We start from the raw sequence: 57,671 nt of genomic DNA, 5'->3' as shown, positions 1-57,671 counted from the left end.
CATGTAATGCTTGACCCTCTCGTAAAAATTCTGGAATAAATATAATATGTAAATTTTTGTACTTTGAATTCATCATAGAAGTAAAACCTACGGGTACTGTTGATTTTATGATTATTGTAGCTGTACTTTTAAAATCATTTAACTCAGTCAATAGTTCCTCTACTGTTGAAGTATCGAAGTATTCCTTTTGCTCATCATAGTTTGTTGGTGTAGCAATAATAATATAATCTTGTCCTGTAAAAGCTGATAATTTATTAGTGGTTGCTATTATGTTTAATTTTTTTGTCTGTAAATATAAAGTTATATCTTTGTCTTCTATAGGCGATTGTTTTTTCCGAATAGCTTCAATTTTTTTAAAATCTATATCATAAACCGTAACAATATTATTTTGTGATAATAATATTGCATTAGATAATCCAACATATCCCATACCTATAACAGCTATATTCATTTTATAATAAATCCTCCTAGTGTGTTTTCTTTCTAGACTTATTTAGCATATTATCATGGACTATACGAAAAATTATACAAAATAAATTTCTAGGAAATATTTGATACATTAGCTTCTCAATCTTGAATATTAATCCGTCATTAGCAGATTGTTTCTTTTGATATTCTTTCCAACTTGATTCTTTAAGATACTCATCAAAATATATTGTGCAAGGATGAAGATTATCTTTATGCCATGGAGACTCTCCACAGAATCGAAGAAAATGTATTATTTTAGGATTTACAATTCCTGAATCTATTTCATTTAAAGAATAATAATCATGATTATGAACAAATATTTTTTCAAAAAAATTGTAATTATAAATAAAATAAGGCGATTGCAAATTATACTCAATTTTCAGAGAAAAAATTTCGTTTTTTAAGACGACATTGAGATAATCCTGGTCAACAGTCCCATAAACATGGCCTTCCTGAGCATGTTTTACAATTCGTTCTAGACATTTTTTATCAATCCATTGTTGTATATTAAAAAGAATAACCCCTGAATTGAAATATTTGTCTTCATTAGAAAAACCAATACTCTTTTTAAAAGCCTTCGTTGCTAAAGCATCTTGTACCATTCCCACAGGAGAATCTGCCATATCGATTTCTGTCAGATCATATAAGTTTCCTTGAACAATTGTATCGCAATCAATATATAAAATATTGTCTATCTCTTGAGGAAGAATATATTCCAAAAATAATTTATAAAATGAAACTTTGTTTTTCCGAAATCCAGTATATTTTGTAATGGCTAATCCCTGCAATTTTTTCATTAATAAAATCATGCTTTTAAAAAAAATCTTCTGATGGTATCTTTTTGCCATTGAAACAATTTTTATTTTATTTGCCTTTGAAATACCGGCATCAAGAATATATATATTTATATCTAAATCCTGGTTATTTATAAATAAAGAAAGTATAGAAACTCCCATAAAAACTGCGTAGTTATCATCTGCTTGATATAATACATATAATTTTTTCTTTTCCATATTATTCTACCTCGTCAAAATTGATACGCTCTTCCTCGACTACAAGTGGTCTATTCATTATTCGTTTATTTATATTTAAAATATATTCTCCTAATAATCCAATAAAAAATAGCTGTATTGACCCAATCAAAAATACACCAATAGCTATGGGCGCCATGCCCATTACCATATCATTCCAGCGTACCAATTTTAGTACAAGATAAACTATAGCTATGATAAAGCAAATAATGGAAGATATAAACCCTAAAAACGTAGCCATCCTCAACCCCACCTTCGTGTAAGATGTAATGCTTAGCATTGCTGCATCATACAGAGTATAAAAGTTATTCTTTGTCTTCCCTGCTCGCCTCTTTGGCTGCTCATAGTAAATATCTTTTCTTTTAAAACCATACTCTGCAACTATCCCACGAATAAATGGCAAGGGATCTTTTAGCTCTCTTAATAGTTTAATAAACGAAGTATCATACAGTCCAAAGCCGGTGAAATGTTCGATCATTTCAACCTCCGACATGTTTTTTATTATCTTATAATAAATAGAACGCATCCAATAGACAAGTCGGTTCTCTTTACTGCTTGTTTTGATCCCGCTTACTATCTTATAGCCCTTTTCCCATTCCTCCACGAAACGCGGAATCAGTTCCACCGGATCCTGGAAATCACAGCACATCGTGATTGTACAGTCACCTGTCGTCTGGCACATTCCATAGAAAGGAGAGTTAAACTGCCCGAAATTCGTTACGTTCAGGATTGCCTTTATCTTATGATTGGCACTGCAAACCTTCCTGATATACTCCCTTGTACGGTCCTGAGAACAGTTATCTATAAAGACAAGTTCGTAGTCATACTGCGGCAGCTGAGTCTCCAAGACTTCCACCACAGCCTGGCTTATCGGCTGGATATTCTCTTCTTCGTTATAGCAGGGTATCAACATACTTATCTTTTTCATAATCCTTCATTCTTCCTAATCCATCGTAATGTTTCAATAACCCCTTCTTTAAAGGGTGTTTCCGGTTTAAAACCGGTGTCTTCTCTCAAGGCTGTTATGTCTGCACAAAGGTACATGACCTGTCCCTTTGCATATGGCCTTTCTCCAAGCCTTATCTCTGCCCCAGGACTCACAATATCACGGATTTCCGTAATGTATTCTTTCAGAGGACGTGCTTTGCCGCTTCCCAGGCAATACACAGCTCCGTCTCTGCCTTTTAGTGCAGACAGGTAAAATGCATTTGCTGCATCATCACAGTACAGGTAATCCCACATCTGCTCACCTTTTGTATAAGAGGGAGGCTCCCCTAAAAGCAACTGGCGAATGCCGGAAGCTACCATTGTATGCATTCCATCAAATGGGCCGTAAGTACTTAGAACTCTCACCCATATATGCCGCATCCCCTGTCTCTGGCAGGCAATGCGGCTCATCCTGCCTGCGCAAAGTTTAGCGATGCCATATCCATTCTCAGGTTCCGTCTTCATGTCGGGTGTCAGCCTTCCTGAGACCCTCCCATATTCTGCCTGGGATCCTGCACCTACAAAGACGCTGCACCCCAGTTCAGCTGCCAACTTTACCGCATCCAAAGTATGATTTATATTTCTGGTTTGGAGGTACATGTCATCTCTTGCATCCCCAAAAGTACCTTCCCAGCCAAAATGGAAAAAAGCATCATAATCCTCTTCCTTTAGCCTGGCCTTGGCCTGTCCCAGATCTGACAGCCCGCACTCGATCATTTCGACTAATGGATCCGACTGGATATTGTTTTTTCTGGGTGAAGCGGGATTTACAAGCACAGCCACACGGATGCCTTTTTGGATAAGGAGCCTTGTCAGGGCAAGCCCCAGCATTCCTGTCCCTCCCGTAAGGATTGCATTCCTCATGCTACTCAACCACCATTTCTTTGTTTTTTTCATATTCTTCCCTGGCTAAAAAAGGATACATGTCATCGATTGGCGGTGATATGATCCTGCCATCTGGCAGTACTTTTGAGGAGAGCTTCGGGGAGAAGCTCTGATTCGGATCCAATACCACCTCGCAAAAGCAGGCATCTTCGCCATCCAGTACTTCCTGTATCTTCTGGCCGATATCCTTAAGACTGTCAATTCTGACGTACCGGATCCCGTAGGCATAGGCCAGCTTCTTAACATCCGGAAAGCTCAGACCATTTCCATCACAGACACCGACCAGCGGAGGCTTAAAAAGATTTGTCTGGGTCTGGCGGATGGAATGGTATCCATTATTGTTTAAATAAAAGATTTTAATGTTTAGATGGTTATAGACAACCGTCTGTAATTCCTGCAAGTTCATTTGGAAACTGCCGTCACCATCTATACAGACTGTACGTCTGTTTTCGTGTGCAATACAGCCTCCGATTGCTGCTGGAAACCCATAGCCCATAGCTGCACACCCTGAATTTGTGAAATAGCGCTGTCCCTTTTTTATCACAGCCGCCTGGAAGGTTACTACACATGCGCTCCCATTCCCTGTAATGACTACGTCCTTTTCATTCAGCTCTTTACATAACTCATTTATGAAGGCATACGGATTCAGAGGCTTCCCAAGTTTATAGTATTCTGGCAGTGCTGCAGGGTACTTTTTATTGATATATTGGCACCATTCCAGCCATCCCCTCTGGTTTGAATTATAGGTATAGGTACCATTTGAGAGAGCCTCCACTACGTCCTTCACATCTGCATGAACCGGCAGATCTGGGTGTACGGTTGGCTTTTTCAATTCGTTTTCATCAATGTCAACAATGATCTTATAGGCATCCCTTGCAAAGTCCTGATAATTATAGCTGACCATCCTGATGTTCATCCGGCATCCAAGTACTAGCAGGAGATCACAATTCTGAACAATAAAATTCCCACCTCTTGTCCCTACCGTCCCCGGCCGGCCACAGTTAAGCGAATGGCTATTCCACAGTACATCATGAGCATTCCAGGCTGTCACCACTGGAATGTTTAAATGTTCAATACACTTGAGAAATTCCTGGTGTGCTCCCGCCAGACGGATTCCTGTACCAGCAAGGATCACCGGACGCTCTGCCGTTTCAATTCTCTTAAGAATTTCCTGCGTCAAAGCGGGATTATATGCGGGCTGTTCCTGCCTGTTCAACTCAGAGGCGTCAAACCCTTCCAGATCTTCTGTCTCTATAAGGGAGGCCTGGATATCTAATGGTATATCCAGCCAAACAGGCCCCCCACGGCCTGTACATGCGAGGTGAAATGCCTTTTCAAGGTGATAACGGATACTGGATGGATCTGTTATCATACAGGCATATTTAGTCATGGGCTTCACACAATCCACAATGTTAAATTCCTGATCTCCAAGCTGCCTAAGTGGAAGGTCAGTAGCCCAGATAGTGGTCTCCCTTTTTACCTGCCCGGAAAGGATGAACATCGGGATAGAATCCAGCCAGCCGCCAAGTACCCCTGTGACTGCATTTGTTCCCCCAGGACCGCTGGTGACGCAAACAGCTGCCAATTTCCCTGAAAACCTCGTATACCCTTCAGCTGCGATAGCGCAGGCTTGTTCATGATGGTTATAGATGCAATCCAGCTGTTTATGGTGCCCAAGTGCATCATTCAGATGCATGGCTCCGCCCCCTGTTACAGTAAAAACATGGCGTATACCATGGTTTGCCAAAAAATGCGCTATGTAATCCGAAATCTTCTGCTTCATGCCTGTCTCCTTATCTTACTAAGTAGTCTAAAACTGCCTCCGGGCTGTCAGCTGCCCCTATAGCTGGAAATCTACGTACTTCTTCTTGGTTCCTAAACCCAAAGCCATAAGTGACACCCAAAAAATCAATCCCCAGTCCGGCAGCCCCTATAGCATCATTGTCACTGTCACCTATCATAACTGCCCTTCCCAGATCCTTTATTCCGGCAGTATCTATACATTTGTTTATGATATCTTTTTTCCTCAGCCTGTTTTCATTGTCGGCGCCATAAAGCATACCTGTAAAACGGTCGAACCCAAAGTGGATGAGCAGGCTTCTGGCATAATCCTCACGCTTATAGGTTGCCACTGCCAGCGCAGCTCCTTCTTTAATCAAGACCTCACACAATTTATATATCCCTTCATAAGGGACTGCTTTTAACAGATTCTTGTTTTTGTACGAATCCCTGAAATAATCTGCCAGTTCCTGGAGTCTGCGACCCTCAATCCCATAATGCCTCCTAAAGGAATCCTGAATTGGAGGGCCGATAAATGAGAGAAGTTGTTCCTTCGTTAATGGATCCAGGTCATATGCTTCAATCGTATCATTGACGGACGCAAGCACCCCTTCAGTAGTATTCAAAAGTGTCCCGTCAACATCAAAAATCACAAGATCGTATGTCCTCATGCCTTCTCCTCCTGCTGTTCATAGCGGGAAGAGGTGAGGAAGCATACCTTCATACTGCAGCTGATCTGCTGGAGATACTCCCGTACATAGCTGTTCAACTCATCTGCTTTTCGCCGGGAAAACCAGTATTCCATGTCAGGGTTTGCATAATTTTCCCCAGACTGTGTGTATCCATCAAGGCCGGCACAATCTACTCTCTTAATCCCTTCCTGACGTAATGCCTTCAGGAGCATAACAAAGGAATTATCCATGATCTCTGCATCTGGGTCTACCAGGTGTGCATTATCCAGAACATAAGGGAACTCGTCATAACTCCTTGTCACATTTGAAGTAGCGATTATCTGTACCGCGCGATTCTTTTCCTGTTTCAGCGTATTGGCCAGATAAACATAGCGGCGCGGGTTACTCAAGAATACATAATCCACGCTACAGACATCCGGTATATAATTGATTGCAATGACAACTGGCTTCTCCCTTTCAATAAATGCCCTGACCATTTCGGATTCCCGCTCTATTGACGGGCCAGGCCCTACAATAAGAAGTTTTTTCCCTTTAAAGGCATCCTTGAGGCGCCCTCTGGCATCCACATCATTACAAAAAATACTTTGATATTCACGATATAACCCTTCTATATATATCTCATCGTACAGAAGCTTCTTTTCCGGCTTGATCTTTTCAAGAATCTCATTTACTGACTTTATAGAAAGCAGGTGCTTATCCATAAGATATTTCACATAGCTTGGATGGCAGTGGTTGGACGCTGCAACATAGAAAAAAAGATTATAGCCCCATGGCGTCTCCTGATATATGCGCATGATATTCCCGTCAATTGCCTCCAGCAGCTGGCACATGTCATATTTTTTTTGATATTGCTCATTAAGGTGCATCCCCAAAAGTTCTATCGGTGCATTCCCCGCACTTTTTCCCATGCCATAGAGAGTAGCGTCAACGACAATGAGGCGATGTACATTCCTTCGCAGGATTTCTTTACAGTTCGCATATGCAAGCTGGAAATTGTTATGGGAATGGTACCCAAGTCCAATTTCTGGAAGGAGATGCTCATCCATCAGGTCAAAATAATGCAAGAGATTTTCCTTTTCCAGCAGCCCATAAGTATCGACCATAGAAACCGCATAAGGACAGAGGCTATTCACCAATGCGACTAATTCCAGCAGTTCCTCATCCGTGTAGCTTGTAATAGACACGGCCTGTGTGAACACTTTATATCCCAGTTCCTTTACCTGGCGGCAGAAGGCAATCGCTTCATACATCAGGTGTTTTTTGAAAATAACCCTGATGCCATCCAGATAACTGTCTGAAGAGGGCTGTAAGTTTTCAATAGGACAGGTGCCATAATCAATCATCCCGACGATCATGGCGTCCCTCCTGTCCACTTTTCCATAAATCTTATCGACGCAGGCCGTATCTGGCATAATGCTTCTATCCTTGTCAAAGGGCCGTCTTTGATCCAGAAAGCCGACCTCAATGATATCAACCCCAGAACTCACAAGACGTTCAAATATGCTCACCAGATTGTTAGCACCGAACTTCCAGTCATTCACATAGCCTCCATCCCGCAGAGTACAATCCAATAGCTTTATTTCCTTCATCACTCGGCCTCCATCTTTTTCATTTCATTCCTCAAGTAACTAACTTAAGGGTTAAAAAAACTGTGTCACAGCAAAGATATAAGTTTATCTGGACAGAACATGAGAATGTAGTTAAAATAAATACTATCAATAATAAAAAGAAGGGTTGTATATGAAGATAGAAGGAGCAGTAGCGGTCTTAGCGTTGATAACAGGAGGGCTGTGGAAAGAAAATCATTATTTAGAAACAAATAAAGTAGTTTATAGAGACAGCAAAATCCCGCCGGATTTTAAAGGTTATAGGATTCTGCAAGTGTCAGATTTACATAGTCAGAGGTTTGGAAAAAGGCAGGTTAACTTAATTAAAAGGACAAAGGAGCTGGAGCCAGATGTTATATTTCTTACAGGAGACATGATAGATAGGAATCATACTAATATAGAAAGATCAATGGATTATCTGGAAGAAGCAGTTAAAATAGCACCAGTAATTTGTGTTTTGGGTAATCATGAGTTTGAGGCTAAAAAGGGAGACATATTTATACAAGAAATGCGGAGGATAGGCATAAGAGTTTTAAAAGATGAAAAGATATATTTAGAGAAGAAGGAAAGTAGAATACCAGTTATTGGAATTGATGATCCATATGTTTTACCTAAATGTAAAGGAGAGGATTATGATAGAATAAGCTCCTATGATTTTGTACAAAGGCTGAAAAAAGTTATGAAACACAAAGAGGAAGGTTTTACAATTTTATTATCCCATAGGCCTGAATTCTTTCATATTTATATAAGAACCGGTATGAGTCTCATATTTTCGGGACATGCACACGGAGGACAGTTCAGAATAAAAAAAGACATTGGTTTACTTGCACCGCATCAAGGTTTTTTTCCGAAATATGTTTCAGGAATTTATCAAGAGGGAGAGACAAGTATGGTAGTGAGCAGAGGCCTGGGAAATAGTTTATTTCCATTTAGAATAAGAAATCGACCGGAACTCGTTTTGGTAGAATTGTCATAACTATACAGCAGGATCGTGCAGAAAATTAAATTGAAGTAAAATACTAAGTAGGTTTATGACCAGGTATGCATTATGTTACCTGGTTTTTTAATGTTTGACAGCAGATAAAATAGGAGAGACTTATAAGATGAAGAGGGTAATATTTAGTGAATGGGCATTAGAATGGGTTGAGAGTAAAAGGATGTATATAAAAGAATCTACATACGCAAATTACAAGTTAGCCATTATGAATCATTTAATACCTGAATTTGGAAACTTATATATTGATGAAATAACAAGAAAAATAATTCAGGAAACTATATCTGACTGGTCTGTGAATGGGAGAGTAGACGGGGATGGAGGGTTGTCATGCAAAACGATAAAGGATCTGATTATAATACTCAAAATGTGCCTGCGGGATGCCGGCATTAATTCCAGCCAATCTTTTGATGGACATTGCTTCATGTACCCACACGAAGATAATAAGAGGGAAGTACAAGTGCTTTCCAATGAGGCTCAGGATAAAATGATACACCTGATTTTAAAAGAAATGAATTGTGAAAGATTGGGATACATTATGAGTATTTGTACTGGCATTAGACTGGGAGAACTTTGTGCATTACAATGGGGAGATATTGATATGGGGAAAAAATTAATTAAAGTACAAAAAACGTTGCAGCGATTGTATATTAAGACAAATGAACAATGCGGAACAACTAAGATAATCATAACATCTCCCAAATCTAGAAAATCAATCAGAACTATACCAATATCAGTGGATTTATATAATATAATGATAGGGTATCAGGGAGATGAAAAGGATTATGTCTTGACAGGAACCTCCAAGTATATTGAACCACGTTTGTATAGAAAACATTATGATAAATTTTTAAAGGATAATCATTTAGAATATATTCGTTTTCATGGGCTAAGGCATACTTTTGCGACAAGGTGTATAGAAGAGGGAGCTGACTATAAGATAGTCAGTGAACTATTAGGACATGCATCTATTAATTTGACGATGAATTTGTATGTTCATCCCCAACTAGAACAGAAGAGACAATGTGTTGATCTGATACGATTATTAGAGTGAGCCAAATACAATTAAATTTGTGAATAAGTGTTATTTTATTTCTGACAATGTCCAGGGATTAGAATTTCATATAAGTATATGGTTGTGGAAAAATCTGCGGAAAGTTAAGAAGAAATATATAGCTTAAGAAAGCACCTATCGTGTGTGGAAATTGCAGACGAAATATATGCCGGATCCCATCCAAAAGTTTGAAATTTATCCGACATATATTTGCGTTTAGTTTACATCGCCTGGCGAGTAGGAAGGAATATAATTATTTTCCAGTTACGCATGTAAAAATAGTGGTTTGAGGATAAAGTTTTCATAGTGTATTCTTCTTTCTGCTTTTATATAGTATATGAAGATATTATCATTCTTATGCTAGTTGTTCATCGATCCTTTTTTTGTCGGCCGATACTTCAGTAGAAATTTAGGTATCCGTATATATTAAGATTAGGGCCTTTTGTTATCTTAACCATTGTGTAGACTATTGGGCTGTCATTAGTTCTATCTATAGAAATGCTGAATGACCAGTATTTATATTCACAAGTTATCGTTCTGCGAGATGTTTTTCTGTCGTTTCTGTACAGAGCAGAACGTGTTGCTGTTAATTCCGTGTTTAGTAACCAGTAGTTTTTAGGTTTTGCGCTAAAAAAGCAAATGTGTTGATAAAAAATGAAAATCATGATAAGATTAGCAAGAATTAGAGTAGGAGAATAGGAGATAGAATATTGGAAAAGGATAATTTACCATATATAGATTGCTTAAAAGGAATTGCTATTGTTTTTGTGGTTTGGGGGCATTGTGGGAGTGCTAATCGTTTTTATAATACACTTTATTATTTGCATTTACCAATTTTTATCATGGTATCTGGTATTTTATTGGCGCATAATAAAAACTGGATGTTTGAAAAATTATCTGCAAAAATCACAAAATTAGTTAAAAGATTAATGTATCCTTTTTTTGTTTTTGGAGCCTTGTCAATTATACAGTCATATTTTTATAATATTACATTGAATACAAATATTTCTATATGGTATCGTGTAAAGGAGATATTTACCTTAGGCTACGATGCATGTTGGTTTTTGCCTGCACTATGTATAGGAGAGTCCATTGCAGTTTTAATAATATTTCGTGAAAATAGTAGGAAAAAGATTTTTGTTAGCAGTATTTGTATTCTTCTGGTTGCAGTAATCTTGAAAGGCCTGCTTTGGAGGTTTTACGGTGAATTCTATGTAGAATCTTTCCTGGAAGGCCCTATAATGTGGTTGCTGCTTATATTATCAAGAAGTTTGTTCTTTACTTTTTTCGTACTAGTAGGTTATCTTCTTTATAATATTATCTGCAGAGTGAAATCTTCTCGAAATAAAAAGGTATTTTTGGGTATGGGAGGTACTACAGTTATTATTGTTGTTCTGATTACTATGACAGGTCAGTTTGTTGATCTGAGATTGGTAAATTGGCCTTCTACTATTCAGTATTTACTATTAAGCCTAAGTGGTTCATTTGCTGTTATAATTTGTTTCGCAATAATTAATAAACCTTCTAAACTACTTAGTTTTCTAGGTAAAAATTCATTGATTATAATGGGTGTGCATTTTTCTTTGAAAAAGATATGGTTGTCTGACATTTTTTTACATTCGATTTTGCCTGAAAGCTTTATGAGTCATTATACGATTTATAGTGTTTTGCTTACTATTGTTGTTTTGCTTTTTTGCGTACCATATATTCTTATATTTAATAGGGCATTTCCATATTTAGTGGATTTTAATTTATTAACGCGAAGAATAAAACAGAGAAAATGGTTAAAGAAAGATATATAATATTTAAGAATAAATAATAGTTTATACCTATGAGGTATATTTCAATTCTTCCCAAAAGCAGACAGGAATTTAGAATGAATGAGTTCATTCAGAAAGTGTCAAGACTTGTTGGTGTTATGGAGAGATTATTTATATTAATGAAACAAAGTTTAACGAGTTAGGAAATTTAAAAGTTGACGAATGTATTTAACCAATAGGAGACAAGAAAAATATGAAAAAACGTTTGACAAATAATTACTATTTGTGTGCCTTTATGGCAAGTCTTTGCTGTGGAATACTTGCCTTTATATATTTTATACTTAAAGGGGAAGGACTTTTTACACTATCAAACGACTTCAATGCTCAAGAAATATCGTTTAATATGTTGGCAAATAATGCCATAAAATCTGGTGAAGTTTTATGGAACTGGAATATAGATATAGGTTCGAGTTTTGTAGAGACATTTAGTTTCTATAATCTGGGAAGCCCATTTTTTTGGATTTCGTTGGTGTTTCCAGCTAAAGCATTTCCATTCTTAATAGGGTGGATTTATATTTTGAAATATGCTATAGCTGGAGTGACATCTTATGCATATATACAGCGCTTCGTTAAAGATAAAAGATTTGCAGTTTTGGGATCTATGCTATATGCATTTTCTGGTTTTCAGTCTTGTAATCTTGTGTTTTATCACTTTCACGATGTAGTTGCATTATTTCCACTGCTACTGTTGGGAGTAGAAGTAATGGTAGAGGATGATAAAAAGGGTGTTTTTGCATTAGCAGTATTTATCAATGCTTTATTAAATTATTTTTTCTTTGTAGGAGAAGTTATATTTGTTATAATTTATTTTGTAATTAGATTTTTGCTAACTGATGTGAAACAAGTAAAGAAAATAGTCAATGCAATTATAGAAGGAATACTCGGGGTTGGAATGGCAGCAGTCTTATTTGTGCCTTCAATAATGAGCATTTTGAACAATCCAAGAACTTCTCAGCACTTATGGGGGGCAAACGCACTAGCTTTTGGTACACGAGATTATTTACAGATATTAAAAGCACTGTTTTTTCCAGCAGAAATAATGTCTTCCCAATCTACAGTATTTCAAGAAAATTGGTATTCCGTTGCTGCGTACTTACCTATGGTTGGCATTTTATTTGTGATTGCCTATATGGCAAAGCAAAAAAAAGACTGGCTCACCAGGATGCTTTATATTTGTCTGGTGATGGCATTGATACCGGTTTTGAATAACATTTTTGTAATGTTTACACCTGAAGTATATAGACGTTGGTATTATATGCCTATCTTGCTGATGGCATTATCTACTTCGAAGGTCCTTGAAAACAGAGAAAAATATTCGTTGAAAAAACCTTTTGTAGGGGTTATGCTTAGTATTGGTGTAATATACTGTTTTATTCGGTTTTTTCCTTGGTCAGAGACAGTGCCAAATTTGATTTATAGGAAAGAATTATTTAACCTTATTACTGTTATAGGGGGCTCTGGGTGTATAATCAGTATGTTGATTTATAAGTCAAAACCAAAAAGGTATTTCCATTTATTGACTTTTGGAATAAGTATTTTTTGCATAGGGACTACGGCTTTGAATATTCACTTATACCGATTCAATTCACAAAATAGTGCACAGACAGTCTATAATGATGTAGTGGTAACGGGACAGGATTTAGAACAAGATATTCTGCCCTACAGATATGGTTTTTGGAACACATATGTTAATCGAAGTATGGCGGCATATGTGCCAAGTCGGTCATCATTTTGCAGTACTGTTTCACCGGGCATATTTGAGTTTTATGACGCATTAGGAGTAGGCAGACATACAGAAAGTCCTCAGGGGCCTGAAGGTACTAACGAATTGTTATCAGCTAAGTATTTTATAACAGGGGATTTTTGGGAAGGGCGAACTCCTGAAGCTCAATATACTAACGGAAATCAGACAATCAATGTTTATGTTGATGATAATACACTTCCTATTGGGTTCACATATAATACGTATATGACTAAAAGTGAGTTTTTACAGCTGGATTCAAGTTTAAGAGCTTTGGCTATGTTAAAGACATTAGTAATTGATGATGCTGATGAAAATCAGGTTAAAGAGGTATTACGCCATTATGATGCTGGAATAGATGGTGCGATAGAAATAGGCAGTAAAGAAGTAGATATTAATAAACATAGTATAGAAGCTTCTGAAAAGTTCGATGTTACATCGGGTGGATTTAGTTCAGTAATTACAACAGATAAAGAAAAGTATGCGTTTTTTAGTGTACCGTATTCAGAAAACTGGCAAGCATCTGTAAATGCTAATAAAGTTTCCATAATAAATATAAATGGCTTAATTGCTGTCAGGGTTGAAGAAGGAACAAATGATATTCTGTTCGAATATATACCTAAGGAGTTGTACGTAGGTATAGCATTAAGTATTATTTCATTTGTTATCTGGGGGATTTGGATGTTTACAGTTCATCATAAAAAAGAAAGAGAGGTTATTCATAAATGAAGACAATATGGCTTGTGATACCATGCTATAATGAGGAAGAAGTTTTGCCGGAGACTGCAAAACGTTTGCTTGAAATTCATCAAAAATTAGTGAATACAAATAAAATAACACCGCAAAGCAAAATATGTATGGTTAATGATGGATCAAAGGATAAGACATGGAGTATCATTTCCAAGCTTCATAATGAGAATAATATTTTTTCGGGGATTAATTTAAGCAGAAACAGAGGCCATCAGAATGCACTTTTAGCAGGCCTAATGACCGCGAAAGAATATGCAGATGCTGTTATATCTCTGGATGCTGATCTTCAGGATGATATAAATGTTATAGAAAAATTTGTAGACTGCTTTAATAATGGTTACGATATTGTATACGGAGTACGTTCATCAAGAAAGACGGATACATTTTTTAAGAGATTTACGGCTGAGGGATTTTACAAAGTTATGAAAGTTTTAGGTGTAGATGTTGTATTTAATCATGCCGATTATCGCTTGATGAGTAAGCGGGCCTTAGAAGGCTTATCAGAATTTAAAGAAGTTAACCTGTTTTTAAGAGGAATTGTTCCACAAATTGGTTATCCGTCTACAATTGTTGAATATGAACGGCACGAAAGATTCGCAGGTGAGTCAAAATATCCTTTGAAAAAGATGTTGTCGTTTGCATTCGACGGTATTACGTCCTTTAGTGTTAAACCAATGAAGATAATTATTAATATAGGAATAGCTGTTTTTTTTGTTAGTATAATAATGTTATTATATGCATTGATTTCTAAGATTTTAGGCTTTGCTGTAAGCGGATGGACTTCGCTAATTGGCTCTATATGGATGATTGGTGGAATTCAATTGTTAAGTTTGGGCATTGTAGGAGAATATGTAGGAAAAATTTATAGTGAATCTAAGCAGAGGCCAAGATACATTATTCAGGAACTTTTGAATGAAGAAGATGTATAGTTAGGTTTCAGGATTCTGGGTAAATAAAAATTTTATATATGGCAAATTAAGAAAAGTCAGGTTGGTACTCAACAATATATTGGTAAAATATATTTAGAAGCGAAGTCAAGGCCAAGGTATATAATAGAGAACGGGACTGAGGAAATCGAAATTGGAAAAGGAAAAGATGAACGATAAATACTGCAGTGGATGAGCTTTAAATATCAGATATTAAAAAATTAATATTGTACAAAAAATAGAGTTCAAATCAGGGAGGCATACGTGGAAGAACTTATACTAATATACAACATAAAAGACAGTGATAGATTAGAGAAGGTCAGGAAGGCATTACAACCTTTGAAGATTAAAATAAAAAAAGTAGATAAAAAGGATTATAAGCTGCCCATACTTAGGTTATTGACTGGTAAGCTTGCTGTAGAAACAGAAAAATACGAAGGTGACGAGCTTTTGGATGAAATGCTGGTTATGTCAGTTCAGCCACAGCAAATAGATAAAATATTAACGTCATTTAAAACTGAAGGGATTTATTTTCCATATAAGGCTGTTGTTACAGCGAAAAATAGCTTATGGGATTCTTTGAAGCTTTTTAATGAACTGCAGAGAGAACACGAGGCAATGAAACGGATATAATCTTTCATTCTTTAATAGGATTGTATGTAATTAGTGGAAGTCTAAATAGGCCGTCTGCAGAAACTGCAGATGGCTCTTCTGTTTTTAGTTTTACGGTGAATAGTATATTTAAATAAGTAAATAGAAAATTGATATTATGAAAATACTGTCAGATAGGGAGCTTCCTGTATAATTCAAAATAGTGGATGTTGAAAATAAAAGATACCTCAGAGTAAAATAAGACTACTGACTGGCAGGTTAGTAAAATCTTATAAGACAGAGAGGTATCTAAAATGAATACTACCACACAAAACAAAAAAATTGAAGCAATTACTGAGGAAACTTTGATAATAGGGATCGATGTTGGAAGTGAAACGCACTATGCAAGAGCATTTGATCACAGAGGTTACGAGTTTTCAAAGAAACCATTTAAGTTTAGGAATGATGAACCTGGATTCATGACCTTTAAGGCATGGATTGAGGATATCAAAGAAAAACATGAGAAGGATAAGGTTATGCCAGGAATGGAACCAACAGGTCACTACTGGTTCAATCTTGGAAAGTTTTTACAGGATAATGAAATGAACCCAGTTCTTGTAAATCCGCATCATGTGAAAAAATCAAAAGAACTCGATGACAATGATCCGACTAAAAATGATCGTAAGGATCCCAAGGTTATAGCAGGATTAGTAAAAGATGGACGATATATGATCCCGTACCTGCCGGATGGTGTGTATGCAGATTTAAGAACTGCATCAAATATGCGCTTTCAGTTACAATCGGAACTTACAAGAATTCAAAACAGGATAAGTCGTTGGTTCAATATATATTTTCCTGAATACAAAACAGTGTATGGAAAATGTGATTCCATAAGTGGAATGATGATTCTAAAAGAGGCACCATTGCCAGAAGACATCGTGACGTTAGGTGTTGATGGCATAAATAAAATCTGGCGAGATGCAAAAATAAGAGCAGTCGGAATTAAGAGGGGAAAGACCCTGGTAAAAGCTGCAGAGCACAGTGTTGGAAGCCAGGAGGGTGCAATCAGTGCACGAATGGAGCTCAAGATGTTACTTGAGGATTATGAATCTCGGAATACACGTATGCAGGAAGTAATGGAACTGATCACAGAATTAGTGAAACAGATTCCGATGGCAGAAAAACTGCTGGAGATTAAAGGAGTAGGAATCAAGACGGTGTCAGGATTTCTTGCAGAGGTTGGAGATATCAGTCGTTTCAATACTCCAAAGGAACTGCAAAAACTTGCAGGATTGGCATTAGTGGAAAATAGTTCTGGAAAGCATAAGGGTGAGACAACAATAAGCAGACGGGGTCGAAAGAGACTAAGATATGTGTTGTTTGAGGTTGCGATGTCACTTGTGTCAAAAAATCCGGAGTTTAGAGAAATGCATCACTATTACACCACAAGGGCAGTAAATCCATTAAAGAAGATGCAGTCCTTGATGGCTGTAGGAGCAAAGATTATCCGAGTGTTCTATGCAATACTAACCAAAGGAGTAACATACGAACCGATGAAGCTGCTGAGTGATATCAAGTGTCCAGCAGGATATTTGCCAGCCGTATAAAAGCAATGTAACAAAGAAGGAGACTACAGAATGAGTAGTCACTGTTAATGCAGAATGTAACAGATAACGTCCATTAGAAATAGTGCTGATACAGGAGGCAGGTCAGTAATCAAAAACAAAGAATGAGCCGGTAGTCGGCAGGAATATTTTCCATGGGGCATGACCCCGTTAGGGAGCAAAGCTGACACCCTGGTTATGGATAGGCAGGACGAAGGAAGTGAGGACCTCTGGAGACAGAGATGATCCTGGTGGATATAGGAGGTTAGCTGCCATAGAGGGATGGGTATACACAAGGCCATGTAAAGCGAAAACAAAGACGTTTTATTTCGTATACTCTTCATCCGCTAATTCTGTACTAGATATATAGAAATATCCAAGACATTGGCTTATTCGCTGAGATAGACAGGGTGTAAAAACCTTGAATTTTCAATAAAAAACACTTGATTATATGAGGAGCTTTATATGAATAAACATAGTTTGAAAAAGAAAAAAAGCTTTTTTAGGTTAATTATATTGTCGATGTTATTGTCAGTACTGATATGCACCGTAGGTTTTAAGGAGCGTTTTTTCCCCTACAAAGACGCCGTCATAAAAATAGAAACCACCGCAGAAAGCAGCCCATCCTCCGCCGGAAAGGAAATCACCATAAAAGAAGCCATAAATAACGGCATCACCATGGATCTGACAGGAGCAAACATGTCCGGAGACTGGACTGCAGAAGAAGGAGTACTCACAAATGCAGGCACAAGAAAAGGAGCATTCCTGGAATTTAGGGCAGAGAAAGCCAAAAGTCTGCTTATCCATTTCCCTAAAGGAGATAACTGCGGCATTCTGCAGCTTTGTTTAAATGATAAGCCTCTCCAGAAGATAGATCTGTACGGGACTGAAGGGGTGGAATATGAATGGGAATATACAGGCAGCCGTTATTTTGCGCTTTTTGAGGAAATGTTTTTATTCCTGACGATTTTCTTTTTGTGTGCAGGTCTTTTGGGCGGGGCGGCCGGAATCTCCATGTACATAAAGAAAAAGGGATGGAAGGTATTTTTGACGGGAAAGGTGATTGGAGCAGCCATTTATCTCGCTGTAATGTGGGGACTTATGGGGTTATTGGCTGTAATGCAGGATAAGAATGCGGTATTTGAATGGCACGGCCTTGGAATTAAGAAATTTTTAGTCTTTTACGGAGTTGGAAGTATTGTAGTTTTTATATGGCTGTTATTATTCCGGGAATGGTTAAAAAACAGAAAGTGGTCGGCGGCAGTGCACAGGGCAGCCAGGATTGCGGCGCTGGTATTTATGCCGGTGATATCTTTTTATGTCCTGGAGAAAATGCAGGGCGGGAGTGCTTTTGATCTGCCGGCTAGGGCAATAGCAGGGAATCTGCTGCTGTATTACCTGGTTTATCTGGTTTTGTTTGGGCTGCTGAGAAGGTATAAGGTAAGCCTGTTGGCTGGCGGCAGCTTTTTTCTGATATGGGGAATTGTGAACTTTTTTGTCCAGTCATTCAGGGGAAATCCATTTCTGGCAAGGGATTTGTTGCTTTTAAAAACAGCTTTCAGCGTGGCGGATAATTATGTCTATGCAGTGAATCAGAAAATTCTGCTTGCAGCATCCATACTTTTGATGTGTGGGCTTTTGATCATGTTTTTAGAGGAAGTTAAATGGAAGCGGAAAAGGGTGGTCTGCCTGGCAGGAATTGGCGGAAGCGTTGCAGGAATCGCTGTATTCTTCATCTTATTTTTTAATACCAGCTTTGCAAAAATCGCAGGCGCTGGTTTGAACTGGTGGAGTTTTTCGGCTTTTTACCAGGAAGAAGGGGTGGTTTTCTCATTTGCAGCCTATGCCCAGGAATTGATCGTGAAGGAACCGGAGGGGTACTCTCGGGAGAATGTGGAGGAAGTATTGGAGAAATACCGCCAGGAGGCCGGGATGGACGGCGGTATGTCGGAGGATAAACGGCCCAACATTATTACGATAATGAATGAATCGTTTGCTGATTTCTCCATGTTTAGTGATAAGGAATATCTGAAGGAGTGTACTCCATTTTTACATAGCCTGAAAGAGAATACTGTTAAAGGCAGCCTGCTGGTATCTAATTTCGGAGGAGGCACGTGTAATACAGAATTTGAATATCTGACAGGAAACAGTATGGGATTCTATCCAAATACCATACCCTATCAGCAGTATGTCCTGGATGATATGCCGGGACTTGTTTCTGGACTGAATGCCCAGGGATACAGGACTATCGGCATGCACCCGTTCTGGCCGGATGGATACAACAGGAGCCAGGTATATGATTTCTTTGGATTTGATGAAAAATATTTCGTAGAAGATTATACACAGAGAAATGCATTGAGGGGCTTTGTTGACGATGAGTCTGATTACAATAAGATAAAGGAACTGTATGAAAGCAAAAATTCAGATGAGAGATTATTTGTATTTAATGTAACCATGCAGAATCATGGCGGTTATGAACGCGGAGGTATGGATTATACTGTAGAAGTGAATGATTATGACGGAAATGTTACTGCTGTACAGGAGTATCTGTCACTTGTAAAGAAGTCAGATGAGGCCATAGGTCAGCTGACAGAGTATTTTCAGAATCAAGAGGAGCCTACAGTAATAGTATTCTTTGGTGATCATCAGCCCAAGCTGCAGGATGACTTTTTCGTCTACCTTCTGGGCGCAGAATATGACAATACAACACTTGAAGAATACCAGCAGTACTATGAGGTGCCATTTTTTATCTGGGCTAATTACGACATAGAAGAAGCTGAAAATGTAGAACTCAGCACGAACTTCTTTTCTGCTTATGTGCTGGACTGCCTGGGACTGCAAAAGAGTGCGTTTCAAAACTTTCTGCTGGATGTCCGCCAGGAGGTGCCTCTGATGAATTCCAAAGGGTATCGGGGAGAAGATGGGGAATGGTATTATTATAATGAGGAAACGGAGTATTCGGAGATATTGAAGCTTTACAAAAATATAGAATACTATGATCTGTTCGATACAAAAAACAGGGATGATAAATACTTTACGGCTGATTCCGGTAATGATTAGGAAGCCGGAAATCTGTGTCCTGCTAAAAGTCTGAGAAAAGGATTGTGAATGACCCCAAATACGAGGTGAATGACTAATTCTATTATTCGACAAATATGTTATACTTTTTGTATGAGAAATACATATTATTCAGAAAGGTGGTAGGAATATGCCGGAATTACAATTTAAAAGTATTACATCGGATCCTGACTGGACCCAGATTACTGTTGACGGACCATTCAATTTAGGGGTAATGGAGGTACAATTCAAAACACTGAAGAACAATAAACCGAATGCATACAAGAATTATCTGGCCATTTGGGAAGGAAGCGGGAACCCGTGGACAGACAAGAAACTCAGGTGCGAAGCTATAAAGTGTGACCCGGATATGAATAAAGGAGATTGGGCCTTCACATATAAATTAAAATATCAGCAAGAATATGTACTTGGTTATTGTGTGTCCAATGACGGTATGGATGACAGTGCTAAATCAGGAGAGACAAGAGCAGCAGGTCTCTGTGCGCTGGCCCATATCCCTGAGGAAGGAAACGAAGTGACATATGAACATACTTCTATGGAGCTGATTCAGGTAAGAAGCAACAGTTTGTCCGTGAAATATAATATGCTGCCGGGATATGACCCGAAAAGCTGCATGAACTGGGTTGGATTATATGCAGGTGATGTTAATATTTACACGGGTGAACCGATAAATGCTGTTTCTGTTGACAGCAGCAGGTCTTCAGACAGTGTTGTATTTAATGGGGTGCCAATTGAGAGGGGTACCAGGTACCAGCTTGCTTATTATATGAATGGCTGGACGGAGGAACAGGATAAGAGCAAACTTGGAAAGACGGCAGTGGCCTGTAAATTGGTTTTTGAGACGGAGTAACCATCCAGGGATATTGATCAAGTAAAAGGCTGGAATATAAGACTGAATCATTGGAAAGGTATTTCTGAAGATTCAGTCTTTTTGTATTTTATTGTGAAAAAGAAGGAGGTGCATTGCCATAGGAATCATATTCAAAAAACTATTTGGGACATGCCTTTACAGTGGGAGTCTGGAAGAAACTGATGGTAACAAAAGAAAGGTTAAGGCAGAGAGATGCTTCTGCCTGATTAAGAAAGAGGCAGCAGAGGATATTGACAGTATGCTTCTGTCAGAAATTTACATGGATACATTTCTCTGCCCGTCATTTATATTTACAGGGGAAGAGATACAGATAGATTCAGCTGAGGAGGCTGAAAAATGGATTGCTGTGTTAGAGGATATGCTGTCTGGCCTGGGAGTGGGGGCAAGAGCTCTTATATGGAAAAATTCACTTAGGGATGGAGAAAAATCCAGGATAGTGGAGTTATCCTCATCGGGAACAAGGACGCTGAGCCAGTTGGAAATGAAGTTTTGCGGAAGTGTGTCACTGATCCTTCAGGGGGGGACAAAAATAAAATTTTCAAAAAACCAGGACACAGAAAAACTGATTTTTGGTGAAAATATGGACAGCGGTCTTAGATTTGACGAGACAGAAGCAAATATTTATACAGCGTCTCTTAGTGTGCCATTTGCAGGAGATGAAGCAGGCAGCCTTCAGTTTTATATGGATGTCACACAGATTGATTTTGTCAGGCTGTTTAACCCGTCTTTTTTATTCGGGTATGCCGGTACAGATACAAAAGATGACAGGATCATTTTTCCGCTGGCTTATGTTAGAAAAGGAGAAAAAACAGTTCAGATCAGGTTTAATGTTTCTGTTTTTCCGAGTGACCTTTTTAATGAGACAGCCTGTAGTTTGCCGGATTTTTCAGAAGGACTGCCCCAGAGGAGAACTTATTTCAGATTCAACAGTATTTTAGGCAAAGGGATGGATGTCTGTATTCATACATGGTACCAGAATGTGTATGGAGGTGCGGCAGATTTTTATCTGACAGCCGGGGAAGCCGCTTCGGGTTTTGTTCTTGTAAACAGCCCGGATGATTTTAGAATGGCGGTATCACCGGAAGGCGATTTTGAGGTGCGTCTGCCGGAGGGTGAGAGAGGTGAGTTCCTCTGCGGGACAGAAGGAGGAGAGCGTATAAGTACAACTGATAGCAGCTCTGCCTGCTTCTGGAGATTTGCATGGGGGATGCCCGGATATGCACCGCAGTTTCCTCTTCAGCAGCTCTCAGTGACAGGTGCGCCCTCTAATCTGGATGCGCCTCCATTGTCAGACAAGGCGAAGACCTCATGGGTGAGTGTCATTAAGAAAGGAATGAATTACAGTTCCGTGCCTAAGGGGAGTTTCTATTATGGGGACTCTGTTGAATGCAGGAATGCTGGGCTTTTGGGAGCTGATTTCCCGGTTGTCCCTGTTATACCGGAGGATGGTGTGTACTTTCCTATGCTTCCGTATGCAGCAGGCAGTGCAGATGAGGCCTTTTTATTTGAAAGGGAAATCATCATGCCTGTCAGAAAGAGGCAGATAGAATCCGGTGCAGTCAGCGGCAGGAGATATCTGAACGGAAATGGCAGATGGATCGTCACTCCGTCAGGGCAGCTGGCCCTCCTTGAAGGAATCGATTTTAAAGAGATCCTGCTGGCAAGGAGCAGGGATGAGAAGGGCTCTGAGCATATACTGGGATTTAAGGAACCGGACGAGAAGCTTATACAGGCGTTTCAGACTCCCTCCCTTTTGCTAATCGGATCGGATCAGGAACACTTTGCAGGTTTTGAAAATGAGATCTGCATGGGAGACTGGAAATGCATCGTCCGACCGGGCCATGGAAGCAGATACGCCGGATATAAAAATATCGTCATAGTAAAGGGCAGGAAAGGCAGTCTGTATGATCCTGAGGGGGATTCTCTGTTTGCCAATCCGAAGCTTTGGACGAAGAAAGATGATTTCTCTTCACCACAAATGCAACAGCTGATCCTTTCCCAATGGTTGATGGACTATTGCAGAGAAGCGTATTCTTATGGGATGGAGGATGAATACTTCGGATATTGGAACAGAGTCGTGACAGACCCTGTCTGGCAGGGGGTGCTGTTCCTGAATGTGGAACTGGATGCAGAAAATCTTCCATCCAGCCTTGTACCTGTTCTGGATGGTGTGCAGGACAGAGATTCTTTGTGTTTCCATCATATCGGTTTTACTGTCAGTCCGGTGGGGCAGACGGAGGGCCGAAAGACTATAAAGGGAAGACCTGAAGGGGAACCTGCGGCATTTTTTGGGCTGATCCATTATCAGGACAGCGCTTTGCCAGGAAGTGAAATCAGGACAGTGGCGCCGCTTGGCCGCCCGGATTATGATTTCCGGCTTCTTGTGCTTAGGGTCAGATTTGAAAATTCTGTAGTGAAAAAATTTGAGAGCTATGCACAGCTGACAATAAACAGTCTTTTTGGCTGTGTGCCTGTGGCAAGCGAGTATGGATGCAGAGATAATACAATGCTGCTGGAAGGAATTTATCAGGTGAAAGACGGGATTTCCAGCTTTCTATTGAAAAACGAAGATACAGGAAGGTTCTGTTTCCAGGGCGGTATCTTGAGATATGCTGATGTCACAAAGGCTGTCATGGATGAGAACGGAGGTTTTAGCCTGGACGGCTGCCTGGCTTTTGAAGAACTCCAGAGAGGGGATAAGTGTATAGATATTTATTCATTTGGCGGCAGGGCGGACGAGGTATCTGACGGTCTGGCATACAGGACTTTGAAGGTGGTAAAGACATTGAACCAGGACAGTGTAGAGTATAAGATGTCCTATAATAGCCTGATCTTTGACCCTGCATTAAGCCAGCCTAGAAAAGGCAGTCTATACAGGGAGTTCTCTTTGAATTATCTGGGGCATCTGATGTGCGGTGAGGGAAGTAAAAACAAGGAATACGCAGCTTTGTCTAATAATGCCGGACTATCGGGACTGGGAGATACAGGATGGTTTGGCCTCAGGTATGGCCTTTCACTGGGAGCATTAGGAGAATTAGCCGATAAGGCCAGGATCCAGGGAGAACTTCTTCTGGCGTGGAGTACATCGGAAAATGCCAGGGGATGTGCGGGGATTAAGCTGCCCGGTACGGGTGATGATTTCCTCGGGCTTCAGGGAGTGCTGAAAGTTTCATATGGAGAACCCAGACTTATATTAAATGACGATAACCAGTTTTTGCTTTTGCTGCCGGATATTTCGCTTAAGCTGCTCAATGTCTTAAGTGTCCCTCCATCGGGAACCACCAGGTTCTTCCTGTTTGGGAAGGAAGGAGAGGGTGATATGGGATGGTATGCGGCTTATAAGAAGAAGGAAAAGAAAGGGCAGGGGCAGATAGAAAGCCATGATAAAAGGGGGCGTAAGTAATGACACTGGCGGAATTGATGGAACTCTATAAGAAAATTGAAGTAAGTGGAAAAGACGAGACTATAGATACGTCAATCGAGATTACAATTACAACTGAATTAATGAATAAAAGTGTCGGATTTTATTTGGATAATTCTAATAATTTCGGACACCAGTCTTCTACCGTGCATCTCATGTGCCGGATGGTGGATCTTATGGAGGAGAAAAAACTCCGGTTTAAGAAAATTGTTGTGATTTGCAGAATGACCAGGGAAGAAGATAAAAAGATTACAGCTCAAAAGTTACAGCTGCTTCTTTCAGGATTTGATGCAGAAAAAATCAATGAACCATTTACTTATAAGAATTACAGCATATTGTTTGTATTTAAATGGGATAGGGAGAAACTAGAAGATTTAGATGCGAAATACCATGTAGACTTTGCATTGACCGGGGGAATGGATATAACGGATCCAGGTAATCTGGCTGATGTATTTGGCACAGATTATTTCTTGCGGCTTCAGCCATATGGCTGGGAACAGCCTGAAGAACTTTATGAAAAAGGGAAAGAAAAACCGATAGATCTTAAAGAACTTCTGGGAAAAGAGATTTTATGTGTAAAACCTATGGAACCTTTAGATGTAGAGGGCTGGACATTTTATAAAGAACTTAAAAACAGTGGTCTGGATAAAGATGCCCTTACAAACATGGAAGAACTTTTTAATTATAGGAAAGATAAAAAAGACATATGGCTGTGGCCTGTATATGGCCTTAAGCAGATCGGCAGGGGGTATCCTGAACAGAATCTGATAAATATTATTTTTATGGGTTTACAGCTCCAAACCCTGGCTAAAGGCTCAAAAAAGATTGTACTTGTGGTATTTGATAAAGATATTGACGTGGAAGATTTGGAAAATGTATACAAGGATTCGAATAATTTTATTGAGTATATACATCGCTTAGAAGGAGTAGAAAAAGGAAAAGATAAAGAAAAACTGGTATATGCAGGATTTGGTGGAGAGCTGCAATCAGAGGATCTTCAGCGCATAAATAAAAAAACAGAGGAGATAAAGAAGATATGGCAGGAGGGTTCAATATCCCCGGTTGAAAATAGGATACTGTTCCCGAAAGATACGAATAATTTTAAGGAGCTTCTGAATACTGCATCGGCCAAACAGGTTATAGTTTTAAAAACAGGTTCTATGCCGGCATCCATATTTGAGCAATGCTACAATTTGGCGGAGATCCCAGGCATATTTGAAGGCCAGGGAACGGCAGGGATAGCTATCCATATCCAAAAACCGTATATTCAATTGGTGAAAAATGTAACAGGTCCGCCGCTGAACATATATCCGGGGTCTGACTGCTGGGAGCAGAAAAACGTAATGGAACAAATTTTGTCAATGCTGGACTGGAAATTCTTCAGTGATTCCAAAGAGTTCAATCAGGGAGAATATCTGAATGGTTTAAAAGAAGCAGCGGGAAATATCTTAGGGCTGACAGAAGGTGAGACACCAAGCAAACTGAAAAGTGAATTTCTGGTCTCTTTAGAAAGACAGAATTCGAGATTTGACAAGCTGGAACTGGGGTTAGCGGCAATCTGTGACTGGACTGAGGTAAAAAAGCTTGATAAATGTTTGGAAAAAGGAAAGATTGGGGATGAAAGAGAAAAACCCATAACAATGGATATACTCTATGAAACCCTGAAATCAGCGGCCGAGAGCGGGAGCCTGTCATTCCATGAGAGCCTGCCGGACATGCATTTTACGAACTATCTGGATGAAATGTGTACAGAGGCGTTCCAGCTTCAGGTGAAACCGGAGCAGATAAAAGCCGAAGGCAGCCCATACGAGAGTATTGCGGTAGAAGGGGCAAAAGGTGTCCTCTTAGGGGGCATCCCGGTAGCTATAGATCTGAAATTTATTTATGAAGAACAGGGAACTTTTATCAAATCGTCAATTAAAGCTTCCCTGAGGAATAAGGAAGATGTGCAGGTAGCGGGAGTGCCCTGGATCCTGTTCCAAAATCCGGCAGTATTGCTGGAGACATATGAATCTTCGAGGGAACCGGAAGGTGCGGTGCTGGTGGAAGATGGGCGAGGAAACTTTGAGATGGGGATCTGCTGGCCGCCGGAGGGGAGTGCATACTGGATACGTTCAAGAATGGATGAACCGGTGACGGCTTTTGAATTTTTTAATACGATATGCGGCGGAGTGAGCATACTGGACGAAATGCCGGGCCTTATCAGGGATATAGGAGGATTTGGCATTACAGGGATAGATATGCTGTACGATTTTGAAAATTCAGGACTGAGAAAGATAAAGGTGAACCTGGAAACGAAAAATGGGTGGACGATCCTGGACTCCCCAGAATTCAGGATTGTGCCGTCTGTATGTGTCTGCGTGTCAGAACCTGCGTCTGTGGAACAGAGGAGTGTTTCCATAGAAATCACAGGCGATATTACATTCGGAAGTGCAGTGCTGAATGTCTATGGACAGTATCCAGGTTTTATGCTTCAGGCGTCTTTAAAAGAAGGGACATCTCTGAAACTTGAGGATATCCTGGCAGCTTTTGGTATTGGCATTGAACTGGACAGTGCGCTTGAAAAGCTTTCGTTTCTATATATGCCCGATGAAGCCACACTGCAGCTGGATTTCAATGTGGGTGTCCATTGGACGATTGCAGACTTTTTTGAACTTTCAAACATTAATTTTATGCTGCTTAAAGAAAGCGAAAAGCAGAAAGTGAAAATGGACAGCTTTATGTCATTAAAGCTTAGTGAGGATGAACAGCTGGATTTTGAGGTTTTAGCCGATTATACTTCAGAAAGGGGCGGAAACTGGAAGTTTTATGGCAGTCAGTCATCTGAGACGGGGACAAGTCTGATAGCACTCCTTGATTTTTTCCTGGGAACTACGACGAGTGAATGGAATCTGCCTGTGCTGGGGCTGGAATTTTCTCTGGACAGTGCCACAGGAGAATGGAATTTTACAGGAAAGACAACAGAAAACTGGGATGTTCCATTTCTAAGCGATATGGAGATAAAGGCCAGCGTGGAGGCCGGAAATAAGGCGGAATCTACTTATGTGAAACTGGCGGCGGGAATTATATGGCATAAGATTGAGATGGAGCTTTCTTTTGAATACAACTCCGGATCGAAGGGCGGGGGTTCCTTTGGCATTGTAATGGGAGCTTTGTCCGCGGCAATACAGTATAGTACAGAAAAACAGGAGTGGAGTGCAGAACTGAAATTTGCCAGCGGCACGTCACTTGGCAGTATCATCGAGATGATTATTGAATGGTGTACCGGAGAGAAGCGCAGCCTGGAGGCTCCATGGGATGTACTCAATAAGCTGAAGCTGCCCCAGGAGGCATCTCTGAGTTATAACTTTACAACTGGTGAGGTTGGCCTGAATGTACCGCTGGAGACAGAATTAAACCTGGGTATAGCTATAGTCACAGGAATAAGTCTGTCTTATGAAGCAGGAAACAGTACGAGTGACGGTAAGGCTATGATCAGCATCGAAGGAGAATTCCCATGGAACACAGGTGATGATGCTTCAGGGGATACTAAGAAACTGGGGCCCTGGGATGCGGCTCAGCCTGGAAGTGCACCTGCCCCTGATGGTACGGGGAATAAGTATTTTGATTTAAGACTGCTGGCACTTGGGCAGAATGTACAGATTGACGGTCTGGATGAGGCCAGAACAATCAGCGAAGCCATGGAGAAGCTGAAGGATATATCGGTGCCTGTGAAAGAAGAACTGCCGGCCATTGCTTACAGAGAAGGCGGCAGCTGGCTGTTTGGAGCAGATTTCGGTGTACTTCATTTTGATGATAAAGATGAAGGTACACCGGAGGGTAAGAACGGCTACCTGTTGGATATGCAGATGGTCTTTGATGATCCGGCGCTCTACGGGATCAGATTTACACTGGCAGGGAAAGCAGCAAAGGTATTTGACGGCTTTGCTGCTGAGATACTTTACCGCAAAGTGAATGATACGATAGGGGTATACCAGGGTGAATTGACGCTTCCTGACAAGATGAGGCATCTGGAACTGGGAGCATTTGCCCTTACACTTCCGGTCTTTTATGCGGAGATCTACACAAATGGAGATTTTAAGATAGATGTGGGATTTCCTAAGGACGGAGATTTTTCACGTTCGCTGTCTTTATATGCTGTTGTGCCGCCCGGAATTCCTCTTACCGGTTCAGCCGGCTTTTATTTCGGGAAGCTGTCAGCTGCCACTGCGGATATGGTGCCTGTTACAGATAAGGGGCTTTTTCAGCCTGTACTTATCTTTGGCCTTGGGATTAAAGCGGGGCTTGGCAAGAGTATTGATGCCGGTATACTGCAGGCGGGATTTGAACTGACTGTTTTTGGAATTCTGGAGGGTGTACTGGCCAAGTGGAACCCTTATCCGGAGTATGCCCCGGCTTCTGAAAGCTATTATTTTTATCTTTCAGGGACTGTAGGCATAGACGGCAGACTCTATGGAAGCGTTGATCTGGTTATTATAAAAGCGGATGTAGATGTATCTGTCAGCCTTTCGGTCCAGTTTATTTTTGAGACCTGCCGGAAGCTGATGCTGGCGGTAGCTGTATCTGTTTCAGTAAAAGCGGGGCTGACATTGAATCTGGGAATTTTTAAGATACATATCCATTTTAGCTTTTCTATGAAAATCAGAGAAGAGTTTACAATTGGGAAAGACACACGGGCCCCCTGGGATGCGGGGAATAATATAGCACTCGGAAAAGAGGAGAAACCGGATTATAGCTTTTGCTGGGGCCAGCTTGAAAGCTTGCCCGCAGAAGAGCGTGTACATCTCACAGCGTATCTTGCCGGGGCGCTTTCCGGAATCAGGAGCGATGATGCGGGGACAGGCTGGCAGCCGGTCTATGTCGCTATGCCGCTGATCCCCTCCATGGGGGAAGCTGATACCTGCAGGGAACAGTCTGTTAAAAAAGCCCTCAGCCAGACTGCAGATTCGGATTTTGAAACCCTTTCAAAGATGCTGCTGCGGTATCTCATTGCTGCCCTGCTCGACCTTGGAGAATCAGGGAAGACCATCACATGGCAGGAGATGGACGATCGGAGGATAGAAAAAGATATGCCTCAGTTTATCAAGGATCACATTGATGAACTGAACGATGATGCCATAGTTAAGTTTCTTTTAGGCCAGCTTTCAGTTGAATTTACAACGGCAGTGTCGGATGAACTTCACGGAGTACCATTTCCTGTACCTGATGGCCTGGTAATTTCCGATGGAGATATTTCCTATTCTTTCGGAGAATTTTCAAATGTGAGCGCTGCAAAACTGGATGATTTAAAGGTTTATTTTGACGCATTGGCAGTCCAGGTAGAAAAGGAGCAGAAAAAGAAAAAGAGGCTGCAGGATATGGACGGCATGAATGGGCCGGGAGAATCTATGAGCCATTGGGTGTTCGGGGACTATTTTAAACTGCTGGCAAAACAGCTGGGGCAGGCTATGCAGGACATATTTAAAGATGAACAGTGTGATACATTTACGGTAAGGGAGATGCTGGCGGCACTTCAGGCTAAGGGAGATTTTGAACAGCTGGCGGGCATGGTATCCAACTATCAGTTCCATGGACTTAGGATCCCCACTGAAGGAATTAACATAACAGGCAGTGCGCATAAAGTGCTGAAGCCGGAAGAAGGCCTGTATGCACTGACAGGACAGCAGATTGAACTTCCAGCTAAGGTGACGGAAGAGTATTTTGAACTGACGTTTTCGAAGCGGGAGAAGGCGGGTGAGGATTGGTATACTGTGAATGAAAAAGCCAGGACAATTGTCATAAATCCCGGTGATAAGGCACAGACAAATGTATTGTATGAAAGCGGTTCAGAAATCGATTTAACGCTTATCAGGCAGATGCAGTCACTAAATAAATTTGCTGTAGGCATAACTCCTCTGAAGCCTGTAAGCGCAGCGAGAATAGAGCCGGCAGAGTATAATATTGCCAATCCTGTGCCTTTTGGAGATGGTCAGATATACACCCTTCCCAAGGTATTGACAGAAATGATGCAGGAAGAAGGAAAAGTACTCCCCTCATTTGAATGGAAAACTGCAAAATCCCATATGGAGGAAGGAATAAGAAAAACTGCAGTTCAGAGAGTGCATCCGGGCCTGTTGGTGAAGGTAAAGGTAAAACCGCTGCCCCAGCCATGCGCATATGAAATTTATTGTGTAGAAGCCAGGGCGCCCAGACTTCTAAAGAGTCTGTACAGGCAGATAAAGGAGTCCAGACTGATGCCGCAGCTTATGATCCTCTATGGCAGTGACGGGGGATACTGGTGTGACAAAGGGGATGATTATACTGCCGGTATTATAAAATCCAACCTTTCCACAGTGACACATCCTGTTACGGGGATGAAGAACGCCTCAATGCCTGAAATTTTTGGGGGAATCGAGGATTTTGTACTCTGTCTCTGGGAAGCATTTGTGACAAACAGCGGCGGTTTTTATTTTTATTACGACCATGAGAGCAGAAAAGGGGAAGGGCTTCCAGGCGAGATTTTTTCAGACGACGGTGAGGCGGTACTGAATATCTTCTTTTCAGAACCGTGTGGCGGCCTGTCTGATTGCCACAACGTGGTCTTTGTGGAAGAAAGCATACAGGATGGCCAGTCCTTTATGGCGGCAGTTTCACCGCAGGCTGTCACTGCACACTGGCTGGAAACCACCACAATAAAGGAGATTTGCAGTTATTACCGGTCCTGTCTGACAAACTTTTCAGAGCATAATGGCAGCAGGAGATTTAGAGAAAAGGCAGATATACGGATAAGACATGGGCTGTACCAGTATGTGCCGGGATCATCGGAGGCAGAAGGACCGGGAGCAGGACTTCAGGATGTGGCGCTTTGGTTTGATACATCGGTGGAAGAAATAGACAGGGCAAATCTCCGGAGGGAAAAAGGGCAGCCGCTGTCAGCATATGAGGTAATTTGTCTGCCTGTTTTAAGGGCTAAAGCCGGTGGAAAGTTTGGATGTTCTGCGGAAGAGATAGGGGATTACTGCGGAATCTGCGCGGAGCAGGTACTGTGGGATAATTATGAACAGCCCGGACTGTATGACGGAGACACTGAGCTGGAAACGGGGCCGTTTATCTATCATCCAATGTCGTTTAACGGGGCAGCCACCATGCAGGGAATGAGAAAAAATGCTACAGAAGAACTTAAGGTAACTAATGGAGAGGACATAGAAAGCTTTTTGGAAAACAATTATACGATGCTCGGTTACCGTATATACAAAAATGCAGACTTTGACCAGAGCAATCAGGCCGTACCGGCAGGTCCTGTTGAAGAGGACGGCTTCTGGAATTATGAAGTATCTATTCCTTATGAAAAGTATAACAGCAGGATGGGCAGTATCCTTCAGGTGGAGTACGAGTGGATAGACATATTCGGGAATGCCGGGAGCCTTGAACAGCCTTCAGGAAGCAGGCAGCCTTTGGTGATTGGCTACACAGATGCACTGATATCACCGTGCAGATGGCCGTCTGTTGTTCTGGGATGGGAGGTTGTATCAGGAGAAATGAGGTTTCATATTTCCTTCGATGCTACACCTTATGAGGAGGAAGGAAAAGAAGAGAAGGCAGAGCAGGACTGCTTTATCTATGAGCAGGTATTAAAGCAGCTGACAGATGAAAATGGAATCACGCTGGCCACAGAGACCTCGCTGCTTGAGGAAGGCGCAGAACGTATTACCTGGACGCAGCAGCAGTGCGGGCATCTGTTAGCGTGGCTGTTTACAGGGGAAGATTCAGTTCTGGGATATATCCGTTCAAAGCTTCCAGAGCAGGGCGGACAGGAGAATGTAAACAGGCCGCAGGAATTTGTGGAATCATTTACAATTGACAGGGATATGCTTAACAGGAAAGATGCCTTCAGACTGGAAACAAGGTTCGTCATAGAACGTGACCAGAAGGTTACAGGGTATGGTTTATGGGGGGCGGAGGATATTCTTGCCCTCAGTGAAGAGCTGACAGTCTGGATGGATCCGCAGGCGGAAGCAAATGCAGGAGGGCGCGCAGAAACAGGACAGAGTATATTTATACGGAAGTTTGAGGATTCATTTAAGGACTGCATAGGATTTAAGCTGAAGCTGGCACTGGAGTCACAGGATGCCTGGTGGTGTGTCAGGATAGCAGACCGGCCTGGATTTGGATTATATCTGAAGGCAGAAGAGGAAGAAGTGCAGATATTTGCACCGAGGCCTGTACAGAACCGCCTCTGGAACTCAGGAGAGAGTGTGGAGATGATGATATATGAGACAGGAAAAGGAATATTGCCGGAGGTAAGGAAAAAGGCTGTTTTTGAGGACATAGACCTGGATGTATGGCTGGAAAAACTTTTCAAAGCGGTAGATGATATGTTTGAAGCAGACAATATCATTCCTGTAAGAATACTGGATGAGATAGAGGGAATGTCAAAATCTGAAAACAGCTATTATAAAAGGATGACAACGGTCAAAAAAGACCTGGCCAGCCTTGGACGCAGCTTTTTGGAAGGCGTGTATAAGGAAGGGCAGACAGACGGGATCGAGGAGGCCAGGGAGGCATTTTACCAGAGACTTCTGACAAAACTGGATAATTACTATACTACCCATGCTGTTCTTGCCTGGCATATCAGTACGGATGCACTGGGGCCGGTATCAGGTGAAAATGATTATCTGGATGATATCAGGCTGTCCCTGGAAGCCGGGGCTTCCTCTGTAGTAAGCTATATACCATCGAAAGCGGTCCTGAGGCAAAAGGGAAAGGGAATCCTGCCAGTCTGCGTACAGGCACCAGAACTGGTGACGCTGGAGGATGGAACCGTCATATCAAGCCTTGACGATAAGGTATCAGTAAAAGGACGCTGGATGGAACATGGAATACAGAATCTGCCGGATATGGAAGATTATGAGGATTCTTCCTGGCTTTCACTCAATGATATTGAAGACACCTGCCTGGTACAGTCTCTGGGTGAGGTCACGATACCATTTGTGCTTCGTAAATTTCCTGATCTGCCAAAGCTTAACAGACAGTTTGACGGGGAGAGCCCCAGCCTTATTAAAGAACTGGCAAAGTGGGAGTACAGGATGGAATATGAGCTCCCCTTCCATTTTCCGCAGGACGAAGTATCCTTCAGAGTCATCTTCAATCCAGTAAAAGACAGGCTGCTGCGTGCAGAAAAGGAAGGGCTGGCAATTAAACTGGCCCGGTTCCAGTACCTTTATGATGTCATTAAGAAGGATCTGGATGAATATCTGCCTGCTTTGTGCACAGATACTAAGCAGGAGGAGGCCCAAAATGCAAAAGCGGCGGTAGAAAGTTTTCTGCTGCTGGCCGGGGAAGCGGCATCTTCTGATACGGCAGCTTTGCGGGCTGCATACCGGATGCCGGGAAGCGAGGCCTATGTATATGTTTTAAAAGAGGGCAGTACTGCACTGACAGTGGACGGACAGGTATGGGAAAATGTATTTATAGCCGGCCTGTTCGGAGAGAAACCGGAAAACCTGGGAATGCCTGTGGCCTATGTCGCGGATGAGGAATACGAACCGGTGGCGTTGTCAGACAGTACTTTGGCAGATATGTCTGTATTGGACGTACAGGATATGAGAAATGGAGTTTACTACTGGTACAGGAGCAGACTGGACGGTTCTCCGCTGGCCGCTTCCAGGGCACAGCAGATAAAGGGAAGGCAGATTGGCCTGCCCTGCCTGAATATTCTGCGGTATCAGAGCGCTGTTTCAGAATTAGAACTCAGCAGAAATAAGGAGCTTGTAGAAGGAAAGGAAACAGCAGCCCCCTTTGTCTATACAACAGGAGCGGTATCCTTCAGTGATATTTTTTATGCGGCAAAAGATATTGAGGATGAGATAGATATCACAAATCTGGAAGCCTGGAATTCTGACATAGAGACAGGTGAAAAGGGAAAGGATTCAATTGCATCTTTCATGAAAGGATTTCTGAATATTCTGATGGACGGGGATCCTGGCCAGAAAGTAACTTTGCAGGCAGAATGCGTATATATGCGTAAAATGAGAGGAAGTACAGAAGAAATACAGCTTCCGGTATTCATGCAGCCATGTATGTCTTTTGAAGGTAAGGAAGATGGAGAGGAAACTTTGTTAAGGCAGATGGTCATTTGGGAGAAGGAGATAGATGAATGGTGTATAAGCCATTTAAACTATGACAAATTGGATGGTCCCTGGAATGATGAGAACAAAATAAGCCTGGATCTGACGGTATTTTCAGACCAGACAGAACAGCCTGTACCATTAATCAGACTGCGGAGGCTTATTATACCAGGCAGCAGAATTGCTTATAATTATTCAATATCCTCTGTCTTGTGAAGTTAAAATTATGCCCTCCACCTATAGCGGTGGGGGGATTTCTTGCTTATATTGTTGTATTTTTTGCTAAAAATGGTAAAATATAGATAACTGACCGGCTGTAGTATGGATGAAGCTGAACAGTTATGGATATTATGAGTAAATGTGTAAACTTAGAATTGCTGTCTTATGTGCAGGCATGATGGGAGGACAGAAGATGGAAGATTTAAAAAAACAGCTGTTGGGTATTATAAATGAGGTCATTGATGATGCAAGAAGGGGAGAGAGGCCAAAAGACTGGTCTTTTCTCCATCCCGATATCAAGTTTATGGAAGGATATAAAAATAGTAAGATCCAGGGAGAACAAAACGCAAAATCGCTGATCGAGCAGATGGCAGGCTGGGGAACAGCACAGGATATTCAAATACTTAGTTCTAAAATAATGCAGCTGCATACAGACTCCTGTATGCTGATCTGTATTATAGAAATTGAAAAAAAGTCTGCAAAACCTGAAGCTGTATATAGTATAGGAAAATATACGGTAAAATTTTCATTCCTGTGGAAACAGGTAGAGAATGTGTGGAAAATACTGTATATCCATATGTCACAGCCAGAAAAGGCAGACAATCCCATTTTATTAGATAATGCAGTAAAGATACCGGATGAGACAAGCAATGATCTGTGGCTGAATCCCAAAGAGCTGCTTTATGTGGAGGCAAAGAATGTCAGAAGTGAGCTGCATTTTAGGGAGCGGCTTGTCATGGCCCAGGAATCGCTTTCTGAGTGGGAAAAGAAGCTGCCGGATTACTTTCTGCGTATTCACAGAAGCTATCTGGTAAATACAGGATACATAACCAGGCTGGAGCGGTATTGTGTTCACTTGAGAGGAGGCGATGTGCTTCCTGTTCCTGCCAAGAAATATTCTCAAATACGACGACAGGTTTTAGATGGGGCCAAATAATTGCGTCACAAAATCCTAATAGATGCGTTTTAATTAATAGAAGAAGTTTTTATAACTACTTAATACCCGCTGTTTTGTGAGGCGGAAGCATCTTTAGGAGGAGTATATGAATCAGGTAGAGTACATGCTGCAGAAGAAGACTGAGATTTTTTTGAGCAGTTTATATATGCATGATATCGCAGCAGCCATACAAATGATGGATGAAAAGATTATTCTTGCAGGTCTTGAGGATAAAACATTCTGCTCAGGAGTCAATGAAGCGGAAGAATATCTGGAACGTTTTTTAGAAGGACATAAAGGCATTGTACGGGAGAAAGAGTATCAGTGTATTGACAGTGAACAGGATATAGGCTTTATTTCTCTTCACTATAATGTGGCAGGTGTGGAGAAGGGGGAGATATGCTGCAGGAGGGCCTCATTTTTTTGGAGCAGAAAAGATGAAGTCTGGAAGATCGTGCATGTACATTTGAATGATATTGATATGGGGGAAGAAAAGGTTCTTGTACACGGAAAACAAGGCTGCACATATCTGCTGCATATCCAGGAGATCATGTTCATTGAGGCAAGAAATATGAACAGTGAGATTCATTGCCGGACGCAGACTATAGTGGCAAATGAGCAGCTGGCTGCGTTCCGGATGCGCCTGCCCCGGTATTTTGTAAAAGTACACAGGAGTTATCTGGTGAACGTACATTATGTGGAGAAAGTAGAAAGGTATCAGATCAGGCTGCACAATGGGAGTTTGCTCCCCGTACCGGAGAAAAGGTATAAAGAGGTAAAAGAAAAAGTAAAGGAGTTAATTGAAGAATGGCCGGCTGAGGCCTCAAAACAGGGATCAGAGGAAGAAAATTAAACAGATAAAATCCCATGAAGTATGGAAATTTAATTCATTCCATAATACTCATGGGATTTTTAAGGTGCTTTTCTGTGCATTTAATGGTTCTAATTGATCATACTTAATTTAACATTATTTTTAAGCAAATAATTTCGCCGGATAAACACCTTTTTCAATGAGGTCTTTTATGGCAGCTGTTACAGAGGCCTTGTCTTCTTTATAAGTGACGCCGAACCATTTATCATTCGTTTCAAGCAGTGTCACCTGGGCACGGCCATTCTTTATCAGCTGGTCTGCTATGATTGGCAGCAGGTATTCCTTCTTCAGGTCATCAGCTGAGAGAGAACCCAGAAATTCAATAAAGCCCTCTTCCAGAACCGGGAAAAGATCAGGAGTGAATCCCCACATATTCATGGATACGTGGCTCTGAGGGTCAAGCGGGGCGGTTGTGCCGTCCGCATTCATTACAGCAGCTCCGTCTTCAGTTTTAATAATATCATGGGTTTCGTTTACATTCAGAAGATGGTTTTCGCTGTCAATTTCACATATGCCTCTTGTCACACTTCCATTATCACTTAAAGTGTTGCCTAATATAAAACCGGCCATGCAGAAATTAAATTTATCTTTGGAAGGCTGCATGCTGATCAGGTAATCGTGGATCTTTACAAAGGCCTCTTTTCCGTAATAATCGTCAGCATTGATAACTGCAAAAGGCTCTTTTACAATGTCCTGGCAGACGAGGATAGCCTGTCCTGTACCCCAGGGTTTGGTGCGATCCGCTGGTTTTGTAAAGCCATCAGGAAGGTTGTCAAGTTCCTGGTATGCGTAGGCAACGTCAGCAATTTTTTCTATACGGTTTCCAATAATCTCGCGGAAGTCTTTATCAAGGTCTTTTCGTATAATAAAGACAATTTTATTAAATCCTGCTTCCAGGGCATCGTGGATAGAATAATCCATGATGATTTCACCATTTGGGCCTACAGGCTCCAGTTGCTTGATTCCGCCGCCGAACCGGCTTCCTATGCCAGCAGCCATGATTACAAGTGTCGTGTTTTTCATAATAATTTCTCCTTCAAACGTAATTAGTGTAAATAGTATAGCATATTTCTATGCGGAATTACAATTGCGAAAATAAAAAGAGTGTGGTATAGTGAAAACATTAGTTAAAACTGGGAATATATAAAATAAATATAGCTAGAAAGGATAGTATCGATATGCCAAAATTGTCCATAGTTTTGCCTGCATATAATGAAGAGCAGATGATTGATAAGACAGCGGGTGTACTCAGCGGGCTTATGGAAAAAGAAAAAATTGACTATGAGCTGGTCTTTGTGGATGACGGATCAAAAGACCTGACATGGAATAAAATAGAGAAAATTTGTAATCAAAATAAAAGAATAACAGGAGTACATTTTTCAAGAAATTTCGGCAAAGAATCAGCTATTTTTGCGGGACTGGCTAATGCTGCCGGAGATTGCTGCGTAGTAATGGACTGTGATCTGCAGCATCCTCCGGAAACAGTAGTGGAGATGTACAGATTCTGGGAGCAGGGATACGAAGTTGTTGAGGGGGTTAAAAAAAGCAGAGGAAAGGAAAGTGTGCTTCACAAAGCCAGCGCAGGACTGTTTTATAAAATGATGTCTAAAGCTGTTAAACTGGACATGTCCAGAGCGTCAGACTTTAAGCTGATGGACAGGAAAGCGGTAGAAGCACTGCTTGCTATGCCGGAACGAAACGCTTTTTTCAGAGCGCTTTCCTCTTGGGTGGGATATAGAACAACCTCGGTTGAATTTGATGTCAGGGAAAGAGAAGCAGGAGAATCAAAATGGTCAACCTGGTCTCTTGTTAAATATGCGATTACAAATATCGTTGCATTTTCCACAATGCCGATGCAGCTTGTGACGATTGCCGGAGGTTTAGTTTTTTTGGTGGGCTTAATATTGGGAGTCCAGACCTTGATAAAATACTTCAGCGGACACGCAGTAGAAGGCTTTACAACTGTCATTCTCCTCGTACTCATCATAGGCAGCATCATCATGTTCAGCCTTGGAATAATAGGTTATTATATCTCTAAAATCTATGAGGAAGTAAAAGGGAGGCCCCGGTATCTCATATCGCGCACGATCCGGGGAACAGACCATGAAATCCAGGAAATAAAAAAATAAATTTATTCTTGATATTTTTGTCGAAAAAGGTTATAATACTAAAAGAGAACCGCAGATGCCAGCGTATTTTACTAAAGATAAAACAATCCGCAAGGATTGGAAGTGAGCTGACATTTGTGGTTCTCTTTTTTATGTTCAAATTCAATGTTTAACGGACATTCACCAATGCCGTGCTTCTTCATACAATAGTAGATGAAAAGTATTTATGTATGAAGCGGAGGAGTTTTATGAAAAAGCTTACAGCATACGGCCTGATAGCAGTGTTAGGGGCCGCAGGCATACTGGGCGGATGTAAAAAAAGTTCTGATTTGGAAAAGGTAACTTTAAATGAGGTGGCACATTCTATATTTTATGCGCCGCAGTACGTAGCTATTGAAGAAGGGTATTTTAAGGAGGAAGGAATCGACCTGACTCTGGTAACTGGATTTGGAGCGGATAAGACCATGTCGGCAGTGGTATCCGGCGAAGCAGATATCGGATTCATGGGCAGTGAAGCTTCTATCTATGCCTACAATGAAGGGGCGGCTGATTTTGCCGTCAATTTTGCCCAGCTAACTCAGCGGGCAGGAAATTTCCTGGTGGCCAGGGAAGTGATGCCCGGTTTTAAGTGGGAGGATCTGAAGGGGAAGGATGTACTGGGAGGCAGGAAGGGCGGTATGCCCGAAATGGTATTTGAGTATATCTTAAAGCAGAATGGTATTGATCCGGCAGCAGATTTGAATATTAACCAGAGTATTGATTTTGGATCAACAGCTGCAGCTTTTTCAGGAGGCCAGGGAGAATTTACTGTTGAGTTTGAACCTGGTGCGACAACCCTTGAAAAAGAGGGAAGCGGTTATGTGGTGGCATCTCTTGGTGTGGATTCGGGATATGTTCCCTACACGGCATATTGTACAAAAACCAGTTTTATGGAGAAGCATCCTGAAGTTGTCCAGGGATTTACAAATGCACTTCAGAAGGGTATGGACTATGTAAATACACATACTCCGGAAGAGATAGCAAAAGTGATCGAACCGCAGTTTAAGGAGACGGACCTGGAGACGATCACGACTATAGTAAAACGTTATTATGATCAGAATACCTGGAAAGAAAATCTGGTATTTGAAGAGGAAAGTTTCAATCTGCTTCAGGATATCCTGGAGGATGCAGGTGAATTGAGCCAGCGCGCCCCTTATGATAAACTGGTGAACACAGAGTATGCCGTCAAAGCTGCCAAGTAGGATGCCTGTAAAGCAGGATACGGCTTTGAAAGTGTATTCTATAGCTGAAAGATCGTTTGCTCCAGGCAGATGACAGAGCCGGGAAATATGCTATAGATATAAAAGAGGCACTGCCTGTATCTAAAATGATACAAGGCAATGCCTCTTTGTTTCCGCGGACAAAGAACCAGGATCAGGCAAGCCTGACCTGGGCGGCTGCCGCGAGGGTCAAAAACCATCAAAGTTCAGAAGGCTGAACTTTGACCATATACCCTTCATTTTAAATATACATCAGGCAGTATCATTTCGATTCAGCTTCTCTCTTTTTTTCCAGCTGTTTCAGGTGCCTTCTCAAAATCAGGTTCACATACTGAGAAACAGACCTGTCGTCTTTTTCAGCCAGCTCCTTGATTTCATCAATAACGGTATAATCCAAAGTTATGCTTAATTTACGCTTAAGTGTTTTCATCCCTGGTGTCATGTTTTAAAATTTCCCTCTGAATAAATGGAGTATTAGTAAATGTTCAGTGCAGGACTGTGGATTTGCTGCATAGTCCGTGCAAAAACAATGAACAGTTACGAGTATTAATAATTTTCAGCTTTAACCTGGAAATAGGCCTTTGGATGACTGCAGACAGGACATACTTCAGGAGCTTCATAACCATAGTGGATATGACCGCAGTTAGAGCACTGCCATGCAACCTGTCCGTCTTTAATAAATACTTTGCCGCTCTCGAGATTCTCTAAAAGCTTCAAATATCTTTCTTCATGGGTTTTTTCAATATCAGCAACCTTTTCAAATAAGTATGCGATTTTGTCAAAGCCTTCTTCCTTTGCCACCTTTGCAAAACCTGCGTACATATCTGTCCATTCATAATTTTCACCGGCGGCCGCGTCCTTTAAATTAGAAGCGGTATCTTTGATTCCGTCATGCAAAAGCTTGAACCACATTTTGGCATGCTCTTTTTCATTATCTGCTGTCTCCTGAAAGAGATTTGCTATCTGTACATAACCGTCCTTTTTTGCCTGGCTGGCATAATATGTATATTTGTTTCTCGCCTGGCTTTCACCAGAAAATGCTGTTAATAAGTTCGCCTCTGTTTTGCTGCCCTTTAATTCCATAGAAAATCCTCCTTTTGATAAAATAGTAATTATTACTGTTTTTATAGTACCATAACTTCCCAAGAATGTCAATAATTATTTCGGCCATAATATAGGTAATGGCATATGAAGGTTACTGGTCACGGAGTGAACAGTAACATATGAAGGAGAGACATTATGGGTGATATTTCAGATAAAAATTTTAAACCATTTATAGCAGCTGAAAAAACAGTTCCTGAATTTACCGGGACTTCAATACTGCTGGGTATTATATTGGCAATAACATTTGGAGGAGCAAATGCATATCTGGGGCTCAGGGTGGGGATGACGGTGTCTGCCTCGATCCCGGCAGCAGTAGTTTCTATGGGAGTTATCAGGGTCATTTTGAAAAAAGACTCAGTCCTGGAAAATAACATGGTCCAGACAATTGGTTCTGCCGGGGAATCTGTCGCTGCAGGTGCAATATTCACGCTTCCGGCACTTTTTCTGTGGGCCAGAGAATGGGGGACGGAGGCTGCATCTGTCACAGAGATAGCCCTGATAGCATTTATAGGAGGAGCCCTGGGAGTTTTATTTATGGTTCCTCTGAGAAAAGCGCTTATTGTAAAGGAACACGGCGTTCTGCCATATCCTGAGGGAACTGCATGTGCGGAGGTGATCCTGGCAGGTGAGCGGGGAGGCTCCAGGGCTTCGGCGGTATTTGCTGGTCTGGGAATCTCTGCAGTATATAAATTTATTGCAGACGGACTGAAGCTGTTTCCCAGTGAAGTCCATTATGAGATACCAATATACAAAGGTGCAGGCATCGGAGCAGATGTACTCCCTGCGCTTCTCGGAGTGGGATATATCTGCGGCCCGAGAATTTCTGCATATCTTCTGGCAGGGGGCATTACAGCGTGGTTTGTGATGATGCCTCTCATTGTACTGTTTGGCTCAGGGACGATCCTGTTTCCGGCACATGTGTCTGTAGGCAGTATTTATGCAGAGCATGGCTCGTTTGGAGTATGGAGCAATTATATTAAATATATAGGGGCGGGAGCAGTAGCCTGTGGAGGAATATTAAGCCTTGTAAAATCCCTTCCGCTTATAGCACGCATTTTCCTGGAGGCTGTGAAGGGATTTGGAAAGGGCGGGGAAGGCGGCAGCAGGACAGAACAGGATCTGCCAATGCCTGTCATAGCAGTCTGTGTACTTCTGCTGGCTGCGGCCATCTGGCTTCTTCCAGCTGTGCCGGTGAATCTTTTTGGAGCCCTCATGATCGTAGTCTTTGGTTTCTTTTTTGCAGCAGTTTCCTCCCGCATGGTGGGCCTCATAGGCAGCAGCAATAATCCGGTGTCGGGCATGGCTATAGCAACCCTGCTGATAGCGTCTGTGGCCTTAAAAGCGGCGGGACAGGGGGGAAGGGCCGGCATGACGGCAGCTATTGCAATCGGCTCCGTTATCTGTATCATTGCAGCAATAGCAGGCGATACCTCCCAGGATCTCAAGTCAGGATATATCCTGGGAGCGACTCCGAAAAAGCAGCAGATAGGAGAGATCATAGGTGTACTGGCTTCGGCAGTGGCAATCGGAGGAATACTCTATCTGCTTGATGCAGCCTGGGGGTATGGGTCGCCGGAGCTGTCAGCGCCGCAGGCAACACTGATGAAAATGGTCGTGGAGGGAGTGATGGACGGAAATCTGCCCTGGAATCTGGTCTTTATCGGCGTGTTTACTGCGTTGGCGGCAGAAGTGCTGGGAGTGCCGGTGCTTCCGTTTGCCGTAGGCCTTTACCTGCCTATCCACCTCAGTATACCTATGATGGCAGGGGGTCTTGTGAGATATGCCATTGAGAGGAAAAAGAATATAAGTGATGATAAGAAGAAAGAGTCAGTCGACGGAGGAGTGCTGTACAGTTCAGGGCTGATAGCTGGAGAGGGGCTTGTCGGCATACTGCTGGCAGTGCTTGCGATTATCCCGAGTAAAATTGGCGGGGCTGAGAATGTGGGTGCGCTGCTGTCCTCCTTTACAGAGGGGCTGATGTCAGAAGAGGCGGCAAAGCTTGTGGGAATAGCGGCGTTTGCATTGCTGGTTTTCAGTCTTCTGAAGTTCTCGCTCTGGAAAAAGCAAAAGACAGAGGCTGTGGATAATAAATGAGACTAAAAATGGAGTATATGAGGTATGTGAAATGAAAAAAGAAGAAAATAATTATCTGGATTATATACCGGTTCCGGACCCTGGATTTGAATGGGATCTGGATGAAAAAGGTATAGTGACAGTGCACATGGTGAACAGAGGGTTCTATAACTGGATAGCGCAAAAGCTGTTTAAAAGGCCTGGCATAAGCCATATCAGACTGGATGAGACAGGCAGCTTTGCATGGAAGCAGATGGATGGAAAACGAAGTATCTATGAGATTGCCCTTCTCATGGAAAAGCATTTTTCAGGAGCGGAGGGCCCCGGATACAGAAGACTTGCTGAGTATTTCAGAATCCTCTACAGAAATCATTTTATAGGGTATGTAAGGGCTTCAGAGAATCAGCATCTTGGATAAATATTGTTAAGTTTGTTTGCTTGTTGTGGCTTTTTGTGGGTTGCAAAATTTAGCGATTCAACGTATAATAACACATTATACGTGTAAGAAAATGTATACACCTCCGTGCATCCCATAATTTAATCCTACGGATGGGCGTGCTCCGCACGACAAGGTATATCATTATAAATTTGGAAAGAAGGGCAGATACAGATGCAATATGTATTAGATTCTCATACACATACCATAGCAAGCGGACATGCATACAGCACAGTCCATGAGATGGCCGGGGCTGCTGCCGATAAGGGGCTGAAGCTGCTTGGGATCACGGAACATTCTATGGCTATGCCCGGAACCTGCATGGAATATTATTTTATGAACCTGCGCATCATGCCAAGAGAGATCTATGGTGTGGAGGTCATGTTCGGCACAGAGGTAAATGTCATGGATTTTGACGGGAAGCTGGATATGGACGAATACCTTCTGAAGCAGATGGATGTGGTCATCGCAAGCCTCCACACACCCTGTATCAGGCCCGGAACAGCTCAGGAGAATACACGTGCGCTTGTAAAAGCCATGCAGAACCAGTATGTAGATATAATAGGGCATCCTGATGACAGCAGGTATCCCCTCCACTATGAGGAGCTTGTAAAAGCGGCAGGAGAGAACCATGTGCTGCTTGAACTCAATAATAATTCGCTGCATCCCCTGGGAGCCAGGACGAATCCCATACCAAATGATGTGGAGCTGCTCGATCTGTGCATGAAGTATGAAGTCCCGGTTATTCTGGGCAGTGATGCCCATACTCAGGAGGATGTGGGAAATCACTGCTTTCTGGATCCGCTGCTGGAGTGTATGGGCTTTCCTCAGGAGCTGATAGTTAATCGTTCTGTAGAAGAGTACAAAAAGTACATAAACAGATACAGGAAGCGCAGCCAGTAAGTAACTAATTATGTTCTTTACAGTGAAGTTTTAATGTGCTAAAATAACAGGGTAAAAGCAGTTGCTCCACAGGAGACAGCTGCAAATAATACAGATAAGATTATGTAAAGGGGCAGCCTTATGAGTAAAAATATCAGGACAGAGGCCGTGGATCATTTATTTGAGGCCATCTTAAATTTAAAGAATAAAGAAGAGTGTTATCAATTTTTTGAGGATGTATGTACTGTAAATGAGTTACTGTCATTTGCGCAGCGTTTTGAAGTGGCAAAAATGCTGCGTGAGAAGAAAACATATTTGGAGATAGCAGAGAAGACAGGGGCGTCAACAGCGACGATAAGCCGTGTGAACCGTTCTCTTAATTATGGTAATGATGGATATGATATGGTTTTTGACAGGATGGATAAATAGAATTAAAACAGCAGAGTGCCGGATAAACACACTCTGCTGTTTTTTATTCCATATCTTTTTTATTCTCAGGCCCATCGTCGGAAAGTCCGTCAATCAATTTTTCAATTAGCTGCTTTTTGATATATACATCAAAACTGAGCAGGCAGATAAATGAAAAAAACTGCAGTGAATCTTTTTCTTCCGGCGGAGCGTCAGAAAAAGTAGTCAGAGAAGTATTGTATTTGGCAGCGATATCCTTCTGTATTTTTTCCACCTGGAGCTTTTCCAGGCTGAATACCTCATTATAAAGAGCCTCCATGTCCAACTGGCCTTTTGACTGGAAATAGTGTTCAGTGACAGGATTTAGCAGGGCCTGTATGTCATTGAACGAAAGTATTCCTTTGAAATAATAAATAAAGATCAAAACAAGAAGGTGCTCCTTGGAATACTTCTTTTTCAGCGGCGGAGGAAGCAGATTATTTTTTGCATAATTATTTATCATTGTTTTTGTCAGGATCTTATCTTCAGAATGGCGTTTTGACGCAGCCAGATGGGCGTCCATGAAAGTAGTTACCTGATCCATATATAAATCAATGCCAGGGATATCGGAAGGCTTGATATAGTCAATCCTGGAAAGACTGCTCATAATACTGCCCAACATATCTTTTGTATCTATTGTCATTTTAGTCACCTCCATTACATTATATAGTTTTTAATACTAGATGACAAGCCCTTTTTGCTTCCAAATGTAAATTTGATGTCAGGTGTGTTACTGTTCACACGCCACCATCCCGCGAGGTGTTTTCGTGCATATTTGCACGAAAATCCCGAGGGTTGCAGCGCGAAACGGCGGTTTTTGCCGTTTCTGTGCATCGCGGAGCGTGTTACTGGTCACGGAGTGAACAGTAACTCAGGTGTTTTCATATGCATTTATTGATGACAGAACAGGCATTTTGTTATATAATGTAGAGTGGCCGGGCAGATAAGAGCTGTCCGGCCGCAAATATAAAGTCAGGTGGTAAAAAAATGAGTGTTTATGATACATTAAATGACATGCAGCGGGATGCTGTTTTCCATACTGATGGCCCTCTGCTGCTGCTGGCGGGGGCAGGTTCAGGCAAGACAAGGGTGCTGACCCACAGGATAGCGTATCTGATTGAGGAGAAAGGGATCAACCCCTGGAATATTATGGCCATCACCTTTACGAATAAAGCGGCTCAGGAAATGAGGGAGAGGGTTGACAGACTGGTCGGTTTCGGATCTGAGAGTATTTGGGGGTCTACCTTTCATTCCACATGCGTGCGCATTTTGAGAAGGCATATTGAAAGGCTGGGCTTTGGAACAAATTTTACGATCTACGACAGTGATGACCAGAAGACAGTGATGAAAGATGTCTGCAAACGTCTGGAAATTGATACGAAAGTATACAAGGAAAAGATGATCCTTGGAGCAATATCATCAGCGAAAGATGAAATGATATCTCCTGAGGAGTACAGGCTGAATGCAGGCGGGGATTATGGGAAGCAGAAGATAGCACAGGCATATGAGGAATACCAGAAACAGCTGCAAAACAGCAATGCGCTGGATTTTGATGATCTTCTTGTAAAGACAGTTGAACTGTTCCGCATCTGTCCTGATGTTCTGGATTATTATCAGGAACGCTTTAAGTACATTATGGTAGATGAGTATCAGGATACAAATACAGTCCAATTTCTGCTGGTGAGCCTTCTGGCCTCAAAATACCAGAATCTGTGTGTGGTCGGGGATGATGACCAGTCCATTTATAAGTTCAGAGGGGCTAATATTGGAAATATTCTGAATTTTGAAAAGGTGTTCCCGAATGCGCGGACCATCAAGCTGGAACAGAATTACCGTTCTACTAAGAATATCTTGAATGCAGCCAATGATGTGATCAGGAATAATATGGAGCGTAAGGAAAAGCGCCTGTGGACAGATAATGACGAAGGGGATATGCTGGAATGCAGGCAGTTTATGACTGCTTATGAGGAAGCGGAATATATAGCAGGTGATATTTCCCGGCTTGTCAGGGAAGGGGAGTTCCACTATAACGACTGTGCCGTACTTTACAGGACAAATGCCCAGTCACGTATGTTTGAAGAAAAATTCCTGATGGCGAATATCCCATATAAGATAATAGGCGGAATAAATTTCTATGCCAGGAAGGAAGTAAAAGACCTTCTGTCATATTTAAAGACTGTGGATAATGCCAAAGATGATCTGGCTGTGCGCAGGATCATCAATGTCCCCAAACGGGGGATAGGAGCCACGACTCTTGGAAGAGTGCAGGATTATGCTGTGGAGCGGGGCATCAGCTTTTATGACGCTTTAAAGGAAGCGGACAAGATACCTTCCATCGGCAGAAGTTCTGTCAAACTGGCGCCCTTTGTGACATTCATTCAGACGCTGCGCAGCCAGCAGGAGTTTTTATCTGTGCATGAGCTTCTGGGGGAGATCATTGAACAGACTGGCTATGTTAAAGAGCTGGAGGCTGAGGATACGGATGAGGCTAAGGCACGCATTGAAAACATTGATGAATTGATCACTAAGGTGGTATCATATGAGGAAAGCGCAGAGACACCGACCTTGAGCGGTTTTCTGGAAGAGGTGGCGCTTGTTGCGGATATTGACAGCCTTGATGAGGAGAGTGACTATGTTGTGCTTATGACACTCCACAGCGCCAAAGGGCTGGAATTTGCAAATGTGTATATGGCGGGAATGGAGGATGGAATTTTCCCAAGCTATATGACCACAAGTTCGGATGATCCGTCAGATCTGGAAGAGGAGAGACGTCTCTGTTACGTGGGGATAACAAGAGCCATGAAGCGCCTTACACTGACCAGCGCCAGACAGAGGATGATCAGGGGAGAGACCCAGTTTAACAGGGTATCCAGATTTGTGCATGAGATACCGGAAGGACTGGTGGCCGCCACAAATGAGATCCTGCCCAGGATAAAGGAGATGCCGCGCCAAAATGCTTTTGCCCAGGCTAAAAATGCTTTTCTGTCCAGGCCCTTTGAAAATAAGGCGCCGGAACCGAAGAAGGGCGAGGGGCTTGAGTATGAGGTGGGAGATACCGTGCAGCATATAAAGTTTGGAGTCGGGATAGTTGAAAAGATTGCAGACGGCGGAAGAGACTATGAAGTGACAGTTAACTTTGATAAAGCGGGTGTGAAGAAAATGTTTGCTTCTTTTGCTAAGCTGAAGAAGGTCTGAATACTGGTAAACGCATATGCAGCATGTTCACTTGGCTCGCTGCCCGCGGGAATAAACGATAGGAGGAAAGGAAGATGAAAGAATTTAAAGAATGGCTCTCAGATAACCTCAGGTATTTTATGCTGGGGCTGGCAGTTATCATTTTGCTGGTGCTGATTTTCCTTGGTTTCCGGCTGATCAAAAATATTACTTCTGAGCCGGCGGCAAAGACCGGCAGGGAGACGGAAACTTCCAAAGAGACAGAAAGCGAAACACAGCAGGAAACAAAGACAGAGAAGAATACTGAAAAAGAGACAGAATCTGAGAAAGAACAACCGACCCCGGACAGCAGGCAGACTTCTGAGACAGAGCCGGCGGAAACAGAAGAGGTTCAGACACAGGCTCCTGTGACAGAGGCACCCCAGACAGAAGTTGCCCAGACAGAGGCGCCGCAGACAGAAGCACCTCAGACGGATCCTCCTCAGACAGAGGCCGATATTCCGCCGGAACCAGTATATATTACAACCAACGGAGCTGTCTACATCCGTGAGGCACCCAGCTATGAAGGAGAGATACTCGGCGTGCTGGAGGCAGGCCAGACAGTTGAATTTCTAGAAGATGCACAGGGGTGGTACAAAGTGAATGCAGACGGTCTCATAGGTTATGTAGGGGCCAGATTCTTCTATTAAGGAAAGGAAACACGATAATGGTATTTAGTTCCAGTATATTTCTGTGGCTTTTTTTACCAGTTGTATTAGTGCTCTATTATCTGGCCCAGGAAAGATGGCGGAATGTTCTACTATTGGCAGCCAGCCTTTTCTTTTATGCATGGGGAGAACCTGTTTATATATTGCTGATGGTAGTTTCTATCCTGATCAATTATATGTTTGGCTGTATCATGGAGCGGACAGAGGGGGGGACTAAAAAGAAATTTTGGCTGATAACAGCAGTTGTCCTTAACCTGGGCATGCTTGGAGTATTTAAATATGCCGGTTTTGCCGTGGAATCAATTAATAGTATAGCAGGTACTGAAGTATTGCCCCATGTTGAGATCGCTTTGCCTATCGGCATCTCATTCTACACCTTCCAGGCGCTTTCCTATGTGATTGATGTGTACAGGAGGGAAGTAAAGGGACAAAAGAATCTTATATCCCTGGCGCTGTACATATCATTTTTTCCGCAGCTCATTGCCGGGCCTATTGTAAAATACCACGATATAAATGAACAGCTTGGCAGCAGGCAGTGTACCGCTGAGAAATTTTATAAGGGAGTACAGCGGTTTATTTGGGGCCTTGGCAAGAAAATGATTTTTGCGAATACTCTGGCGGGTGCTGCTGATATGATATTTGGCCTTACAACAGCGGAGTTGGGGTTCGGGACTGCCTGGGCCGGGATAATCTGTTACAGCCTGCAGATTTATTATGATTTTTCAGGATACTCGGATATGGCAATAGGGTTAGGAAAGATGTTTGGATTTGAATTTAAAGAAAACTTTAACTATCCTTACGTTTCGAAATCTATCAGAGAATTCTGGCGCAGATGGCATATTTCACTTTCTACATGGTTTAAAGAATACTTATATATTCCGCTTGGCGGCAGCAGAAAGGGCAATGGGCGGACATACATAAACCTGTTTATTGTGTTTTTCTGTACAGGCCTTTGGCATGGCGCCAGCTGGAATTTTGTAATATGGGGAATGTTCCATGGAGTGCTTCTTGTGATTGAAAGGCTGTTTTTGGGAAGGCTGCTGGATAAGAATCCTGTAAAAATTGTGAACCATATTTATGTAATTTTGATGGTTATTGTGGGATGGGTATTTTTCAGGGCAGAAGACTTGTCATATGCTTTGGGCTACCTGCAGGCGATGGTCTCATTTGGAAAGGAAACCTTTTTAGGAGCAGGGGTATTTGTAACGCCGTATATTCTGACTTGTATAGCAGGCGCAGTATTAATGTCCGGAGTACTAAGGGGCAGGATTGAGAGATTTGTCAGGGCGCATATCAACCAGAAGGTTATAGATGTGTCAGAGGTTATCCTGTGTGTATTTATATTGGGGACGGCTGCTGTAATGCTGGGAAGCGGAGCTTATAATCCGTTCATTTATTTCAGATTCTAGGAGGGGCTATGAAACAAAAAATAATAACAGGTATTTTTCTGTGTTTCATATTTAGTTACCTGATCCTGGACCCTGTTTCCAGAAGTGTAAAGGTTGAAAATACTGAAAACAGAAATCTGGCTGTAAGGCCGGAACTGAGCATTGATACATATTCTGATTATGCCGGTGAATTTGAAGCATATTATGATGATTATATCCCATTTAGAAAGTGGCTTAAAAAGATAGAAGCAGTAACGAAAAAAGAGATTTTCCACACGACATCTAATCCGGCCGTTATTCTCGGAAAGGAAGGATGGCTGTTCTACAATTCCAAAGAAGCGGATAAGGATACAGATTCACTGAAGGATTATTCCGGTGAACTATACACCCGGGAACAATTAGGTAAAATTGTAGAGGAAGTTGAAAAGGCCTATGATTATTGTAAAGAGCGGGATATGGATTTTGTTTTTTTGATAGGGCCAAACAAAGAAAGTGTATATAATGAGTACATGCCTGATGCGTACAGGCCGTTATCAGATTATACCAGGACTGTGCAGGCGGTGGATTATATCCTTGAAAATACAGAGATTCCCTGCATCTATCCGCGTGAGGAATTAAAAAGTTATAAAGAAAAGTATCCGCTCTATTATAAGACAGACACCCACTGGAATGCTCTTGGAGGATACGTGGCAGCAATGGAGATATCTGAAAAGTTTAGGCTGGGTCTTCCTGATATTTCGGAAATTTCTTACAGTTCTAAGGTCTGGACTGGTGACCTGCTGAATCTTCTTGGCACAGGGGTAATGATGGACGACAGTATATATTTTATGGATAACAAATATAAAGTCAAACAAACGGATTATGATCAGGAGAGACTGTTGGCACACTATGAGACAGAAGCTCCGGGAGGGAAAAATGTGCTTGTCCTGGGGGACTCTTTTTCAGATGCTCTTGTGCAGCCGCTGGGGCAGTGCTTCAGCCGGATGACTTTTTTAAGGTCCAGATATTATGAATGGGCAGATGTAGAAGATTATGATCTTGTAGTTTATGAGCTTGTAGAAAGGAGCATATCCCTTCTGGCACGATAAAAGATTAAGTGTTGAAGTATAAGAAATTGTCTGTTATAATAAATGAAAATTTATAAAAAAGAAAAGATTCTGGAGGAAAATAATGAGAACTTATCTGGTAACCGGGGGTGCAGGCTTCATCGGTTCTAATTATATTCATTACATGTTTAAAAAATATGGAAATGAGATCAGGATAATAAATGTGGACTGCCTGACATATGCAGGGAATCTGGAGAATCTGAAGGATATTGAAGACAGGGAGAATTATGCTTTTGTTAAGGCTGATATCTGTGATTCAGCTGCCATTATGAAGCTTTTTGAAGAAAATGAAATTGACAGGGTAGTGCATTTTGCAGCAGAGAGCCATGTGGACCGGAGTATTAAGAATCCTGATGTTTTTGTGAAAACGAATGTACTCGGAACCCTTGTTATGTTGAATGCAGCCAAAGCTGCATGGGAACTGCCGGACGGCACATATAAGGAAGATAAGAAGTTTTTGCACGTATCTACAGATGAGGTTTATGGATCTTTGGAGGAAGACGGCGGCTATTTTTATGAGACAACCCCGTATGCACCCCACAGCCCTTATTCTGCAAGCAAGGCATCCTCTGATATGCTGGTCAGATCATATATGGACACATATAAGTTTCCAGCTAATATTACAAACTGCAGCAATAATTACGGACCGTACCAGTTCCCGGAGAAGCTGATTCCGCTCATTATCAATAATGCGCTGCACGGAAAGCCACTTCCTGTCTACGGTGATGGCAAAAATGTGCGTGACTGGCTCTATGTGGAAGACCATGCAAAGGGCATTGATATGGTGCAGGAAAAGGGACGTCTGTTTGAGACTTACAATATCGGCGGGCATAATGAGAAGCAGAATATTGAGATCATCCATATTATACTTGATACTCTGCAGGAAATGCTTCCTGAAGGCGACCCGAGAAAAGAGCTTGTAAGTGAGAAGCTCATTACTTATGTGGCTGACAGGAAGGGACATGACAGAAGATATGCCATAGCTCCTGATAAGATCAAGGCAGAGGTAGGCTGGTATCCTGAGACAAAATTTGAGGATGGTATCCGTCTCACGATCCAGTGGTTTTTTGAGCATGAGGACTGGATGGAGCATGTGACAAGCGGAGATTATCAGAAATATTATAAGGATATGTATCAATAAGGCAGACAGCAGTGCCGTCTTGGCACTGCTATTTTGTCTTGTTATTTAAAAAATATAAATTATCAGGAGGTTAATTGATTATGAAGGGAATTATTTTAGCGGGAGGTTCAGGAACAAGGCTTTATCCGCTTACTAAATCAATCTCAAAACAGATCATGCCCGTATATGACAAGCCGATGATCTATTATCCTCTGTCTATCCTTATGCTGGCTGGCATCAGGGATATACTGATTATATCTACACCCAGGGACCTGCCTGTCTTTAAGGACCTTTTCGGGACAGGGGAACAGCTGGGGCTGAATATGTCATACGCTGTGCAGGAGCAGCCCAGGGGACTGGCGGATGCGTTTATTGTCGGGGAAGAATTTATTGGAGACGACAGTGTGGCGCTTATTTTGGGGGATAATATCTTCTATGGACAGAGCTTTTCGAAAATACTGAAAAAAGTTGCATCCAGGGAGAGCGGAGCTACTATTTTCGGCTACTATGTAAGAGATCCGAGAGAGTATGGGGTTGTGGAGTTTGATGAGGAAGGCAATGCACTCTCCATTGAGGAGAAGCCTGAGCAGCCTAAATCTAATTATGCTGTTCCCGGCCTCTATTTTTACGACAATGATGTAATTGAGATTGCTAAAAATGTAAAGCCCTCCGCAAGAGGAGAGATCGAGATCACAAGTGTTAACAATGAGTATCTGCGCCGTGGTACTCTGAAGGTAGAGACGCTGGGGCGCGGTTTCGCATGGCTGGATACAGGCAACCACGACGCCCTGCTGGATGCGGCTGACTTTGTGGCAGCATTCCAGAAACGCCAGGGACTCTATATTTCCTGCATTGAAGAGATCGCATACAGGCAGGGATTTATAAATAAAGAACAGCTTATGGAGCTGGCTCAGCCTCTGCTGAAGACAGAATATGGAAAGTATCTTGTGGAAGTTGCGGAAGGGCTTTAAATATTACACAAAATAATTATGAAGAGGTTATAAACATGGGAAAGATTACAGTAGAAACATGTGAAATAGAGGGACTGAAAGTTATCACACCTCAAGTTTTCGGGGATGAACGCGGCTATTTTATGGAAACATATAATTATAACGATTATAAAGAGGCGGGGATCGATATGGAGTTTGTGCAGGATAACCAGTCAGCCTCTAAATATGGTGTCCTGAGGGGACTTCATTTCCAGATCAATTATCCTCAGGATAAGCTTGTTAGAGTCGTTTCCGGTGAAGTCTTCGATGTTGCCGTGGACCTGAGGGAGGGCTCTGCCACATACGGAAAGTGGTATGGGGTTGTGCTGTCTGCTGAAAATAAGAAGCAGTTCTTCATTCCGAAGAATTTTGCGCATGGGTTCCTTGTGTTGTCAGAAAATGCAGAATTTGCATATAAGTGTACGGATTTCTATCATCCCAATGATGAAGGCGGACTTGCCTGGAATGATGCTGAAATCGGTGTTCAGTGGCCGATAAAGGAAGGCATGGAGCTGATCATTTCTGACAAGGATCAGAAGTGGGGAAGCTTTGCGGAATATAATAGCGGTAAATAATTGTGGGGGCAAACGATTATGAATCCCGGACAGAAAAGGATAATTTTTTATGAGTGGTATGAAAGATAACAAGAAATTGATTATGTATCTGGCTAAGAATGATTTTAAAACCAGGTTTGCCGGCTCGTATTTTGGTGTCATCTGGGGCTTTATCCAGCCCCTGGTGACTATACTGCTGTACTGGTTCGTTTTCCAGCTGGCTCTCAAGGCCGGTCCGGTGGCAAACACAGATATACCCTTCGTGCTCTGGCTTATGGCGGGTCTTGTTCCCTGGTTTTTCTTTTCAGAAGCGGTCATCAATGGAACAAATTGTTTTATGGAGTATAATTATCTTGTGAAAAAGGTGATGTTTGAGATTAAGATCCTGCCGCTGGTCAAGGTCCTTTCATCTTTATATGTGCATGTATTTTTTGTCGGCGTCCTGATCATTGCATACGCTGTGGCGGGATATTTCCCTGGCATCATTGTGATACAGGTTATTTATTACTCGGCTTCTATGGTTGCCCTGTCCCTGGCTATTTCTTATCTGACAGCTTCTGTGGCAGTGTTTTTTAAGGATACCACCCAGATCGTGGGGATATTCATGCAGATCGGTGTATGGATGACTCCTATCATGTGGGTCTTTTCTGATATGATAGCAAGAGTGAGCAATCATTCGGAGATGCTTGGAAAAGTGGTGTCTGTGATTTTGAAATTAAATCCCATGTTCTATATTGTACAGGGATATAGAGATACAATGATCGACGGTGTCTGGTTTGTACAGCGTCCCGGAATGACTCTTTATTTCTGGGCTTTTGTGGCTGTGATGCTGTTAATAAGCAGAAAAGTATACGGAAAGCTGAAACCTCATTTTTCCGATGTATTATAGTGATGGAGAGAAGTCTATGGATGAGATTGCAATAAAAGTATCACATGTCTCGAAGGTGTACAGGCTTTATGACAAGCCGACGCTGAGATTTAAGGAAGCGTTCAGTATCAGCAAGAAGCAGTACCATAAGGATTTTCATGCATTAAACGATATATCCTTTGAGGTGAAAAAGGGTGAGATGCTGGGAATCATTGGTAAAAACGGGGCGGGCAAATCAACTGTACTGAAGATCATTACAGGGGTGCTTACGCCAACAGCGGGAACTGTTGAGATCAATGGAAAAATATCAGCGCTGCTGGAGCTGGGGGCCGGATTCAATCCGGAATACAACGGGATACAGAATGCGTATTTAAGCGGCACTATGATGGGTTTCTCTGAAGCAGAGATGGATGAAAAACTGGAAGGGATTTTGAAATTTGCAGATATTGGGGATTTTATCCACCAGCCGGTCAAGACATATTCCAGCGGAATGTTTGCCAGGCTGGCTTTTGCTGTTGCCATAAGCGTGGATCCTGATATCCTGATCATAGATGAAGCGCTCTCAGTCGGTGATGTATTCTTTCAGGCAAAATGCTACAAGAGGATGGAAGAGCTTAAAAACAGCGGAAAGACTGTGCTGTTTGTCACTCATGATATGGGAAGTGTCATGAAGTACTGTAAACGATGTATCATTATTAATGACGGGCAGCTGTATGCAGAAGGTCCTACTAAGGAAATGATCGACTTGTATAAGAAGATCCTCGTTGGACAGGCCCCTGACGCATCAGTGCTGGAGGGCCATATGAACGGCGGGGCGCCGGAAGGACAGAGCCTGGAAAAAGCTTCACATGCATCAGGAGGAACAGGCAGTATATCTGATACGGACAGCAGCTGCTGGAAGGATTATATGCTTATTAATCCCAACCATGAGAATTATGGAGACGGAAGAGCCGTCATTGAGAGCTTTGGCATCTTTGATGAGGAAGGCATGATAACAAATACTATTTACAAGATGACTGAGTTTACGATCAGGATGAAGGTGCGCTTCAATGCCAGGATTCAGAATCCCATATTTGCATTCAGCATCAAGGATCTGAAGGGCAATGAAATATCAGGCACCAATACAGTCATTGAAAAGGTGGAGACGGGAGTAGCGGAAGCAGGAGAGACAGCAGAAATTTCATTTACACAGAAAATGATTCTTCAGGGAGGACAGCAGCTGCTCTCCCTGGGATGCACGGGCTATGAGCAGGACGAGCTTGTAGTCTATCACAGGCTGTACGATATCTGCTGCATCCAGGTGATATCTGACAAGACAACAGTGGGCTTTTGCGACATGGATTCCAGGGTCCATTACAGGAGGGACAATCTGCATGGCTAAGATGAGGAAGTTTTTTGCCATGGCCTGGCTGTGTATCCGCAGGCCCGGCACTCTTTTTAAAGGCATAAAATATTTGAAAAATAACGGGATAAAAGGCTTCCTCAGCAATATGAAAAGCAGGGCGGCATTTGAAGTGTCCCCTGAATCTGGTCAGTGGGAAGTAAAGCCGGAAAAGGGTCCTTTCCATGGTGATATTTTATTTTCAATCCTCATGCCGGTATATAATGTAGAAGAAAAATGGATCCGCAAGGCTATAGATTCGGTGAAAGCCCAGACTTATCTGGAATGGGAGCTTTGTATCGCTGATGACTGTTCCACTAAGGAGGAGACAAGGGAATTCTTAAGAAATATAAAGGATGAGCAGATTCATGTGACATTCCTGGAAAAGAACGGCGGCATCTCCAGAGCAACAAATGAGGCAGCGGGGCTTGCAAAGGGGGATTATATCCTCCTGATGGACAATGACGATGTGCTGGCACCCCATGCCCTCTATGAGTTCTATAAAGAAATCAAAAAGTCGGATGCTGATATTATTTACAGTGACCAGGATATTATAGATCAGTATGACTGCCACAGGGAGCCATTGCATAAACCGGATTTCTCCATGGACCTGCTTCTTGGCCAAATGTATATCGGACATCTGCTGGGCTTTAAGCGGTCTCTGTTCGAAGCGTCAGGGGGATTTCGTAGTGAATTTAACGGGAGCCAGGACTATGACCTGATGCTGAGGATGAGCCGGAGGGCAGAGAAAATAGCACATATACCTAAAATTCTGTATTCCTGGAGGGATTTGCCAAGCTCTACGGCAGCTAATCCGGAGTCTAAGCCATATGCCCAGACAGCGGGGCTGCGCGCCGTGCAGGAGTATCTGGACAGTGTATATCCGGAAGGGGCATCCGCATCCGAGACGGAAGCGCTGTTTGTCTATGACGTCAGGTATCCTGTCATGAAGCCGGCGAAGGTGTCAGTTATCATGCCTACAAAGGATCATGCAGACCTTCTTAGGGCTGTTATAAAAAGCATTGAGGAGAAGACGGATTATCCTGATTATGAGATCCTGATCCTGGATAATAATTCAAAGGAGCAGGAGACCTTCCGGTGCTTTAAAGAGCTTCAGGAAGCATACAGCAATGTAAAGGTGATCGATGCACCGTTTAAATTCAACTGGTCTAAGCTGAATAATCTGGGAATTACTAAAGCTTCAGGAGATGTTTTTATTTTTATGAATAACGATATGGAAGTCATATCACCGGAATGGATGCAGCGGCTGGCTGAGAAAGCCCTGAGAAAAGGCACGGGCGTAGTGGGTGGGCTGCTCTTATATGAGGACGGCACGATCCAGCATGCAGGTGTTGTGACAGGGATAGGCGGCTGGGCTGACCATATATTCAAAGGTATGAAGCCGGTCCACTATGGTTCACCCTTCATTTCTCCAATGGTTACCAGAAATGTCACTGCTGTGACAGGGGCATGTATGGCCATATCAAGAGAGACAATTGAGCGGATCGGGAATTTTGATGAGGAATTTATCGTATGCGGCAGTGATATAGAAATCTGTATCAGGGCCATAAACAGAGGTCTTGTAAATGTATATGACCCATATGTGAAGCTGTATCATTATGAATCCAAGAGCAGGGATGCCA

Annotated in this window: 40 protein-coding genes (2 of these 40 only partly in view); 29 read left to right on the top strand and 11 right to left on the bottom strand. The window is 42.1% G+C overall.

The window, feature by feature from the left end; all coding sequences use genetic code 11:
• The 7 genes in view from NSB28_RS03940 to NSB28_RS03910 are tightly spaced (at most 16 nt apart) and all read right to left on the bottom strand, a layout consistent with a single transcriptional unit that may run on beyond the window.
• Positions 1–451 carry the start of a nucleotide sugar dehydrogenase gene (locus NSB28_RS03940; protein WP_109624095.1) on the bottom strand. It extends 716 nt beyond the left edge of the window, so 451 of the gene's 1,167 nt are visible here — the first part of the coding sequence; it begins with the start codon at positions 449–451; the stop codon falls past the left edge of the window.
• A gap of 16 nt (positions 452–467) precedes the next feature.
• The gene (locus tag NSB28_RS03935) at positions 468–1,481 is read right to left on the bottom strand and encodes a glycosyltransferase family 8 protein (protein ID WP_109624096.1); all 1,014 of its coding nucleotides are present in this window, start codon (positions 1,479–1,481) and stop codon (positions 468–470) included.
• Position 1,482: 1 nt separating this feature from the next.
• On the bottom strand, positions 1,483–2,427 hold the full coding sequence (locus tag NSB28_RS03930) for a glycosyltransferase family 2 protein (protein ID WP_109624097.1): 945 nt from the start codon (positions 2,425–2,427) through the stop codon (positions 1,483–1,485).
• Positions 2,424–3,350: an NAD-dependent epimerase/dehydratase family protein gene (locus NSB28_RS03925; protein ID WP_109624098.1), complete on the bottom strand. Its 927-nt coding sequence runs from the start codon at positions 3,348–3,350 to the stop codon at positions 2,424–2,426. The genes NSB28_RS03930 and NSB28_RS03925 overlap by 4 nt, the downstream gene beginning before the upstream one ends.
• A gap of 1 nt (position 3,351) precedes the next feature.
• Entirely contained in the window at positions 3,352–5,154 is a 1,803-nt protein-coding gene (locus NSB28_RS03920; RefSeq protein ID WP_109624099.1) for a thiamine pyrophosphate-binding protein, read from the bottom strand.
• Positions 5,155–5,164: 10 nt separating this feature from the next.
• Positions 5,165–5,821, bottom strand: coding sequence for an HAD hydrolase-like protein (locus NSB28_RS03915; protein WP_109624100.1), 657 nt, complete (start codon positions 5,819–5,821; stop codon positions 5,165–5,167).
• Positions 5,818–7,431 (bottom strand): aldolase catalytic domain-containing protein, encoded by a 1,614-nt coding sequence (locus tag NSB28_RS03910; RefSeq protein ID WP_109624101.1) that lies wholly within the window; start codon positions 7,429–7,431, stop codon positions 5,818–5,820. Before NSB28_RS03910 ends, NSB28_RS03915 begins: the two co-directional genes overlap by 4 nt.
• 151 nt (positions 7,432–7,582) lie before the next feature.
• Here NSB28_RS03910 and NSB28_RS03905 point away from each other — a divergent pair, with 151 nt between their 5' ends.
• From NSB28_RS03905 to NSB28_RS03845, 13 genes are all read left to right on the top strand, one after another.
• Complete coding sequence (locus tag NSB28_RS03905; RefSeq protein WP_109624102.1) at positions 7,583–8,425, top strand: metallophosphoesterase; 843 nt, start codon at positions 7,583–7,585, stop codon at positions 8,423–8,425.
• Between the two features lie 127 nt (positions 8,426–8,552).
• A complete protein-coding gene (locus tag NSB28_RS03900; RefSeq protein WP_109624103.1) occupies positions 8,553–9,497 on the top strand; it encodes a site-specific integrase in 945 nt (314 codons plus the stop codon).
• Between the two features lie 710 nt (positions 9,498–10,207).
• Positions 10,208–11,299 carry an acyltransferase family protein gene (locus NSB28_RS03895; RefSeq protein ID WP_187374111.1) on the top strand — a complete coding sequence of 364 codons (1,092 nt, stop codon included), beginning with the start codon at positions 10,208–10,210 and terminating at the stop codon, positions 11,297–11,299.
• Between the two features lie 211 nt (positions 11,300–11,510).
• Positions 11,511–13,787: a YfhO family protein gene (locus tag NSB28_RS03890; protein ID WP_109624105.1), complete on the top strand. Its 2,277-nt coding sequence runs from the start codon at positions 11,511–11,513 to the stop codon at positions 13,785–13,787.
• On the top strand, positions 13,784–14,737 hold the full coding sequence (locus tag NSB28_RS03885; protein ID WP_109624106.1) for a glycosyltransferase family 2 protein: 954 nt from the start codon (positions 13,784–13,786) through the stop codon (positions 14,735–14,737). Before NSB28_RS03890 ends, NSB28_RS03885 begins: the two co-directional genes overlap by 4 nt.
• A gap of 261 nt (positions 14,738–14,998) precedes the next feature.
• A complete protein-coding gene (locus tag NSB28_RS24800; protein WP_109624107.1) occupies positions 14,999–15,367 on the top strand; it encodes a DUF3783 domain-containing protein in 369 nt (122 codons plus the stop codon).
• A gap of 272 nt (positions 15,368–15,639) precedes the next feature.
• Positions 15,640–16,932, top strand: a complete 1,293-nt coding sequence (locus tag NSB28_RS03875; RefSeq protein WP_109624108.1) for an IS110 family RNA-guided transposase — start codon at positions 15,640–15,642, stop codon at positions 16,930–16,932.
• Between the two features lie 462 nt (positions 16,933–17,394).
• A complete protein-coding gene (locus NSB28_RS03870) occupies positions 17,395–19,989 on the top strand; it encodes an LTA synthase family protein (protein ID WP_109624109.1) in 2,595 nt (864 codons plus the stop codon).
• Between the two features lie 148 nt (positions 19,990–20,137).
• Complete coding sequence (locus tag NSB28_RS03865; protein WP_109624110.1) at positions 20,138–20,857, top strand: hypothetical protein; 720 nt, start codon at positions 20,138–20,140, stop codon at positions 20,855–20,857.
• Positions 20,858–21,116: 259 nt separating this feature from the next.
• Positions 21,117–24,281, top strand: coding sequence for a hypothetical protein (locus tag NSB28_RS03860; RefSeq protein WP_109624111.1), 3,165 nt, complete (start codon positions 21,117–21,119; stop codon positions 24,279–24,281).
• On the top strand, positions 24,281–34,621 hold the full coding sequence (locus NSB28_RS03855; protein ID WP_109624112.1) for a hypothetical protein: 10,341 nt from the start codon (positions 24,281–24,283) through the stop codon (positions 34,619–34,621). Before NSB28_RS03860 ends, NSB28_RS03855 begins: the two co-directional genes overlap by 1 nt.
• Positions 34,622–34,817: 196 nt before the next feature.
• Positions 34,818–35,561, top strand: a complete 744-nt coding sequence (locus NSB28_RS03850) for a LytTR family transcriptional regulator (protein WP_187374110.1) — start codon at positions 34,818–34,820, stop codon at positions 35,559–35,561.
• A gap of 106 nt (positions 35,562–35,667) precedes the next feature.
• Complete coding sequence (locus NSB28_RS03845) at positions 35,668–36,414, top strand: LytTR family transcriptional regulator (RefSeq protein WP_109624114.1); 747 nt, start codon at positions 35,668–35,670, stop codon at positions 36,412–36,414.
• A 120-nt stretch (positions 36,415–36,534) separates the two neighbouring features.
• On the opposite strand, the gene NSB28_RS03840 is transcribed toward NSB28_RS03845, so the two are convergent.
• On the bottom strand, positions 36,535–37,455 hold the full coding sequence (locus NSB28_RS03840) for a nucleotidyltransferase family protein (RefSeq protein ID WP_109624115.1): 921 nt from the start codon (positions 37,453–37,455) through the stop codon (positions 36,535–36,537).
• Positions 37,456–37,610: 155 nt separating this feature from the next.
• Between NSB28_RS03840 and NSB28_RS03835 the strand changes: the two genes are divergently transcribed.
• Both NSB28_RS03835 and NSB28_RS03830 read left to right on the top strand, forming a co-directional pair.
• Positions 37,611–38,561: a glycosyltransferase family 2 protein gene (locus NSB28_RS03835; RefSeq protein WP_109624116.1), complete on the top strand. Its 951-nt coding sequence runs from the start codon at positions 37,611–37,613 to the stop codon at positions 38,559–38,561.
• 227 nt (positions 38,562–38,788) lie between these two features.
• On the top strand, positions 38,789–39,781 hold the full coding sequence (locus NSB28_RS03830) for an ABC transporter substrate-binding protein (protein WP_109624117.1): 993 nt from the start codon (positions 38,789–38,791) through the stop codon (positions 39,779–39,781).
• Positions 39,782–40,061: 280 nt separating this feature from the next.
• Here the strand turns inward: NSB28_RS03830 and NSB28_RS03825 are convergent, their stop codons facing one another.
• Positions 40,062–40,241: a toxin-antitoxin system protein gene (locus tag NSB28_RS03825; RefSeq protein ID WP_306812110.1), complete on the bottom strand. Its 180-nt coding sequence runs from the start codon at positions 40,239–40,241 to the stop codon at positions 40,062–40,064.
• A 104-nt stretch (positions 40,242–40,345) separates the two neighbouring features.
• On the bottom strand, positions 40,346–40,882 hold the full coding sequence (rbr, locus tag NSB28_RS03820; RefSeq protein WP_109624119.1) for a rubrerythrin: 537 nt from the start codon (positions 40,880–40,882) through the stop codon (positions 40,346–40,348).
• Between the two features lie 165 nt (positions 40,883–41,047).
• Here rbr and NSB28_RS03815 point away from each other — a divergent pair, with 165 nt between their 5' ends.
• From NSB28_RS03815 to NSB28_RS03800, 4 genes are all read left to right on the top strand, one after another.
• Entirely contained in the window at positions 41,048–42,997 is a 1,950-nt protein-coding gene (locus NSB28_RS03815) for an OPT family oligopeptide transporter (protein WP_334304786.1), read from the top strand.
• 31 nt (positions 42,998–43,028) lie between these two features.
• On the top strand, positions 43,029–43,394 hold the full coding sequence (locus NSB28_RS03810; protein WP_109624121.1) for a PqqD family protein: 366 nt from the start codon (positions 43,029–43,031) through the stop codon (positions 43,392–43,394).
• A 192-nt stretch (positions 43,395–43,586) separates the two neighbouring features.
• Positions 43,587–44,315 (top strand): phosphatase, encoded by a 729-nt coding sequence (locus NSB28_RS03805; protein WP_109624122.1) that lies wholly within the window; start codon positions 43,587–43,589, stop codon positions 44,313–44,315.
• A 120-nt stretch (positions 44,316–44,435) separates the two neighbouring features.
• On the top strand, positions 44,436–44,723 hold the full coding sequence (locus NSB28_RS03800; protein ID WP_109624123.1) for a YerC/YecD family TrpR-related protein: 288 nt from the start codon (positions 44,436–44,438) through the stop codon (positions 44,721–44,723).
• A gap of 43 nt (positions 44,724–44,766) precedes the next feature.
• On the opposite strand, the gene NSB28_RS03795 is transcribed toward NSB28_RS03800, so the two are convergent.
• On the bottom strand, positions 44,767–45,384 hold the full coding sequence (locus tag NSB28_RS03795; protein WP_109624124.1) for a DUF1836 domain-containing protein: 618 nt from the start codon (positions 45,382–45,384) through the stop codon (positions 44,767–44,769).
• A gap of 344 nt (positions 45,385–45,728) precedes the next feature.
• Between NSB28_RS03795 and pcrA the strand changes: the two genes are divergently transcribed.
• The 10 genes from pcrA to NSB28_RS03745 all read left to right on the top strand — a co-directional run.
• Entirely contained in the window at positions 45,729–47,936 is a 2,208-nt protein-coding gene (gene pcrA, locus NSB28_RS03790; protein WP_109624125.1) for a DNA helicase PcrA, read from the top strand.
• Positions 47,937–48,010: 74 nt separating this feature from the next.
• Positions 48,011–48,604 (top strand): SH3 domain-containing protein, encoded by a 594-nt coding sequence (locus tag NSB28_RS03785; RefSeq protein WP_109624126.1) that lies wholly within the window; start codon positions 48,011–48,013, stop codon positions 48,602–48,604.
• Positions 48,605–48,621: 17 nt separating this feature from the next.
• On the top strand, positions 48,622–50,031 hold the full coding sequence (locus NSB28_RS03780; RefSeq protein ID WP_109624127.1) for an MBOAT family O-acyltransferase: 1,410 nt from the start codon (positions 48,622–48,624) through the stop codon (positions 50,029–50,031).
• A gap of 8 nt (positions 50,032–50,039) precedes the next feature.
• Positions 50,040–51,098, top strand: coding sequence for an alginate O-acetyltransferase AlgX-related protein (locus NSB28_RS03775; RefSeq protein ID WP_109624128.1), 1,059 nt, complete (start codon positions 50,040–50,042; stop codon positions 51,096–51,098).
• 82 nt (positions 51,099–51,180) lie between these two features.
• On the top strand, positions 51,181–52,257 hold the full coding sequence (rfbB, locus tag NSB28_RS03770; RefSeq protein WP_109624129.1) for a dTDP-glucose 4,6-dehydratase: 1,077 nt from the start codon (positions 51,181–51,183) through the stop codon (positions 52,255–52,257).
• 80 nt (positions 52,258–52,337) lie between these two features.
• Positions 52,338–53,207 (top strand): glucose-1-phosphate thymidylyltransferase RfbA, encoded by an 870-nt coding sequence (rfbA, locus tag NSB28_RS03765; RefSeq protein ID WP_109624130.1) that lies wholly within the window; start codon positions 52,338–52,340, stop codon positions 53,205–53,207.
• A 35-nt stretch (positions 53,208–53,242) separates the two neighbouring features.
• On the top strand, positions 53,243–53,800 hold the full coding sequence (gene rfbC / locus NSB28_RS03760; protein WP_109624131.1) for a dTDP-4-dehydrorhamnose 3,5-epimerase: 558 nt from the start codon (positions 53,243–53,245) through the stop codon (positions 53,798–53,800).
• A gap of 49 nt (positions 53,801–53,849) precedes the next feature.
• The gene (locus NSB28_RS03755) at positions 53,850–54,668 is read left to right on the top strand and encodes an ABC transporter permease (protein WP_109624132.1); all 819 of its coding nucleotides are present in this window, start codon (positions 53,850–53,852) and stop codon (positions 54,666–54,668) included.
• 16 nt (positions 54,669–54,684) lie between these two features.
• A complete protein-coding gene (locus tag NSB28_RS03750; protein ID WP_109624133.1) occupies positions 54,685–56,028 on the top strand; it encodes an ABC transporter ATP-binding protein in 1,344 nt (447 codons plus the stop codon).
• Positions 56,021–57,671 carry the 5' portion of a glycosyltransferase family 2 protein gene (locus NSB28_RS03745; RefSeq protein WP_257497440.1) on the top strand. The gene runs 128 nt beyond the window's last position, so the window shows 1,651 of its 1,779 coding nt (coding positions 1–1,651); the start codon lies at positions 56,021–56,023; its stop codon lies beyond the right edge, outside the window. The genes NSB28_RS03750 and NSB28_RS03745 overlap by 8 nt, the downstream gene beginning before the upstream one ends.

This window comes from Murimonas intestini, from assembly GCF_024622195.1.
In the GTDB taxonomy this organism is placed as follows: Bacteria; Bacillota; Clostridia; order Lachnospirales; family Lachnospiraceae; genus Murimonas; species Murimonas intestini.
Note: the sequence above shows the minus strand (reverse complement) of the source record. Positions and strands in the feature narration are given on the sequence as shown.

Excerpts from the sequence above, each read along its gene's own strand:
- NSB28_RS03935 (WP_109624096.1), bottom strand. The coding sequence starts at position 1,481 with ATGGAAAAGAAAAAATTATATGTATTATATCAAGCAGATGATAACTAC.
- NSB28_RS03930 (WP_109624097.1), bottom strand. The coding sequence starts at position 2,427 with ATGAAAAAGATAAGTATGTTGATACCCTGCTATAACGAAGAAGAGAAT.
- NSB28_RS03925 (WP_109624098.1), bottom strand. The coding sequence starts at position 3,350 with ATGAGGAATGCAATCCTTACGGGAGGGACAGGAATGCTGGGGCTTGCC.
- NSB28_RS03920 (WP_109624099.1), bottom strand. The coding sequence starts at position 5,154 with ATGAAGCAGAAGATTTCGGATTACATAGCGCATTTTTTGGCAAACCAT.
- NSB28_RS03915 (WP_109624100.1), bottom strand. The coding sequence starts at position 5,821 with ATGAGGACATACGATCTTGTGATTTTTGATGTTGACGGGACACTTTTG.
- NSB28_RS03910 (WP_109624101.1), bottom strand. The coding sequence starts at position 7,431 with ATGAAGGAAATAAAGCTATTGGATTGTACTCTGCGGGATGGAGGCTAT.
- NSB28_RS03905 (WP_109624102.1), top strand. The coding sequence starts at position 7,583 with ATGAAGATAGAAGGAGCAGTAGCGGTCTTAGCGTTGATAACAGGAGGG.
- NSB28_RS03900 (WP_109624103.1), top strand. The coding sequence starts at position 8,553 with ATGAAGAGGGTAATATTTAGTGAATGGGCATTAGAATGGGTTGAGAGT.
- NSB28_RS03890 (WP_109624105.1), top strand. The coding sequence starts at position 11,511 with ATGAAAAAACGTTTGACAAATAATTACTATTTGTGTGCCTTTATGGCA.
- NSB28_RS03885 (WP_109624106.1), top strand. The coding sequence starts at position 13,784 with ATGAAGACAATATGGCTTGTGATACCATGCTATAATGAGGAAGAAGTT.
- NSB28_RS03875 (WP_109624108.1), top strand. The coding sequence starts at position 15,640 with ATGAATACTACCACACAAAACAAAAAAATTGAAGCAATTACTGAGGAA.
- NSB28_RS03870 (WP_109624109.1), top strand. The coding sequence starts at position 17,395 with ATGAATAAACATAGTTTGAAAAAGAAAAAAAGCTTTTTTAGGTTAATT.
- NSB28_RS03865 (WP_109624110.1), top strand. The coding sequence starts at position 20,138 with ATGCCGGAATTACAATTTAAAAGTATTACATCGGATCCTGACTGGACC.
- NSB28_RS03860 (WP_109624111.1), top strand. The coding sequence starts at position 21,117 with ATGCTTCTGTCAGAAATTTACATGGATACATTTCTCTGCCCGTCATTT.
- NSB28_RS03855 (WP_109624112.1), top strand. The coding sequence starts at position 24,281 with ATGACACTGGCGGAATTGATGGAACTCTATAAGAAAATTGAAGTAAGT.
- NSB28_RS03850 (WP_187374110.1), top strand. The coding sequence starts at position 34,818 with ATGGAAGATTTAAAAAAACAGCTGTTGGGTATTATAAATGAGGTCATT.
- NSB28_RS03845 (WP_109624114.1), top strand. The coding sequence starts at position 35,668 with ATGAATCAGGTAGAGTACATGCTGCAGAAGAAGACTGAGATTTTTTTG.
- NSB28_RS03840 (WP_109624115.1), bottom strand. The coding sequence starts at position 37,455 with ATGAAAAACACGACACTTGTAATCATGGCTGCTGGCATAGGAAGCCGG.
- NSB28_RS03835 (WP_109624116.1), top strand. The coding sequence starts at position 37,611 with ATGCCAAAATTGTCCATAGTTTTGCCTGCATATAATGAAGAGCAGATG.
- NSB28_RS03830 (WP_109624117.1), top strand. The coding sequence starts at position 38,789 with ATGAAAAAGCTTACAGCATACGGCCTGATAGCAGTGTTAGGGGCCGCA.
- NSB28_RS03825 (WP_306812110.1), bottom strand. The coding sequence starts at position 40,241 with ATGACACCAGGGATGAAAACACTTAAGCGTAAATTAAGCATAACTTTG.
- rbr (WP_109624119.1), bottom strand. The coding sequence starts at position 40,882 with ATGGAATTAAAGGGCAGCAAAACAGAGGCGAACTTATTAACAGCATTT.
- NSB28_RS03810 (WP_109624121.1), top strand. The coding sequence starts at position 43,029 with ATGAAAAAAGAAGAAAATAATTATCTGGATTATATACCGGTTCCGGAC.
- NSB28_RS03805 (WP_109624122.1), top strand. The coding sequence starts at position 43,587 with ATGCAATATGTATTAGATTCTCATACACATACCATAGCAAGCGGACAT.
- NSB28_RS03800 (WP_109624123.1), top strand. The coding sequence starts at position 44,436 with ATGAGTAAAAATATCAGGACAGAGGCCGTGGATCATTTATTTGAGGCC.
- NSB28_RS03795 (WP_109624124.1), bottom strand. The coding sequence starts at position 45,384 with ATGACAATAGATACAAAAGATATGTTGGGCAGTATTATGAGCAGTCTT.
- pcrA (WP_109624125.1), top strand. The coding sequence starts at position 45,729 with ATGAGTGTTTATGATACATTAAATGACATGCAGCGGGATGCTGTTTTC.
- NSB28_RS03785 (WP_109624126.1), top strand. The coding sequence starts at position 48,011 with ATGAAAGAATTTAAAGAATGGCTCTCAGATAACCTCAGGTATTTTATG.
- NSB28_RS03780 (WP_109624127.1), top strand. The coding sequence starts at position 48,622 with ATGGTATTTAGTTCCAGTATATTTCTGTGGCTTTTTTTACCAGTTGTA.
- NSB28_RS03775 (WP_109624128.1), top strand. The coding sequence starts at position 50,040 with ATGAAACAAAAAATAATAACAGGTATTTTTCTGTGTTTCATATTTAGT.
- rfbB (WP_109624129.1), top strand. The coding sequence starts at position 51,181 with ATGAGAACTTATCTGGTAACCGGGGGTGCAGGCTTCATCGGTTCTAAT.
- rfbA (WP_109624130.1), top strand. The coding sequence starts at position 52,338 with ATGAAGGGAATTATTTTAGCGGGAGGTTCAGGAACAAGGCTTTATCCG.
- rfbC (WP_109624131.1), top strand. The coding sequence starts at position 53,243 with ATGGGAAAGATTACAGTAGAAACATGTGAAATAGAGGGACTGAAAGTT.
- NSB28_RS03755 (WP_109624132.1), top strand. The coding sequence starts at position 53,850 with ATGAGTGGTATGAAAGATAACAAGAAATTGATTATGTATCTGGCTAAG.
- NSB28_RS03750 (WP_109624133.1), top strand. The coding sequence starts at position 54,685 with ATGGATGAGATTGCAATAAAAGTATCACATGTCTCGAAGGTGTACAGG.